We start from the raw sequence: 56,523 nt of genomic DNA on the forward strand, positions 1-56,523 counted from the left end.
ATGCGGGATGGTCGTTGATGAACAGTTGACCCTGCCGCATCAGGATGCGGTCACCGGGAAGACCGACGACGCGCTTGACCCAGACCGGAGATCGGTCGCCGGGCCAGCGGAACACCACGACGTCGCCGCGCTTCGGCATCGCGCCGAATATCCGTCCGGTTTCCGGCAAGGCGACATGAATCGGCAGCGACGCCGCGCCATAGCCATAGGGATATTTCGACGCCAGCAGCATGTCGCCGGTCAGCAGCGTCGGCTCCATCGAGGGCGACGGCACATAGAACTGCTCGGCCACCGCGCCCTTGGCGACCAGCACCAGCAGCACGATCGCCAGCAATTGCACCGCCTGGCCGCGCCAGGTGGTGGGCTTGGTATCGGCAGCTAATTTTTCGACGCTCACGAGCCGGTTCCTCCGACCGTGATGCGTTCCATCCGCAAGGTCGGCTGACCGACGCCGACCGGTACGCCCTGGCCGTTCTTGCCGCAGGTGCCGATGCCGGTATCGAGCGCCAGATCGTTGCCGATCATGGTGATGCGATGCAGGTCGGTCGGCCCGTTGCCGATCAGCATGGCGCCCTTCACCGGCGCGGTGACCTTGCCGTTCTCGATCTTGTAGGCCTCGGTGCACTGGAACACGTACTTGCCGGAAGTTATGTCGACCTGGCCGCCGCCGAAGTTCACGGCATAGATGCCGTTCTTCACCGAAGCGAGAATCTCGGCAGGATCGCGCTGTCCGGCCAGCATGTAGGTGTTGGTCATGCGCGGCATCGGCACGTGGGCATAGCCCTGCCGGCGTCCGTTGCCGGTCGGCTTCATGCCCATCAGGCGGGCGTTCTGGCGGTCCTGCATATAGCCGACCAGAATGCCGTCCTCGATCAACGTGGTGCGGTTGGTCGGCGTGCCCTCGTCGTCGATCGACAGCGAGCCCCTCCGCGAGGAGATGGTGCCATCATCGACCACGGTCACGCCCTTGGCGGCGACCTGCTGGCCCATCAGGCCGGCGAAAGCGGAGGTCTGCTTGCGGTTGAAATCGCCCTCGAGTCCGTGGCCGACGGCTTCGTGCAACATCACGCCGGGCCAGCCCGGTCCGAGCACAACGTCCATCTCGCCGGCGGGGGCGGGGATCGATTCCAGATTGACGAGCGCCTCGCGGATCGCGCCGTCGGCAGCGGTGCGCCACGCGCCCGATTCGATGAAGCGCGCATAGCCCTCGCGGCCGCCGTAGCCCTTGCTGCCGCTTTCCTGACGATCGCCCTGGCCTGCCACCACGGTGATGTTGACGCGGACCAGCGGACGGATGTCACGGTAGCTCTCGCCGTCCGGGCGCAGGATCTCGACCACCTGCCAGGTGGCGCCGAGCGACACCGAGACCTGGCGGACGCGCGGGTCCTTGTCGCGGACATAGGCGTCGATCTCGGCGAGCAACTTGACCTTGGCCTCGAAGCCCGGCGCATCCAGCGGATTTTCGTCGTTATACAGCCGCACATTGGTGTGCGAGGGGGCGGCGGCGAAGGTGCCGTGGTAACCGCCGCGCACGGCATGCACCGCGTCTGCGGCGCGGATCAGCGCCGGCAGCGAGACGTCCGAGGAATGTGCGTAACCGACCGCGTCGTCCTTCACGGCGCGCAGGCCAAAGCCCTGCGCGGTATCGTAGGTCGCCTGCTTGAGCCGGCCATTGTCGAAGCCGAGCGCTTCGGACTGGCTGTATTCGAGGAACAGCTCGCCGTCATCGGCGCCCTCCAGCCCGCGCATCAGTTCGCGGCGCACCTGGTCGCGGTCGAGATTGGCGCGGTCGAGCAGGGAGGTGGTGGCGGGGCTGGTCATGGAGACTCCAGAACATTGCAACGGTTGGTCGCCCGCGACAGCGAAAACAGGCCATCATGTCTAGGAAAGAAGCGCGAAGAAGTCTTCTTACAACACGGTAACCTGCCGTTCGGAACGACGTGACCCCGAAGATAGGCACTGGCTCTGCAAAAAGGGAGGGCCAATGCGGCGGGCAAACGGTATTGACCTGCCTGCAGCGGCGCTGAGTGTAGAGCAATTACAATCTGGACCGGGTCGGGTCCGGTGGCCGACTGCCGGTCGCTCGGATATTGTGCGGTGGCTGGGGCTCGACCGCAGCTCCCGCCGCGCCGATCCCGGCGCCGTTTTCCCCCACCGAAACCCAAGAGCCGATGAGCCGACGCCCGATCAAGGCCGCGCTGCTGCAGGTCCACTCCATCCTCGGCCTGACGATTTCGCTGGTGCTGGCGCTGATCGGCGTCACCGGGGCTGTGATGAGCTTCGAGGACGAGATCGGTGCTGTCTTGAATGCCGACCTGCTGCAGGTTGAGGCCCGCAGCATGCCGATGCTGTCGCCAGACGCGCTGGTCGCCCGGCTGCAGGCGTCGGGCGAGGCGGCCAGGGTCTCCGCCGTGACGATGACCAGCGATCCCCAAGGCTCGGTGCGGGTGCGCCTTATCCGGGAGGATAGCGGCGCGCGGCCGTCGGCGCTCTATGTCGATCCCTATGACGGCCGCGTGCTCGGTGCGCCCGTCGGCGAGGATTTCTTCGCCACCGTCCGCAAGCTGCATCGCTGGCTGCTGATCCCCGGCGACGGCAAGGGCTGGGGTCGCCAGATCACCGGCGTGGTCGCGATCGGTCTGGTCGCAATGCTGATTTCCGGGCTGGTGCTGCGCTGGCCACGGCATGTTCGCAGTATCAAGGCTTGGCTGAAGCCGAACTGGGCGATGCGCCGCCGCGGCTTCCAGTGGTCGCTGCATTCGGTTGCCGGCACCTGGGTGATGCTGATCTACCTGCTGATGGCGCTCACCGGCCTGTGGTGGTCGTTCGACTGGTACAAAGACGGCGCCACCTGGTTGTTTTCCAGTCGCCATGTGGCGGCCGCGCCGGTGGCCGCAAAGCCGCCGCGCATGCCGCGCGCCAGTGCCGCCGATGCCGGCCCGCTTATCATCGAGCGCGCCTGGCAGGCATTTCTGACCGAGCAGAGCAGCCGCTACGCCACCGCGCAGCTGACCATGCCGAACAATGGCGGCACCGTGATACGGATTCGCTCGGTGCCGCGCGATTCGGCCCGCGAAGGCCAGCGCGACGAATTCCGCATCGACGCCGTGACCGGCCGCATCGCCTCCGCGGAAATCTACGCCGACAAGGCGTTTGGCGACAAAGTGCTGGCCAGCGTGCTCGACATCCACAGTGGCGCCGTTCTCGGTTGGCCCGGCAGACTGCTGTTCATGCTTGCCGCAAGCCTGATGCCGCTGTTCGCGGTGACCGGCTTCCTGCTGTATTTGTCGAGGCGAAAACAGCGCCCGGCGAAGCGCACGTCCGCGGAATCAGCGGGGACGCTGGTCGCAGGAGAATAAAGCGGAGGCCTATGGCAGCTTGTCGTAGCCTTCGCCGATGCCGTTGAGGCTGAGCGGGAAGCCGATGCCTTCTTCGGGGGTCTCGAAGATGATGAAGGTCGCGGTCTTGGCGGTACGCAGCTGGCCGAGCAGCTTGTCGTCCATCACCACTTCGGCGACGCAGCCGTTCGGCAGGCAGCGCACGAAGCCGGCGCGGCCGACGTCCTGGTTATCGAGCTTGAGTCCGAGTCCGGACGGCAGCAGCACGCCGAGCGGGGCGACCACGCGCATCAGCTTGCTCTTCTGGTCGGCGGTCTTCAGCACGATCACGGTGAGGCCGGCATTGGAGCGGTCTTCCGCCACCACGCTCTGGATCAGGGCGCATTGCTCGGCCTGGGCTCCGGGCGGGGTGTCGCAGCGGATCTGCCAGTCGCCATGCACCGAGCGCACCGCGCCTTGGGCGTGCGCGGAGGTTGCTGGCGCGGCCAGTGCGACGAGGGCGGCGCCGGCAAGCGCCAGCCGGCGCGTTGCGGCGGCAAAGCGGGCGTTGCGGCTCTCAGCCTGTCCGCGCTGAAACATGATGTGGCCCATCAGGGTCGATCCCTTACCAGGTGATTTGGCAGTATTCTGACAGACGTTCGTCGCAAAAGGTCTGATACGGAAATGACGGCGTCTTGAAGGCGTCCGCCGCCGGACAACAAGCCCGAGGAGGCGGCGAATCAGCCTGCGGCCACGCGCTTCCCCTGTGCCTACATCGGACATGGCGGCTGTCAAGCGTGTCCGATGGCCCGATATCCACTTTCGGGACACGCGCAGGTTTACCGCGAGGCCATTTAAGCCCAATCTGATGCGGGATTATCCGTTCAAGGGCAATCCTTCTGATTGCATCGCGGCATAGACCATTCCTGCATTGCGATGGCTCAAGATTTATGGTTTGAGAAGCTGGATTTCGACGCATTCTAACGAGATGGCGGTGCCGTTTGTCAGATGCGGATGAACCCGCAGGTCACGGCGGTACGCCGGATGCGAGAATATTACATGGGAGCGCGCGCGGCATGAAGATGTCGAAGGGCCGTATTGGCCGCCAGTTGCTGGGTTTGGCGATGATGGGAGCCGGGCTTGTCTTTGCCGGCGCTGCGTCAGCAGAAGTCATGGGGCAACCCGCGCCGTGGGAGTACAAGCTCCAGGAAGCCGCCACGCCGGTGATGGAAAACATCACCTGGTTTCACAATTTTCTGCTCTGGCTGGTCATCGGCATCACGCTGTTCGTGCTGGTGCTGCTGGTTCTCGTGGTGGTCAAGTTCAACGCCAAGGCCAACCCGGTTCCCTCCAAGACCACCCACAACACCCTGATCGAGGTCGCATGGACCCTGATTCCGGTGCTGATCCTGGTCGCGGTCGCGGTGCCATCCTTCCGCCTGCTGTTTCTGGAGCTCGACATTCCGAAGGCCGACCTGACGGTCAAGGCGACCGGCAAGCAGTGGTACTGGAGCTACAGCTACCCCGACCACGGGCCGTTCGAGTTTGATTCGCTGATGGCTGCCGACAAGAAGCCGCGCCTGCTCGGTGTCGACAACGAGATGGTGGTCCCGGTCAACAAGGTGGTCCGCATTCAGACCACCGGCGCCGATGTGATCCACTCCTTCGCCGTGCCGTCGTTCGGCATCAAGATCGACTCGGTGCCGGGGCGTCTCAACGAGACCTGGTTCAAGGCGACCAAGGAAGGCATGTATTACGGCCAGTGCTCGGAACTGTGCGGCAAGGACCACGCCTTCATGCCGATCGCGATCCGGGTCGTGAGCGACCAGGAATTCGCATCGTGGATCGAGGGCGCCAAGAAGAAGTTCGCGAGCGACAAGGCGAATTCGTTCGCCTCGGCTGCCCACTAGGCTAGAGCGAAGGGGCCGCGAGGTCCGCGGGCCGAGAGGCCCAGACTGCCAAGAGAAGACATAGCAGGATTTGAAAATGGCAACGACCGCGGCAACACCGGCTCACGACGATCACGTGCATGACGATCACGCGCATGCCCATCCGACCGGATGGCGGCGCTACGTCTATTCGACGAACCATAAGGACATCGGCACGATGTACCTGATCTTCGCGATCGCGGCCGGCGTGATCGGCGGCATCATGTCGATCCTGATCCGCATCGAGCTGATGTATCCCGGCGTCCAGATCTTCCACGAAAGCCATACCTACAACGTGTTCGTCACCTCGCATGGCCTGATCATGATCTTCTTCATGGTGATGCCGGCGATGATCGGCGGCTTCGGCAACTGGATGGTGCCATTGATGATCGGCGCGCCGGACATGGCGTTCCCGCGCATGAACAACGTCTCGTTCTGGCTGCTGCCGGCGGCCTTCGCGCTGCTGGTGATCTCGACCTTCGTCGAAGGCGAGCCGGGTGCCAACGGCGTCGGCGCCGGCTGGACGATGTACGCGCCGCTCTCGACCTCCGGCCATCCGGGCCCGGCCGTCGACTTCGCGATCCTGGCGCTGCATCTGGCCGGTGCGTCGTCGATTCTCGGCGCCATCAACTTCATCACCACCATCTTCAACATGCGCGCGCCGGGCATGACCCTGCACAAGATGCCGCTGTTCGTATGGTCGATCCTGGTCACCGTGTTCCTGCTGCTGCTGTCGCTGCCGGTTCTGGCCGGCGCCATCACCATGCTGCTGACCGACCGCAACTTCGGCACCACTTTCTTCGCGGCCGAAGGCGGCGGCGATCCCGTGCTGTTCCAGCATCTGTTCTGGTTCTTCGGCCACCCCGAAGTCTACATTCTCATCCTGCCGGGCTTCGGCATGATCTCGCAGATCATCTCGACCTTCTCGAAGAAGCCGGTGTTCGGCTATCTCGGCATGGCCTATGCGATGGTCGCGATCGGCGGCATCGGCTTCGTCGTCTGGGCGCACCACATGTACACCGTGGGCATGTCGTCGGCGACGCAGGCCTATTTCGTCGCTGCGACGATGGTCATCGCGGTGCCTACCGGCGTGAAGATCTTCTCCTGGATCGCCACGATGTGGGGCGGCTCGATCGAGTTCAAGGCGCCGATGCTGTGGGCCGTGGGCTTCATCTTCCTGTTCACCGTCGGCGGCGTCACCGGCGTCGTGCTGGCAAATGCCGGCGTCGACCGCGTGCTGCAGGACACTTACTACGTCGTCGCGCACTTCCATTACGTGCTGTCGCTTGGCGCCGTGTTCGCGATCTTCGCGGGCTGGTACTACTGGTTCCCGAAGATGTTCGGCTACATGTACTCGGACTTCATCGGCAAGCTGCACTTCTGGGTCACCTTCGTCGGCGTCAACCTGACCTTCTTCCCGCAGCATTTCCTCGGCCTGTCCGGCATGCCGCGACGCTACGTCGATTACCCCGACGCCTTCGCCGGCTGGAATCTGGTGTCGTCGATCGGCGCCTACATCGCGGGCTTCGCCGTGCTGATCTTCATCTACGGCGTGGTTGATGCCTTCATCCGCAAGGAAAAAGCCGCCAACAGCCCGTGGGGCGTCGGCGCCACCACGCTGGAATGGACGCTGACCTCGCCGCCGCCTTTCCACCAGTTCGAAGTGCTGCCGCGCATCAAGTAATCTCGTTCGGCGCCTGCGGGCGCCGAACCGCATGAGTAACGTCTCCGCCGTCACGAATTTGCGGCGGGGACGAACCTGAGAAGTGAGAACGATCGTGTCTGTACTCGACCAAAACGCCATTGACCTGACGCAGCCGCGGATTTCCGAAGCGGGCGTCGCCGATTACATCGCGCTGTTGAAGCCGCGGGTCATGTCGCTGGTGGTGTTCACCGCTATGGTCGGCTATTTCCTGGCGCCCGGCGCTCACAATCCGATCCTGGCTTTCACGTCGATCCTGTGTATCGCGGTCGGCGGCGGCGCCTCGGGCGCGCTGAACATGTGGTACGAGAGCGATATCGACGCGCTGATGTCGCGCACCGCCAATCGCCCGATCCCGCGCGGCCGTATCACCCGCCCGGAAGCCCTGACCTTCGGTCTGGTGCTGGCGTTCTTCTCGGTGATGACGCTGGGCATTCTGGTCAACTGGCTGGCCGGCGCGTTGCTCGCTTTCACCATATTCTTCTACGTCGTGATCTACACCATCGCGCTGAAGCGCTGGACCGCACAGAACATCGTGATCGGCGGCGCCGCAGGCGCCCTGCCGCCGGTGGTGGCGTGGGCGGCGGCGTCAGGCTCGCTGTCGATGGAGCCGATCCTTTTGTTCCTGATCATCTTCTTCTGGACCCCGCCGCACTTCTGGGCGCTGGCGCTGTTCCGCAACGATGACTATTCCCGCGCCGGCGTGCCGATGCTGCCGGTGGTCGCCGGTCCCGATGCGACGCGGTTGCAGATCCTGCTTTACACCGTGGTGCTGGTTGCGGTCGCCGTGGCGCCGTGGCCGCTCGGCTATTTCTCCGCGATCTATGGTGCGGCCTCGCTGATCCTCGGCGCCGGCATGATGCTGTGCGCGGTCAACGTCTACAATCGCCGCACCGGCAGCGCCGCTTTGCGCGCCACGCGAAAGATGTTCGCGTTCTCGATCCTCTATCTGTTCGCACTGTTCGCCATCCTGCTGCTCGAGGTGGTCGTTCGCGCCATCTTGCCGCTGGTCTGGTAGCGGGGCGCATGAGCAATGGACAGCGACAAACCCAAGCCGGACGGCATCGTCCTGACGCCCACGCAGAAAAAGCGTCAGCGCGAGCGCTCGCTGGCGATCGCCCTGGCGCTCGGCATTCTGGTGGTGCTCTTCTTTGCCGTCACCATGGTCAAGGGGCCGGGCGTTCTCGTCCGACCGATGTGATGACATGACCGAGCAGCCGCAGCCCAACTCTCCGTCGAAGCGCCGTGGCCTTGGCCGCGACGCTCGCGTCGCGGCGTTGTGCGGGCTGCTGGTCGCTTTCATGGTCGGCGCGTCCTATGCCGCCGTACCGTTCTACAACTGGTTCTGCCGCACCACCGGCTTCAACGGCACCACGATGGTCGCCAGTTCCGCGCCATCAACCGGCCCTTTGGCGCGCACCATCGCGGTGCGGTTCGACTCCAATGTCTCCGGCGGGCTGCCGTGGAAATTCGTGCCGGAAAAGAGTGAAGTCACCGTCCGGATCGGCGAAGTCGTCACCGTATTCTACAGCGTGACCAACCAGTCGGCGCGGACCACCGTGGCGCAGGCCGCCTATAATGTCGCGCCGCTGACGGTCGGGGCGTACTTCCAGAAGATCAATTGCTTCTGCTTCACCGAGCAGACGCTCGCGCCCGGCGAGACCCGCGAGATGCCGGTAGTGTTCTACGTCGATCCCGCCTTGGTCGGGGATTCGGAGAACGACGGCCTGAATTCGATTACGCTATCTTACACTTTCTATCCCGTGCGCGATCCCTCGCCGAAGCCGGTCGCTTCCGGCGAGGCGGACAAGCGCAGGGGAAATCTATGAGCGCAGCCTTTGAGCGCTTAAGTTTTTAAGTTGAAAAGAACACGCACCGGCACAAACCGGCGCAGCTGACGGAGAGACCCAATGGCTACGGCGCAAGCAAAGCACCACGACTATCACCTCGTCGATCCCTCGCCCTGGCCGGCCGTCGGTTCGCTGTTCGCCTTCGTGTTGGCGGTCGGCGCGGTCAGCTGGATGCATCACATGTATGCCGCCGCACCGATCGTATTCGGCATCGGCGCCATCGGCGTGCTCTACACGTTCGCGAGCTGGTGGACCGACGTGGTCCGCGAAGCGCAGTACAAGGGCGACCACACCCGCGTCGTGCAGATCAGCCACCGCTACGGCATGATCCTGTTCATCGCTTCCGAGGTGATGTTCTTCGTTGCCTGGTTCTGGGCCTACTTCAATTCGTCGCTGTTTCCCGGCGATCCCGTCCATGCGACCCGCGAGGTCCTGTTCGGCGGCGTGTGGCCGCCGAAGGGTATCCAGACCTTCGATCCCTGGCACCTGCCGCTGCTCAACACGCTGATCCTGCTGACCTCGGGCACCACGGTGACCTGGGCGCATCACGCGCTGCTGGAAGGCGATCGCAAGGGCCTGAAGTACGGGTTGATCCTCACCATCATTCTCGGCGCGCTGTTCTCTTGCGTGCAGGCCTATGAATACAGCCATGCCGCCTTCGGCTTCGCCGGCAATATCTACGGCGCGACCTTCTTCATGGCGACCGGCTTCCACGGTTTCCACGTGCTGGTCGGCACCATCTTCCTGCTGGTCTGCCTGTTCCGCGTCTATGCTGGCCACTTCACGCCGAAGCAGCATCTTGGCTTCGAATTCGCCGCCTGGTACTGGCACTTCGTCGACGTGGTCTGGCTGTTCCTGTTCATCACCATCTATGTCTGGGGCTACGGCGGCCACGTCGCCGGCGCCGCCGCGCACTGACCGCATTCCGGTGCTACAAGAGGGCGGCCGCAGGGCCGCCCTTTTTTCATTTCCCTCTTGCTTCCTTTTCCCCTCTCCCACCCTGCGAAGCTGCGCTTTGCTAGGTGGGAGAGAGGAAGAATGGAAGAAAGACGCCATGGTTGAAAACGCCGCCCCCATCCCGCTCACGCAGACCGTCCTCCGCGGCCTCGCCTGCAAATGCCCGCGCTGTGGTAAGGGCAAGTTGTTTGCCGGCTTCATCGACCTCAAGCCGTCCTGCGACGATTGCGGGCTCGATTACGCCTTCATCGATGTCGGCGACGGCGCGTCCGTATTTCTGATCATGATCGCTGGCGCCATCGTGGTCGGCTGTGCGCTGGTGGTGGAGGTCAAGTACCAGCCGCCGTTCTGGCTGCATGCTGCGCTCTGGTTGCCGCTGATCCTTGCCACCACGATCGCGCCGCTGCGCCCGATGAAGTCGCTGCTGATCGCGCTGCAATTCCACCACAAGGCCTCCGAAGGCCAGTTGATCGATCGTACGCCGAAATGACCGCACTTGCCCGCCGCCGCAGCCTCATCGGCCTCAGCCTGTTCACGCTGGTGATCGTCGGCTTCCTGCTCGGCCTCGGTGTCTGGCAGTTGCAGCGCCGCACCGCCAAGCATGCCTTGCTCGCCGCGCTCACCGAGCGGCTGGCCGCGGCTCCCGGGGCGTTGCCTGCCGCAACGGCCTGGCCGACCCTGACGCCCGCGCAGGACGAATTCCGCCGCGTGACGTTCACCGCCGTTTTGAAGCCTTTGCCCGATGCGATGGTCTACGCCTCCGGCTCGTCAGTGCGGCTGGATGTGACCGGCCCCGTCACCTGGGCGTTTCTGCCGGCGCAACTGCCGACGGGCGAGAGCGTCGTGATCAATGCCGGCTTCGTGCAGAATACTATGCAGGACCGCGCCCAGCAGGACCGCGCCGTGACGCGCCTGATCACCGGCGCGCCGGTGGCGATGACCGGCTATCTCCGCTTCCCCGAGGCCGCCGGCGCGCTGACCGCGAACGGAGATGTCAAAAAGCGGCTGTGGTTCACCCGTGACCAGTTGATGATGGCGCAGACGCTCGGCTGGGGCGACGTCGCGCCGTTTTATATCGACCTGGAATCCCCGACGCCGCCAAGCGGCATCCCGAAACCCGGCCCGCTCGAAGTCCGTCTCAAGGACGACCACCTGCAATACGCCATCACCTGGTTCGGCCTGGCAGCGGCGGTATTGATTGCTTACGGGGCGTGGGTGAGGGGGCAGAGGCGGGCCTGAGCGGCCTCTCCGGTATTTCCCCTGCCGTGCAAAACCCTTTATGGTGCCGCGTGATTTCACCCGGCGTGAAATTTTAATCCATCATGATCAAAGGCTTGGCGGGTACCCGCGCCTTTGGAGGACGCCTTGACGACGTATATTTCAACGCGGGGGGAAGCCCCCACGCTAGGTTTTTGCGATGTGATGCTGACCGGGCTGGCCCGCGATGGCGGGCTTTACGTGCCGCTCGTCTGGCCGCAGCTCTCGCCGGAGGCGATCGCCTCGCTGTTCGGCCGGCCCTATTGGGAAGTCGCGGTCGAGGTGATCCGTCCGTTCGTTGCCGGCGAGATCTCCGACGAGGATCTCGGCCGCATGGCCTATGAGGCCTATGCCACGTTCCGCCACCCCGCCGTGGTGCCGCTCGACCAGACCGCGCCGAACCAGTTCGTGCTCGAGCTGTTTCATGGGCCGACGCTGGCGTTCAAGGACGTCGCGATGCAGTTGATCGCGCGGCTGATGGACCATGTACTGGCCAAGCGCGCACAGCGCACCACCATCGTGGTCGCCACCTCCGGCGACACCGGCGGCGCCGCGGTCGATGCCTTTGCCAGCCGTGACAGCGTCGATCTCATCGTGCTGTTTCCGCATGGCAAGATCTCCGACGTGCAGCGTCGAATGATGACAACGACCGGCGCATCGAATGTCCACGCGCTCGCCGTCGAAGGTCATTTCGATGACTGCCAGGCGATCGTGAAGGGCCTGTTCAACCATCACGCCTTCCGCGATTCCGTGTCGCTGTCCGGCGTCAACTCGATCAACTGGGCACGCATCGTCGCCCAGGTGGTGTACTACTTCACTTCTGCTGTCGCGGTAGGCGCGCCGCATCGCTCGGTGGATTTCACCGTGCCGACCGGCAATTTCGGCGACATCTTCGCCGGCTACGTCGCCAAGCGGATGGGCCTGCCGGTGCGCAAGCTGCGTATCGCCGCCAACGTCAACGATATCCTGGCGCGCACGCTGCACACCGGAATCTATGAAGTTCGCGAAGTGCACGCCACGGCCTCGCCGTCGATGGACATTCAGGTGTCGTCGAACTTCGAGCGGCTGCTGTTTGAAGCCTCCGGCCGCGACGCCGCTTTGGTGCGCGGGCTGATGGAGTCGCTGAAGCAGTCCGGTCGCTTCGTGTTGCCGGAAGCCCTGCTGACCGCGATCCGTGCCGATTTCGAGGCCGGCAGCGCCGACGCCGAAGAGACCGATGCGGCGATCCGCGCCGCGTGGCGCGAGACCGGCGACCTCGTCGATCCGCATACCGCGGTGGCCCTTGCGGTTGCCGATCGCGACACCACCGAGATGCATGTGCCGAACATCGTGCTTTCCACCGCACACGCCGCGAAATTCCCCGATGCGGTGGAAGCGGCCTGTGGCGTGCGCCCGGCGTTGCCCGTCTATCTCGACGGGCTGATGAGCAAGCCCGAGCATATTACGGTCATGAAGAACGACCAAAGCGACATTGAGCGTTTCGTGCTGTCGGTCAGCCGTGCCGCGAAACAAGGAGTTTCCTGATGAGCGTTGAAGTCACCAAGCTGCCCTCGGGCTTGACGGTCATCACCGATACCATGCCGCATCTGGAAACCGCCGCTTTGGGCGTATGGACCGGCGTCGGCGGCCGCGACGAGAAATCCAACGAGCACGGCATCTCGCATCTGCTCGAGCATATGGCGTTCAAGGGCACTAGGAAGCGTTCGTCGCGCGAGATCGTCGAGGAGATCGAGGCGGTTGGCGGCGATCTCAACGCCGGCACCTCGACCGAGACGACCGCTTATTATGCCCGCGTGATGAAGGCCGACGTGCCGCTGGCGCTCGACGTGCTCTCGGACATTCTCGCCAATCCGTCCTTCGTGCCCGACGAGCTGGAGCGCGAGAAGAGCGTAATCGTGCAGGAGATCGGGGCTGCGCAGGACACGCCGGACGACGTCGTGTTCGAGCATCTCAACGAGCTCTGTTACCCCGATCAGCCGATGGGTCGCTCGCTGCTCGGCACCGCCAAGACGCTGAAGACGTTCGACCGCGACATGCTGCAGAACTATCTTTCGACGCATTACCGTGGCCCGGAAATGGTGGTCGCCGCGGCGGGCGCCGTCAGCCATCGCCAGGTGGTGGACGAGGCGTCCGATCGCTTCTCCAGCTTCGCAGGCGTCGCTGCGCCAAAGCCGCAGCCGGCGAAGTTTGGCAAGGGCGGCTCGCGCGTCGTGCACCGCGAACTGGAGCAGGCGCATCTGACGCTGGCGCTGGAAGGCCTGCCGCAGTCCGATCTCAAGCTGTTCAGCCTGCAGGTGTTCACCAACATCCTCGGCGGCGGCATGTCCTCGCGGCTGTTCCAGGAAGTGCGCGAGAAGCGCGGTCTGTGCTACTCGATTTACACCTTCCATGCGCCGTATAGCGACACCGGCTTCTTCGGGCTTTACACCGGCACCGATCCTGCCGACGCGCCGGAGATGATGGAAGTCATCGTCGACGTCATCAATGAATCCGTCGAGACCCTGACCGACGCCGAGATCAACCGCGCCAAGGCGCAGATGAAGGCCGGCCTGCTGATGGCGCTGGAAAGCTGCAGCTCCCGCGCCGAGCAGCTCGCCCGCCACATGCTGGCCTATGGCCGTCCGCTCACGGTGGAAGAACTGGTCGCCCGGATCGACGACGTCAGCGTCGAATCGACCCGCGACGTCGCCCGTGGGCTGCTGACGCGCAGCCGCCCGGCGGTGTGTGCGCTGGGTAGCGGCCGCGGGTTGGACACGGCCGTCGCTTTTGCCGAAGGTTTGACCCGCGCCAAGGATAAAACGCTGCTACACTGAGCCCGGTTTCGGGGACGATACCGGGGAGCACCTATGGCCCTGTTTCGATTGCCATCGAGCGTCCCCGCGGCGCTGGCGCCGCGGGGATATGGTTTGCAGTTGCGGGCGCCGGTCATGGCGGACTATCCGCAATGGGCTGATCTACGCGAACACAGTCGCGGCTATCTGACGCCGTGGGAGCCGATCTGGCCGTCCGACGATCTGACGCGCGCAGGCTTCCGCCGCCGGCTGCGGCGCTACGCCGAGGATGCGGCGGCAGACCGCGCCTATCCCTTCCTGGTGTTCCGTGAATCCGACGATGTGCTGGTCGGCGGCGTGACGCTGGCCAATGTCCGGCGCGGCATCGTCCAGGCCGGCACCGTTGGCTACTGGGTCGGCCAGCCTTATGCGCATCAGGGCGTGATGACCGCGGCGCTGCGCGTGCTGCTGCCGACGCTGTTCGGCGAATTGAACCTGCACCGCATCGAGGCCGCCTGCATCCCGACCAACACGCCTTCCGTGCGGGTGCTGGAGAAATGCGGTTTCACCCGCGAAGGCCTGGCGCGACGCTACCTGTGTATCAACGGCATCTGGCAGGACCACCTGCTGTACGGCATGCTGCACGAGGATTTCCGGGGGTAGGCCCGCTCCGTACGATCCCGGCGCGGCGGAACGGCGGTTCACGCTGCACTGCGCCCGGCATATGGCTGTCACGCAATGCCTTGGGTTCGCCGCCATTGCGCTGCTATAAGGCGGCGGTACGGGCTTGGGGAAAGCCCGCGCAAACCACTGGGCTTCCGGGGATATCGACACTATGCGTAACATCGGTTTGAAGCAGGCGGGGGCGCGCGCCATTCCGCTGCTGGTGCTGGCGGTAGCAGGTTTCACGCTGGCCGGTTGTGGCGGCGGCAGCATGTTCGGCAGTGGCGGCTCGATCAGCAACGCCACGTCGGCAGTTGGTGACCGGTTCGGCCAGCTGTTCGGCTCCAATTCGCAGAAGCCGGGCGAGGCGCCGCCTGCGGCGCAGGACGGCGACCTGACCTGCCCCAGCGTCAGCATCCGGCCCGGCGCTTCGACCTATGCCGTGGCGGCGCCCGGCAAGCAGGCGGTCGGCAACGATCTGCGCTACCAGGCGACCATCACCCGCACCGCGCGCGACTGTAACCTCAACGCCGGCCAGATCACCGTGCGGATCGGCATCCAGGGCCGCGTCATCGTCGGCCCCTCCGGTGCGCCGGTATCGGTCGATGTGCCACTGCGCGTTGCCGTGGTGCAGGAGGGCGTTAACCCGAAGACCATTGCCACCAAGGTGTTTCAGACCACGGTGCAGATCGGCGGCGAGACCAGCGTGCCGTTCAGTCTGGTTGGCGAAGATCTCGTCTATCCCGCGCCAACGGCGGCCGTCGGTGATACCTACGTGTTCTATATCGGCTTCGATCCCCAAGCACTGAAACCGGAGCCGCGCGCGACCGGACGCAAGAAGCGGTAGCTCATCTCTTCTGCGACACCCACCGTTGTCATCGCCCGCGAAAGCGGGCGATCCAGTAAACGCAGGTTTTCGTGACAGATCCGAAAGAGCGCCGAATACTGTGGCGCCCGGTCAGGCCGAGCGATGACAGAGGAGAGCGTGGCGACGTGCAGCCGCTTTGACGGGGCCAGACACAAAAAAGCCGGCGCGATTTTCATCGTGCCGGCTTTTTGATTGAGGCTTGATACGCTCAGTTAAGCTTGGAGCTTACTTCGCCGATACCCTTGAAGATCAGGTCATCGGCGACCGAGCCCTTGACCGACTGCGACAGGATCGTGGTCGCGGCGGTCACCGCAGCATCGGCGGCTGCGGCGCGGACGTCGGCCACAGCCTGTGCTTCGGCGAGAGCGATCTTGCTTTCGGCCGTCTTGGTGCGCCGGGCGACAAAATCTTCCATCTTGGTCTTGGCTTCAGCGGCGATGCGCTCGGCCTCTTCCTTGGCGGAGGTGATGATGTCGGCGGCTTCGCGCTCTGCCGAAGCATGACGCGCCTTGTAATCCGCGAGCAAGGCGGCCGCTTCGTCGCGCAGGCGGCGGGCGTCGTCGAGCTCCTGCTTGATGCGATCGCTACGATGATCGAGCGCCTTCAGGATGGTGCGGTGAATACCGAACCAGCCGAACACGGCCATCAGAATAACGAAAGCAACAGCAACCCAGAATTCTGCTTGCAAACCGAACATGGGTTATCCTTTCAACGAAGCGTCGAGCGCAGCGTTGACCGCGGCCGGTGCCGGGCTGGTGCCCGTCAGCCGTTCGACGATCGCCGAAGCCGTATCGGCAGCGATGCCGCGAACATTGCCCATCGCGGTAGCGCGGGTGCTGGCGATGGTCTGCTCGGCGGCGGTGAGCCGCGTTGCCAGACTTTCTTCCAGCTGCGCCTTGGCCTGTTCCTGCTGGGCGTTGAGCTTTTCGCGAACCTCTGCCGCCATCGCCTGCGCCTTGGCGCGGGCATTGGCGAGTTCGGTTTCGTAAGCCTTCAGCGCAGCGTCGGAATCGGCCTTCAGCTTCGCGGCTTCATTCAGGTCGGTATCGATGACCTGTTGCCGGGACGCAAGGACGCCGCCGACGCGAGGCAGCGCCAGGCGGGACACGATCAGATAGAGCAGACCGAACGCGATCGCGAACGACACCAGCTGCGAAGCAAAGGTGTTGCTCTCGAACGGCGGGAACGACGCCTTGTGCCCACCGTCTGCCGCGGTGTGCGCGGCAGTACCGTGATCGGCGGCTTTGGATTTGCCCTGACCTTCAGCCACAGCAGTCTCCTTATCGATCGGAGCCGCCCCGAAAATGGAGCGGCATCCGGATCAGTTTCAAGCTTAGACGGCGAACAGCAGCAGCAGCGCGATCAGCAGCGAGAAGATGCCGAGCGCTTCAGTCACGGCGAAACCGAAGATCAGGTTCGCGAACTGGCCCTGGGAAGCCGAGGGGTTGCGCAGCGCGCCGGCGAGGAACTGGCTGAAGATCATGCCGACGCCGATGCCGGCGCCGCCCATGCCGAGACAAGCAATGCCAGCGCCGATGTACTTAGCTGCGATGGGATCCATGGTAAAACTCCTTCTGGGATAGGGATAAGTAAGAGAGGTGAGGGGTGATTTCGGCCGGTACGCTTAGTGTCCCGGATGAAGAGCGTCGTTGAGATAAATGCAGGTCAGGATCGTGAACACGTAGGCCTGCAGGAAGGCGACCAGCAGTTCCAGCGCGGTCAGCGCCGTGGTCATCGCCAGCGGCAGCACCGAGCCGAACACGCCGATGGCGCCGAGCGCGCTCAGCGACGTCACGAAACCCGCAAACACCTTCAGCGTGATGTGGCCGGCCAGCATGTTGGCGAACAGACGAACCGAATGCGACACCGGGCGGGACAGGAACGAGATCACCTCGATCACCGTGACCAGCGGCAGGATGTAGATCGGAATGCCGTGCGGCACGAACAGCTTGAAGAAGCCGAAGCCGTTCTTGTAGAGGCCGTAGAGCAGCACGGTCAGGAACACCATCATCGCCAGCGCCACGGCGACGATCAGATGGCTGGTGACGGTGAAGGTATAGGGAATGATGCCGATCAGGTTGGCCGTCAGGATGAACATGAACAGCGAGAACACGAAGGGGAAGAACTTCATGCCTTCTTCGCCGATGCTGCTGCGCACCGTATTGGACACGAACTCGAAGGAGAGCTCGGCGACCGACTGGAAGCGGTTCGGCACCAGGCGGCGACCGGCGCTGCCGGCGAGCATCAGCACCGACACGATGGCGACCGCGCCGAACATGTAAGCCGACGAATTGGTGAAGGCGATTTCCTGGCTGCCGATATGGCCCAGGCTGAAGATCTTGTGGATCTCAAATTGATGGATCGGATCGGCCATCCACGTCGGTCTTTCATCTCTGCCGGAACGCCCGGCATCTTTGCCGGACAACCCGGCGATCTCTCTAACGCTTGCGCGAACGCGCGAATCTTATGGCGTTCGTCCGACGCCGGCCGAGCGCATCACGTTGATCACGCCGGCGACAAAGCCGAGCAGCATGAACACGATCAGCCCCCACGGAGATGTCGACAGCAAACGATCGAAGGTCCAGCCCAGAATCGTTCCGACGACAACACCCGCGACCAGTTCCGAGGAAAGCCGGAGACCCACTGCCATTGCCGAAGCTCTGGCCTGCGCGTTTCCGCTTCCGGTTTCGGATTGGTCAGTCTGGAACTTGCGGTCATCCCGAATTTTGGACAACTTTTGATCCAGGCTTCCGAGCCTTGCGGACAATGCGGCCTCATCGGGAGCAGGTTGCCCATTTCCATCCTTGCCATCATTGTTTTGTGTGCCGTCGGCCATGCTCTCGACACCCAAAAAACGCTGCAAATGCTGGAAATAACGCCCCGTCACCCTTTAAAGCCGGGCGGACCATACTTAGCGCGTGTTGCCAAGTCAAGATTAGCTGATCGCCCGTTAGAGCATTGATTCATTTGATTTTATTGGGAAAATTCAGTTCCGGGCTGCGCGCGATCGCCGCAGCGCACTGTTGAGTTTCCAGGGTACCTCCCTTGCGTGGCGCGGGTGGCTCTGTTGGAGTGCGGCGGCTTTCCCGCCATGCCGACCGGAGCGTCTATGCCGCAATCTATCGACTATTATTTTTCGCTGCCCTCGCCTTGGGCCTATATCGGCCATAAGCTTTTCCAGGATCTGGTAACTGCCTATAATCTCAAGGTGAATTACAAGCCGGTGATGCTCGGCGAGCTGTTTTCGGAAACCGGCGGCCTGCCGCTAGGCAAGCGTCATCCGGTGCGGCAACGTTATCGCATGGTCGAATTGCAGCGCTGGCGCGCCAAACGCGGGCTGGACTTCCACTTGCAGCCGAAACACTGGCCGTTCGACCCCCGGCTGCCGGATGGCGTCGTCGTCGCCGCGATCGAGGCCGGCTTTGATCCGGACGCCCTGTTGCGCCGCGCCTTTGCGGCCGTGTGGGAGGGGCAGCTCGACCTCAGCGACACCAAGGTGCTGGCCAAGCTGGCAGACGATTCGGGACTGCCCGGCAGCGAGCTCGTGGAGCGCGCCGCGTCGGCCGAAATCGCCGCTATCTACGAGCAGAACCAGCGCGATGCGCAGGCCGCCGACGTGTTCGGCTCGCCGGCCTACGTGCTGAACGGTGAGGTGTTCTGGGGCCAGGACCGGATCGAATTGCTGGCGGATGCGTTGAAGTCGCAGCGCAAGCCCTACACATCTCAGGTCTAGCTAGTCGAGGCTCCGGCGAACCGGAGCCGAACCGGAGGCGAACCGCGGAGCGTGGCCATGAAAATCGTCGTCGCGTCTTTTGCCGGCTTCATCATGATCGGCAGCGCCTCACTATCTGGGGCGCTGGCGCAAACGCTGCCGGAGATCGAGCGCGGCCGCTATTCGCTGTCTCCGATCGCCGACGGTGTGGTCCGGCTCGATACCCGAACCGGCGCCGTCTCGACGTGCTCGGATAAAGGCGACGGCTGGGCGTGCACCATCATCCCGGATGAGCGCGCCGCCTATGACGCCGAGATCGGCCGGCTGCAAAGCCAGAAGGATGCGCTGAAAGCCGAACTGGCACAGCGCGAATCGTCTGCGGCCGGCAAAGCCGGCAAGACTGACGAGGCGCTGCCGAAACAGGATTCGCTCAAGCCCAAAGCGGAAGCCGAACGCAAAATCGAAATTCCGCTGCCCAGCGACCGCGACATCGATCGTGTGATGAGCTTTGTCGAAAACGCCTGGCGCAAACTGGTCGACATCGCCAACCGCATGCAGCGCGACGCCAGCGGCAAGATTTGACGACTATTGCTGTCGTCCCCGACAAGTGAGCGTCTGCGAACGCAGATCCAGTATCGCCGCAGGCTGCAGCACTCCAGAAACATCCCGCCAACAAAAAACCGGCCGCGGATTGCTCCGCGGCCGGCTTCTTGAATGCGCGAGGTCAGTACTTGCTGATATCGACGTCCTTGGTTTCCGGCAGGAAGAAGAAGCCGACGACCGCCGTGATGGATGCGAAGATGATCGGGTACCACAGGCCGGCGTAGATATCGCCGGTCGAGGCCACGATGGCGAAGGAGGTCGCCGGGAGCAGGCCGCCGAACCAGCCGTTGCCGATGTGGTAGGGCAGCGACATCGAGGTGTAGCGGATGCGGGTCGGGAACAATTCGACCAGCAGGGCTGCGATCGGGCCGTACACCATGGTGACGAACATCACCAGGATGAACAGCAGTCCGATCACCGCCGCGACCTGCGGACGGAAGATGTCGAACGGGTGAGCCATCTTCACGATCTGCGCGTCGTTGGCCTTCGGATAGCCCGCGGCCTGCACCGCCGTCAGCACTGCCGGGTTGGATGCGGCTGCGGTGTAGGGCACGGCGTTGCCGTTAACGACGACCTTCACGCCGGAACCTGCCGGGCCGTAGGCGGTCGAGTACTTCACCGACGACTGCGCGAGGTAGGCGCGGGCGGTGTCGCAAGGCGTGGTGAACACGCGGGTACCGACCGGGTTGAACAGATCGCCGCACAAAGCGGGATCTGAAACCACTTCGACCTTCACGGTTTCGATGGCCTTTTCCAGCGTCGGGTTGGCGTTGGTGGTGATCATCCGGAAGATAGGGAAGAAGGTCAGTGCCGCTATCAGGCAGCCGGCCAGGATGATCGGCTTGCGGCCGATCTTGTCGGACAGGGCGCCCCAGAAGATGAAGAAGCCGGTGCCGAGCAGTAGCGACCATGCGATCAGCAGGTTGGCGGTGTAGCCATCGACCTTGAGGATCGATTGCATGAAGAACAGCGCGTAGAACTGGCCGGTGTACCAGACCACGCCCTGGCCCATGGTGCCGCCGATCAGGGCGATCAGCACGATCTTGGCGTTGCTCCAGTTGCCGAACGATTCGGTGAGCGGCGAGGTCGAACTCTTGCCCTCGTCCTTCATCTTCTTGAAGACGGGGGATTCGTTCAACCGCAGCCGGATCCACACGGAGACGCCGAGCAGGACCACCGAGACCAGGAACGGAATGCGCCAGCCCCACGCCGCGAATTCGGGCTCGCCGAGAATCGTGCGCGTGAACAGGATGACGATCAGCGACAGGAACAGCCCGAGCGTCGCCGTGGTCTGAATGAACGATGTGTAGTAACCGCGCTTGCCCGGTGGCGAATGCTCCGCCACGTAGGTCGCCGCGCCACCGTATTCGCCGCCGAGCGCGAGGCCCTGCAGCAGGCGCAACGAAATCAGGATGACCGGCGCTGCAATGCCGATGGTCGCGGCATTGGGCAGCAGGCCGACGATGAAGGTCGACAGGCCCATGATCAGGATGGTGACGAGGAAGGTATACTTGCGGCCGACGATATCGCCGACGCGGCCGAACACGATGGCGCCGAACGGGCGGACGATGAAGCCCGCGGCAAAGGCCAGCAGCGCGAAGATGTCGCGCGTGGCCTGGTTGAACATCGGGAGCTTGGTGGTGGGATCGATCACGCCGAAGAACTGCGCACCGATGATCCCGGCGAGCGAGCCGAACAGGTAGAAGTCATACCATTCAAACACGGTACCGAGCGAGGAGGCGAAGATGACGAAACGTTCGTCCTTCGTCATTCCGGTCGCCTTTGGCGAGGCTGCTGCAAGTGTGGACATGGTTGAATCGCTCCCCGATTTTGTTGCGGACGTCTCGCTCGCTGCGCCGAACTGGTGCCGGCTAATTGCATGGAGCTCCATCCACAAGTTACATTGCGGGTAATCCCGGCCCAATACGACTTTAGGCCTTGTGCAAGGGGGGCGTGCGGACTCGCCGCAGAACGATTGCACACATCTGAATTATTGCGTCGCAACATGCGTGGTATTCGCGTATTTACCGCGGGGCAGCATTGCGTACTTGCCAGATGCGAGGCGGCAGACGACACTCGCCGCGAAAACACGCTTTCGGGTGGAATCGCAATTGCCGCCGGTTTGTCGTTAGCCTCTTTGCATGGATATTGATGTCGGTTATCGCCACAACACGCCTCATTATTGCTGACGACCATCCGCTGTTTCGCGGTGCGCTGCGACAAGCCGTCGCCGGCGTACTGCCTGAAGCCCGGATCGATGAAACCGGCACGTTCGAGGACCTCACCAAATTGCTGGAACAGGATTCCGAGGTCGATCTGATCCTGCTTGATCTGTCGATGCCCGGCATATCGGGCTTTTCCGGGCTGATCTATCTGCGGGCGCAGTATCCCGCCACGCCGGTGGTCATCGTCTCCGCCAGCGACGATGTCGGCACCATCCGGCAATCGCTGGATTTCGGCGCTTCCGGCTTCATCCCGAAACGCTTCGGCGTCGATACGCTGCGCGATGCGATTCTCAAGGTGATGGACGGTGACGTCTGGGTTCCACCGGATGTCGACATGGCGGCCGCCGCCGATCCCGAGATGACCAAGCTGCGCGATCGCCTGGTGACGCTGACGCCGCAGCAGGTTCGGGTGCTGATGATGCTGTCGGAGGGCCTGCTCAACAAGCAGATCGCCTATGAGCTCAGCGTGTCGGAGGCGACCATCAAGGCGCATGTCTCGGCGATCCTGCAAAAGCTCGGCGTCGAGAGCCGCACCCAGGCAGTGATCGCCGCGGCCAAGATCGCCGGCGGCCAGTGGCGGCAGAGCGAACCGACGCCGCATTAGTTTAGCGGTCATTCCGGGGCGCGAGGGCTTAGCCCGAGCGAACCTCAGCCACTCCAGTTAGAGTGGCGGGGAACCCTGATTTGTTGATCTCCATCTCTGGATTCCGGGTTCGCTCGCCGCTGGTGCGGCTCCCGCCCCGGAATGACCCTGAATTACTCCGCCGCGACCATCTGCCGGGTGCGCCATTGACCGAGCAGCGCACGCAGCGAAGCGGGTTTTACCGGCTTGTTGAGCACCGCGATCTCGTACTGCCGCGCGGCCTCGCGCACGTGCGGGCTGCGGTCGGCGGTGATCAGGATCGCAGGAATGGTCTGCCCGAAGCGGTTGCGGATTTCGCGGATCGCGGCGACGCCGTTGCCGCGGTCGAGGTGGTAGTCCACCAGCAGGCCGGTGAGATGCTTGCCCGATGCCTGGATCTCCGCGATGGCGGCGATGGCGGATTCCGGATCGCCGACCGCCACCACGGTGGCGTCCCACGCCTGCAGCAAGGTCTTCATCCCGTCGAGGATCGCAGCATCGTTCTCGATGCAGACGATCAGCGTGCCCGACATCGGCGATTTCGACAACGGCGTCGAACTGGTCACCGCGGTGGTATGGTCGACCGCCTTGGCCACTGGCACGGTCACCGAGAAGAACGAGCCGCCGCCGCGGTTGGAATCCAGCGCGATGCCGTGGTTGAGCACCGAGGCCAGCCGCTTCACGATCGACAGGCCGAGGCCGAGGCCGCGCGCAATCCGTGCGCCTTGTTCGAGTCTGTGGAATTCCTTGAAGATTTCGCCGCGCTTCAGGATGGGTATCCCGACGCCGGTGTCGTAGATGCCGATCTGCAGCGCCTTGCCGCGTCGCCGGCAGCCGACCAGCACGCGGCCATGCGGGGTATATTTGATCGCGTTCGAGATCAGGTTCTGCAGCAGCCGCCGCAGCAGAAGCCGGTCCGACTTCACCGGCAGCGAGCACGGCACGAATTGCAGCGCCACGCCGCGGGCGCGGGCGATCGGCGCGTATTCGATCTCCAGCGAGCGCATCAGGTCGCCGATCCGGAAACTGGAAATCGACGGGGTCATCGCGCCGGCATCGAGTCTGGAGATGTCGAGCAGGGCGCCGAGGATTTCCTCGATCGCCTCCAGCGATTCGTCGATGTTCTCGACCAGCCGCGCGTCCTCGCCGCCGCTTTGCCGCTCGACTAGGCTGGTAACGTAGAGCCGTGCCGCGTTGAGTGGCTGCAGAATGTCGTGGCTGGCTGCGGCGAGAAACCGGGTCTTCGAGATGTTGGCGTCCTCGGCCGTGCTCTTGGCCAGCGCCAGTTCGGAGTTCAGCCGCGTCAATTCCTCGGTGCGGTCGCGGACGCGCTTTTCCAGCGTGGCATTGGCGCGTTCCAGCGCTTCGGCGGCTTCGAAACTCGGCGTCACGTCGGAGAAGGTCAGCACCAGCCCGCCATCCGGCATCCGGTTGGCTCGGACTTCGATGACGATCTGGCGGTCCGGCAGCCGTTCCAGATAGGGCTCGCCCTCGGTGGTGTAGGCGATCAGCCGCGCCTCGGTCAGGGCTTCGCTGTGGCCGCTGGAAGAAGCGCCCTGCAGGCCGATGAATTCGAGAATTTCGCGAAGCGGAATCCCGATCTGCACGATCTGCGGCGGCAGGCCGAGGATGTCGCCGAAATGCCGGTTGGACACGATCAGCTGCAGGTCGGGATTGAACACCGCAATGCCCTGGCGCACGTGATTAAGCGCCGTCTGCAGGATCTCGCGGTTGAAATGCAATGCCGCGTGGGAATCGTCGAGCAGCTTCAACGCGGCCTTGGCCGAGACGGTCCGCTTGCGCAGCAGCAACGACATCACCATGCGCGAGGAGGCGGCGCCGATCGACGAGGCGATCAGGTGCTCGGCGTGCTGCAGCAGTTCGAAATCGGCCGGCGCGGTTGGATCGAGATCGACGCGGCGGCGGATGGCGAAGGCCTCGAAGGAATCGCGGGCGCGGTCGGGGCCGAGATACTGCGTCACCGTGCCGAGGATGTCCTGCACGGTCACGGTGCTGCGCCAGCGCCGGAATGTCGGGGTGATCGGCGCCAGCGCGTGCGGCACGAACACGTCCGCCTGCAACCGCTCGATCGACGACGGTGCGCGCATCAGCGACAGCACGATGTATGTGAAGATGTTGAGCGACAGGCTCCACAGCGTGCCGTGCATCAAGGGCGGCAGGTCGGCGCCGAACAGGTCCTGCGGCCGCAGCGCCTCGATGCCGAACGGGCCATGCTGCAAAAACAGTACGCCGTCGGTGCTGCCTTCGAGAAAGCTCGGGATGAACAGCGTATAGGCCCAGACGATGAAGCCGACCACCATGCCGCCCATCGCACCGCGCGCGGTGGCGCGGCGCCAGATCAGTCCGCCGAAGAAAGCGGGTGCGAATTGCGCGATGGCCGCAAAGGATAACAGACCGATGGCGGCGAGCTGGGTGTTGCCGAGCGCACGGTAGTAGAAATAGGCCATCACCATGATAGCGAAAATCGCGAAGCGGCGAACCCTCAGCAGCAGATGGCCGTAGTCGGTCGGCTCGCTCGGCGAGCTCGGGCCGCGCCGCAGCACCAGCGGCAACACGAGGTCGTTCGACACCATGACCGCCAGCGCCACGCATTCGACGATCACCATCGCCGTCGCCGCCGATAGTCCGCCGATGAACACCAGCATGCTGAGGAAGGTCGCGCCGTACTCGATGGGCAAAGCCAGCACATACATGTCGCTGTCGACGGCGCCGAACGGGAAGGTGACGAGGCCGGCCAGCGCGATCGGAATCACGAACAGGTTGATCGCGATCAGATAGGTCGGAAACAGCCAGCGTGCGCGGCCCACTTCGGCGTCGCTGGAATTCTCGACCACGCTGACGTGAAACTGCCGGGGCAGCAGCATGATCGCGCAGAACGACAACAACACCATGGTGAGGAAATTGCCGATCGAGGGCGTGTAGCTGATTGCGCGCATCGCCTCCGGCGTCTTCATCGCGCGCTCGATCAGTTCCGACGGGCCGAACATCCAGAACGTCACGAAAGCCCCGGCGGCGATGAAGGCCACCAGCTTGACGATCGATTCGGTTGCGACCGCGAGCATCAGGCCGTGCTGGTGCTCGGTGGCGTTGGTTTGTCGCGTCCCGAACAGTACGGCGAAGGCGGCCATCGCCGCGGTGACGAGCAGCGCCATGTCGCCGACCACCGGCAGGCCGGCAATCGTCTTGTCGTCGCCCAGAATGGTTTCCAGCGAGGAGGCCACCGCCTTCAATTGCAGCGCGATGTAGGGCACCGAGCCGATGATCGCGATTACCGCAACGGTGGCTGCCACCGCCTGGCTCTTTCCGTAACGGGCGGCGATGAAGTCGGCGATCGAGGTGATGTTCTGCGATTTGGCGAGGTGGATGACGCGGCGCAGGATCGGCGTGCAACAGCCGATCATCAGGATCGGCCCGGCATAGATCGCCAGGAATTCGACGCTGGTGCGGCTGGCGAAGCCGACTGATCCGAAGAATGTCCACGAGGTGCAGTAGATCGCCAACGACAGCGGGTAGATCATCGCGCCGATGCGGTCGCGCCGGAACAGCGCGATGCGGTCGCCATAGCTGGCGACGCAGAACAGAAATCCGATGTAGCCGAGGGCGGCAACGATCACGCCCCAGTCATGCAGCATCGCGCAAACTCCCTGCGGCGGGCAGAAGCCCGTCCGACCGGAAAAATCTAGCGTGTTGCGCCTGCGCAAGCGACAGGGATTTGCCGGGCCACGCAGGAATGCCGGATCGTCGTTAAATCCAGCGCGGTACGAAGAACGCGATCAGGATGACGAACAGCCAGGCGGTGACCCCGGCCAGCAGCGCCAGCCGGTAGTCGAACGAGCCGATCGCGAGATAGCAGATGCCGAGAAATCCGAGATAGGCAGGGATCGTCTTCACGCCGGCGAGGCAGGCTTCCCGGAAGCCCGCGCTGTCGCCCTTCGCGCCGACGATCAGCAGGGCGATGATCGCGAATGTGGGAAACAGCGGCAGAATGCCGGGCAGTGTATTGCCGCGCTTCGACAGCCAGGCAATCAGGGCGGTCAACAGGCCGCCAAGAATGCCTTTCCAGATGATGTCCAAATGGCCATTCCTTGCGATGCGGGGGCCTTGCGTTACTCTGCCGCGAGCGCCTTGGCGTTGAGCGGCAGACCGATCTGATCCCACACCTGCACCAGCGCTTCGGCTAGCACGTCGATCAGCGCGTCGTCGTGATAGGGCGACGGCGTGATGCGCAGCCGTTCGGCGCCCTTGGCGACGGTCGGATAGTTGATCGGCTGGATGTAGATGCCGTGCTGTTCGAGCAGAAGGTCGGAGGCCTTCTTGCAAAGCTCGGCATCGCCGATGAACAGCGGCACGATATGCGTGTCGCTCGACATCACCGGCAGGCCGGCGGCGATCAGGATCGCCTTGACGCGCGCGGCGCGGTCCTGGTGGCGCTCGCGCTCCCAGTTGGAAGTCTTGAGATGCCGGATCGCGGCGGTCGCGGCCGAACAGATGGCCGGAGGCAGCGCGGTGGTGAAGATGAAGCCCGGCGCGTAGGAGCGCACGGCGTCGATGATCTCGCGGTTGCCGGCGATGTAGCCGCCGAGGCAACCATAGGCCTTGGCCAGCGTGCCTTCGAGAACATCGATGCGGTGCATGACGCCTTCGCGCTCGGCGATGCCGCCGCCGCGCGGGCCGTACATGCCGACGGCGTGGACTTCATCGACATAGGTCATGGCGCCATAGCGCTCGGCGAGGTCGCAGATCTTTGCCAGCGGCGCGACATCGCCGTCCATCGAATACAGGCTCTCGCAGGCGATCAGCTTCGGCCGAGCCGGATCGGCGGCAGCAAGCAGTTCTTCGAGATGCGCGACGTCGTTGTGGCGGAACACGACGCGATCGCAGCCGGCCTGCCGGATGCCTTCGATCATCGAATTGTGGTTCAGCGCGTCCGACAGGATCAGGCAGTTCGGCATCAGCTTGGCGAGCGTCGAAATGCCGGTCTGGTTCGAGACGTAGCCGGACGTGAACAGCAAAGCGGCCTGCTTGCCGTGCAGGTCGGCGAGTTCCGCCTCAAGCTGCACGAGAGGATGATGGTTGCCGGCGATATTGCGGGTGCCGCCGGCGCCGGTACCGACGCGGGTCGCCGTTTCGACCATCGCGCCGATCACTTTGGGGTGCTGGCCCATGCCGAGATAGTCGTTGGAGCACCACATCACGACGTTTCGCGGGCCATTCGGCGTGTGCCACACCGCATGCGGAAAGCGGCCGGCGATTCGCTCGAGGTCGGCGAATACGCGGTAGCGCCGCTCGTCATGCAGGACGGCGAGGGCGTCGGTGAAGAACTTGCTGTAGTCCATTACAAAAACCCTGAAACGGAACCCGGGCCAACTTTGCCTGTACGCGTTTTAGAGCTTTTCCAGTATTGCTGTCGAGCCGAAACCGGGTCCCGGATGCCCGCTCAGGTGAGGGCCGGGTTGCTTGCGGCGCGGGACGAAAGTTGATTTCGATCAAGATGCTAGCGAAAGATCGCCGGCAGTAATCGTGTCGTATCAGGCCGTTCTGAAACGCAATATGCCATCTGGTCCCAGGCTCTGGGTCAGCCGCTTTTGCGCCAGCATGTGGTTGATGTGGGCGATCAACTCACCGGCCGCGAAGCCGGTCTGGTGCGCATCCAGCTTGTGCTTGGAAAATACCACCGGCACCAGTTCGGCCGAGGTCTTCGCGGTATCCCTGCACGCTTGCGCGATCATCTGGCAGCGCTCTTCGTGGTGATCGGAGAGTTGCTTGATGCGGATCCTGGCGCCGTAGAACGGCACGCCGTGACCCGGCAGCACCAGCACATCGGCCGGCAGAAGTTCGCCGAGGCGGCTGAGCGAGTGCAAATAGGAACCCAGCGCATTCTCGTCGGGCTCATGCGCCCAGACGCTGACATTGGGCGATATCTTGCTGAGCACCTGATCGGCGGAGAGAAACAGTCCGTCGTCGGCGCAGTACAGCATCACCTGGTCCGGCGAATGGCCGGCGCCGGTGAGAACGCGAAAGCGGCGCGTGCCGATGGTAATATCATCGCCGTCCGACAGCCGGACATAGGCGGCCGGCAGCGGCACGGTCTTCTTCAGGTAATCCTGGCCGCGGCCGAGCAGTTGCTCGGTGATCGCCTCGTCCATGCCGTGGCGGCGGAAGAAGTTTCGCGAGTTCACCAGCCGCTCTTCGGTGCGGCGATTCTGGTGATAGACGCCCTGCAGATATTCGACCTGCGACATGTAGAACGGGCACTGGAATCGCTGCACCATCCAGCCGGCCTGGCCGACGTGGTCGGGATGCGCATGGGTGACGATGACCCGGCTGATCTTCTTGCCCTTCAGCGCGCCATCGAACAACGCCGTCCACGCTGCGATCGTCGCCTCGTTGCCGATCCCGGTATCGACCATCGCCCAGCCATCGCCATCGGCGAGCAGGTAGATGTTCACATGGTTGAGGCGGAACGGCAGGTCGAGCCGGATCCACAATACGCCGGGCGCGACCTCGACGACCTGATCCACGCCGGGATGGTTCTCGAACGGGTAGCGCAACTCGTCGGCGGGACGGGCAATGGCGTCTGTCTTTGAAGGCATGTCGGATCGCAATCTGTTTCAGGCTGGATTGGCTGCCGCCGGTGTTTTTACGTTGTCGAGCGCCGAGGTGATGCCGAGGCTGTCCAGCAACACCGCATCTCGGTCGATCTGCGGATTCTTCGTCGTCAACAGGACGTCGCCGATGAAAATCGAATTGGCGCCGGCGATGAAGCACAACGCCTGCAATTCGTCGGTCATGTATTGCCGGCCAGCGGACAATCGCACCACGCTCTTCGGCATCATGATTCGCGCCACCGCGATCATGCGCACCAGCGCGATGGGGTCGGGGCGCTCGGCGGTGTCATTGACCGGCACGCCCTTTACCTCCTGCCACATATTGATCGGCACGCTTTCCGGATGATGCGGCAGGTTGGCCAGCAGCATCAGCATGCCCAGCCGGTCCTCGACCTGCTCGCCCATGCCGACGATACCGCCGCAGCAGACTTTCAGCCCGGCATGGCGCGCATGCGCCAGCGTTTCGATGCGGTCTTCCATCGTCCGGGTGGAGATGATCTTGCCGTAGAATTCGCGCGAGGTGTCGACGTTGTGATTGTAGAAATCGAGGCCGGCGTCCTGCAGGCGCTGCGCCTGCTCGCCGGTCAGCATCCCCAGCGTCGCGCAGGTCTCCAGCCCGAGATCCTTGACGGCGCTGACCATCTCGCAGACCCGGTCGAGATCCTTGTCCTTCGGATTGCGCCACGCTGCCGCCATGCAGAAGCGGCTCGCGCCGGCTTCCTTGGCGCGCTGTGCGGTGGCGACCACGGCCTCGCGGTCCATCAACTTGGTCGCCTTGACGTCGGTGTCGTATTTCGCGCTCTGCGAGCAGTAGCCGCAATCTTCAGCGCAGCCGCCGGTCTTGATGCTCAGCAGGCTCGCGGTCTCGACGTGGTTGGGGTCGAAGTTGCGGCGATGGACGCTTTGCGCCTGAAAGATCAGGTCGGCGAACGGCAGGTCGTACAGCGTCTGGGCCTGGTCGCGCTGCCAGTCGTGGCGCAGGTGATTCGCGGAATCGGCTTGGCCGACGGGTGCGGAAAACATCTGGTTCATGGGGCGACTCCTTTGGCGCTCATTGACGCCGGCAGCCTGGATTGTTGGCTCAGCAGTCCATGATTTCGATCGATCAGGCAAGGATGGCGTGCCGCGCACAGCCATGCGTCCGGCGCGGATGGGCCCGGCAGCGCGCCGTGCCTACGATTGAATTTCGCGGGATGGAAGATTCTCCCCCCGTGCCTCATTCGGCTGCGTTCGCGTGGACCGCAGACAAACAAAAAGGCCGGCGCAAGCGCCGGCCTTTCCGAGACTAGACTGAAGCTTCGTTAGAAGCTTCGATCAGATCAATACTTCGCCAGGAGCGGAGCGCCGCCCAGGTTGAAGCGGTAGTTCAGGCCAGCCTTGACCGAGTGCACGTCGTTGGTGAAGCCACCGACGACAGCGGTCGGGGTCACGAAGCTGGTGTTGCCGAAGTTGTAGTACTGGTATTCAACCTTGCCCGACCAGTTCTGGGTGAACAGGTATTCCAGACCACCACCGACGGTGTAACCATCGTTGCCGCCGTTGCCGGAGAAGCCGTTGGTGAAGCGCGAGTCAGCCCAAGCGTAACCACCCTTCACGTACAGGAGCGACGGGCCCCAGGTGTAGCCGAGACGGCCGGTAACCGAACCGAGGCCGCGGTTAGCGAAGTTGCTGCTGGTGTTCAGGAAGGAGTAGTTGGCTTCCAGACCCATGACCCAATTCTGGGCGAACTGGTAGTCGTAGCCGCCCTGGACGCCGCCCATGAACGTGCCATCGTTGCTGCCGCCGAGCAGGTTGTTGTCGTTGCCGCGGAAGGCGCCGCCGACGTGACCACCGATGTAGAAACCGGTCCAGTTGTAGATCGGGGCAGCGACGTAGGCCGGAGCCTTCGTGTAGGTGCGGGGAGCCATGTCAGCAGCGAGAGCCGGAACAGCAGCGCCGAGGGCGATGAGGGCAACGGTGCCCATCAGGAAATTCTTCATTGGGTGGTCTCCAGAAAACTGTTTTAGATGAGCCGCGCTTCGGCTTCGTCCATGACCGAGATGTAGACGGCTTCTGCATAAAATACTGTCACCCATCCGCCACAGGCCAAGACATCCGAACTATCTGCAAAATCGCGGTTTTCCGTGCTTAATGCAGCCTTAATGAAATCTTAATGCGGCCTTAATTTGCAGCCGTTTCGCGCACTCATGTACCTTTTTTACGCATGCGACGTGCTTTGGTCTTTTAATTAAATCCAAGGTGGCGATTCAGAATTTCTGAACGAGCGCTCGCCAGGTGCAATACCGATCATCGAATTCGATTTTCTTGCTGCTGATGGGACGCGTAATTCATCCCGAGGCGGAGCGACGTCAGACCAGTGAAACATTCGACGGTGCTATGGGACCGCTGGCGAGATCGCTCGATTGAAAATCACCGGATGAACTCGCTGTCACCACCGTGATTCTCGCCGATCCGCCCTGGGGGCGCGATACGCGTAACGATCTCGGCCTGCTGGATGCCGTCGGCCGATCGCCTTCTGGTTGCTTGTTATGACGACGCCCGCTCCGCGAACAATCTTGATGCGATCGAAGTGCCGCAAGGCGCAGGTTCGCCCGCTCACTCCTTTATACGGACTGCGGCTTCGCCTTGCTCGACGTGACCGATGATGCGCGCATAGGCGTAGCCGTCATCGACGATCCCCTGCACGATTGTCTCCGCATGGTCCGGATCGCAGGCGATCAGCAATCCGCCTGACGTTTGCGGGTCCGTATAGAGATGGCGCTGCCAATCGGGGAAATCGGCGGGAAGGCGGACGCTGTCGCCATAGCTCGCCCAGTTCCTTGTCGATGCGCCCGTCACGAATCCCTGCCGCACCAGTTCGATCGCCGCCGGCAGCAGCGGGACGTGCGCGGCGTTCAGAACAACGGTCGCAGCCGATCCGCGCGCCATCTCCATCGCATGGCCGAACAGGCCGAAACCGGTAACATCGGTCATGGCGTGGACGGCCGGATCTTTCGCAAGCCGCGTGCCGACCCGGTTGAGCAGCGTCATCGATGCGATCATGTCGGCATAGGCGCTGTCGGACAGCCCGTTCTTCTTGAAGGCTGCCGCATAGATGCCGACGCCCAGCGCCTTGGTGAGGATGATGGCATCGCCGGGCCGCGCGTCGGCATTGCGCCGGATGTCGCCGGGCTTGCAGGTGCCGATCACCGCAAGGCCATAGATCGGTTCCGGCGAGTCGATCGAATGGCCGCCGGCGATGGGAATGCCGGCCGTCGCGCAAACCGCCGAGCCGCCGGCCAGAATCGTCGCGGCCATCTCGGCCGGCATCTTGTCGATGGGGATGCCGAGGATCGCCAGCGCCATGATCGGCGTGCCGCCCATCGCATAGATGTCGGAGATGGCGTTGGTCGCGGCGATGCGTCCGAATTCGAAGGGGTCGTCGACCATCGGCATGAAGAAGTCCGTGGTGGCGATCACGCAGGTGTTGTCGTCGAGCTGCCACACCGCCGCGTCGTCGCCGGTCTCGGTGCCGACGAGAAGTTGCGCGAAGGGCTGGATCGTCGGCTTGCCGAGTAGCTGTTGCAGGACGGAGGGCGCTAGCTTGCAGCCACAGCCGCCGCCATGCGCCATGCTGGTGAGGCGCAAGGTCTCATGGTTTGGATTCTGAATGTTCATGGGTTCATTCTCTTCGGGGTGCGCGATCATCACGTGAGCGCGCATCGCGCCGTCGTTGGGCAACGACAGCGCGCGCCGAAGCGTGTCGTGCTATTCGGGGGTCTTGTTGGCCGGGAACTGCACGGGTGGTCCCTTGAGGTCTTCGCCGGTGGCCATCTCCGGTTGGTCCTTGGCAGCTTCGGTATCTTTCGCGCTGTTGCCTGGTCCGCTGCTGGTTGCCGAGTCGTGCGTCTGGCCGCGCGATCCGCCGGTCCAGCCGGTGGCGCCCATGTTTTCTGGCGCGGTGCCCGAGTGATTGTCGGGCTGCTGCTGGGTGTTGTTCTGGGCAAGCGAAGGGATCGCTGCGAGCGTCAGCACGGAAGCGGCGAAGGTTATCAGTGAAACGGGTTTCATGCTCGCCTCCGGTGAGGGACGGTTTGCAAAACAAAGCATACCGCCAAATGGTTCCCCGCCGGACCGCGCGCAATGTGCCCGGCCGCATCAAGCGCTCAATTCCTTGGAGGTAATTGTGTACTTGAACGTATCCGGGTCGAGGCAGTCCAGCCGCATGCTCGCCGTCTCCGCCTGCGGATACATCAGGAAGCCGAGCTTCGGCCCGCTGGATCCGGGCAGCGCCACATCGTGGGCGAAGTTGTAGGCTAGCCAGTTGGTTTCCCACGCACCGAACAGCGTGTGGCGCGCCGCGGCCACTTTGGGGTCGTCGATCTTGAGATTGGCCGGCGACTCCTCGAGTGCGACCTTGCGAACATCCGCGGGATCGACCGGGACCCAGCCGAAGCCGGCGAGATGCACCTCCGAGCGACAGTGCTGGGCCTTCGAGATCACGGCAGATCCGGCGCCGAGGCTCTTGTAGCCGAATTTCGACGGCGCAATGCGCAACCCGTAGACGTCGCGTGCCGGCAGGCCGGCTGCCCGCGCGAGCCCGACATAGAGCGCATTGATGTCCGCGCATTTGCCGCCGAGATTGCCGCTCTTCAGCATGGCGGCGATATCGCCGACGCCGCAGCCGCGCACCTTGGCGTCGCGGAAGGTGTTGTCGACCACCCATTCATAAATCGCGCGAGCCTTGTCGAGATCGGTCTTGCTGCCCCGGACGATCTTGTCGGCGGTCTCCTTGACGATGCCGCCGGTCGGAGTGAGCTCGGTCGAGCCGGTATAGAGCGCGCGGTCGGCGGCCGACAAAGTTTGCGCATTGCCGGGTTTCGACAGGTCGATCGCCCGGTCGCGCACCTTGACGATGCTGGTCACCTCGATGACCGGCGTCGCCTGTGCGTCGCTCCATTCCGCGTGCACCAGTCCCGCGCCGTAGTTCTGGTCTTTTTTCAGCGAGGCCTGCCCGTTGCTCGTCCACTGGCTGGGGGCGGACGCGAACCAGTCCTGTTCGTTGACGGAGGGCACCGGAATCCAGGCCTGCGTCGGGCCCTTGGCATTGGCGATTTCCAGCCGGGTGACGATCTGGAATTCGCGCCACGCGCCCGGTTGGGGGGCGAAGGCGCCTTGCGCCGCTGCCTGCCGCGGCAACCCGGCCGCCAATGACAGGGCGGCACCAGCCTTGAGAAGTTCACGCCGATTGAAGCTCATGATCGTTCCCCTTTGTTGGATGGTCATTCGGAGGTGGGTTTGATGTCGTTTTGTCGGCTGACGAGCTGCCCGTCGGCCCCGAAGCCGACGCTGTCCCAGGCGTAGTCCGCTTCGACCATGAGGCGCGGTCGCATCGCGGCGTCGAGAACGTAGGTGGTCGGCAGCGCGGTCACGCCCCACGACTTCGCCACCTTGCGCTCGACATCGAGCAGCACCGGGAAACCGACCGGCGTCTGTTGGAAGAAGCGGCCCACCCGCTGGCCGTTTTCTGCGACCGAGATCGCCAGCACGGCCACGCCGGGCGAGCGCTCAAGCAGCCGGGTCAGCGCCGGCAGTTCTTCACGGCAGGGTTCGCACCAGGTGGCGAAGAAATGTACCAGCACCGTTCGTCCGGCGAAGTCGCGCAGCGCGACGTCGCGGCCGGTCAGATCCTGCAAGGAGAAGTCCGGCCTGGTGGTCTCGTCGATGCGGATCAACTCGGAGGCGCAGGGCTGCGCGTAAGTGGCCAACAGAAACGCTGCCGTGAGGATCAGGACCCTGAGCGGCTGGCTCGCATGGTCAAATTGCACGCCCCGAACCTCGGGAGCACCTCGACAGGTCACGCCGCGATTTGGAGATCAACGCGCGACGATCGTCAAATCAATTCGCGGAGCCGGCAGCGGCAATATGGCGCAGGAGTAGTTGTGTTGCAATGCAGCGTCTTGAAGTAGTGCATCGCTGCGATGAGCCGAACTACACTTTGAAGCTGCCGGGCAAGCTGCGCGCGTTGATGCGCAGCAAATTCGCCGCCGGTATTTTCGATACTCACGATCTCTTGTGCAGCCCGGCGTCTCGCATATTGCATTGCCGCAGACATTCCCGGAGTTCGTCTCCGCGGGATAAGTTGACTTCGACGACTTCTGAACTCTACCTTGTTTTCGCTAGACAGATTCTACGCTTGTTCTACGCTTGGCGCGCTTGCGTCCTCCGGAGCCGCGTAATGGCCGGAGGGTTAGGTCTCGAAGGAGAACCGGCCATGAATATCGAAATCTCTCGACGCCAATTAATGAAGGGCACCGGCGCCGGACTGGCGGTGACCACGCTGGGCGCCCTCGGTTTCGGCGACATGGAAACAGCGTTCGCGGCATCGATACGCCCCTACAAGCTGGCCAGCCTGACCGAAACCCGCAACACCTGCACGTATTGTTCGGTCGCCTGCGGTATCATCATCTACGCCAAGGGTGATGTGAAGAAGGGCGAGCGGGCCGACATCATCCACATCGAAGGCGACACGGATCATCCGACCAACCGCGGCACGCTGTGCCCGAAAGGCGCCGCGCTGCTCGACATCGTGCATGCCAAGACCCGGACGCTCTACCCGCAGGTTCGCAAGCCGGGTTCCGACAAGTTCGAGCGGGTGTCCTGGGATTTCGCGTTCGACCGCATCGCGCGGCTGATGAAGGATGACCGCGACAAGAACATCGTCGCGAGAAATAATGACGGCGTGACGGTCAACCGATGGACGACCACCGGCTTCCTCGCCGCATCCGCCACCACCAATGAGACGGCGTGGACGACCTACAAGGTGGTGCGCAGCGCCGGGATGGTCGTCTTTGACAATCAAGCGCGTGTCTGACACGGCCCCACGGTAGCCAGTCTGGCTCCAACATTCGGCCGCGGCGCAATGACCAACTCGTGGACCGACATCCGGAACACGGACCTCGTCGTGATCATGGGCGGCAATGCCGCTGAGGCGCATCCGTGCGGCTTCAAATGGGTCACGGAGGCGAAGCAGAACCGTGGCGCCAAGCTGATCGTCGTTGACCCCCGCTTCACGCGCTCGGCGTCGGTGGCCGACTTCTACGCGCCGATCCGTCAGGGCAGCGACATCGCCTTCCTGCTCGGCGTGATCAACTACTGCATGCTGAACGACAAGGTGCAGTGGGAATATACCAAGGCGTTCACCAATGCGGCCTATCTGATCAAGGACGGCTTCGACTATCAGGACGGCCTGTTCACGGGCTACGACGAGACCAAGCGCGACTACGACCGCTCGAGCTGGGAATATCAGATCGGGCCCGACGGTTTCGTCATGACCGATCCCACGCTGCAGCACCCGCGCTGCGTCTGGAACCTGCTCAAGAAGCATGTCTCGATCTATACGCCGGAGATGGTGTCGCGGATCTGCGGCACACCGCAGGACAAGTTCGTCAAGATCTGCGAGATGATCGGCGAGTGTTCGTCGCCGACCAAGACCATGACGTCGATGTATGCGCTCGGCTGGACCCAGCATTCCAAGGGCTCGCAGAACATCCGCGGCATGGCGATGCTGCAGCTCATCCTCGGCAATATCGGCGTGCGCGGCGGCGGCATGAATGCGTTGCGCGGCCACTCCAACATCCAGGGCCTGACCGACATCGGGCTGATGTCCAACATGCTGCCGGGTTATCTGACCCTGCCGGTCGAACGCGAGCCTACCTTCGACAGTTACATGTCGACGCGCGGTTTCAAGCCGTTGCTGCCGAACCAGACCAGCTATTGGCAGAACTACAAGAAGTTCTTCGTCAGCTTCCTGAAATCGATGTGGGGCGACGCGGCGACGCCGGAGAACAACTTCGCCTATGACTGGCTGCCGAAGATGGACGTGCCGACCTATGACATCCTGCGTGCCTTCGAATTGATGAAGGAAGGCAAGATGAACGGCTATTTCTGTCAGGGCTTCAATCCGCTGATGGCGTTCCCCAACCGCAAGAAGGTGACGGATGCGCTTTCCAGGTTGAAATTCCTCGTCATCATGGATCCGCTGCAGACCGAAACGTCGCGGTTCTGGCAGAATCACGGCGAGCACAACGACGTCAATACCGCCAATATCCAGACCGAGGTGTTCGAGCTTCCGACCACCTGTTTTGCCGAAGACGAGGGTTCGCTCACCAATTCCGGCCGCTGGCTGCAGTGGCACTGGCCGGCCGGTAGCCCGCCGGGCGAAGCGCGCACGGACAACTGGATCATGGCGAACATTTTCGTGCGGCTGCGCGAATTGTATCGCAAGGAGGGCGGCCCGATCGCGGACCCGATCCTCAATCTCGACTGGCGCTACAAGGATCCGTATGAGCCGACCGCCGATGAACTGGCGAAGGAGCTGAACGGCTCGGCTCTCGATGACGTCATGGATCCCAACGATCCGACCAAGGTCGTGCTGGCCAAGGGCAAGCAGGTCGTCAGCTTCGCGGCGCTGCGCGATGACGGCAAGACGGCGTGCGGATGCTGGATCTATTCCGGCTGCTACAACGAGGCCGGCAACAACATGGCGCGCCGCGACACCAGCGACCCCGACAACACCGGCGCCTATCTCAAATGGACGTGGGCGTGGCCGCTCAATCGCCGCATTCTGTACAACCGCGCCTCCGCCGACCTCAACGGCAAGCCGTGGGATCCCAGCCGCAAGTTGATGGAGTGGAATGGCACGGCTTGGACCGGTTACGACGTGCCGGATATCGCACCCAATGCGAAGCCGCAGGATGTCGGGCCGTTCATCATGAACCCGGAGGGGTCGGCGCGGCTGTTCGTGCGGGGCATGATGCGCGATGGCCCGTTCCCGGCGCATTACGAGCCGTTCGAGTCGCCGATTGCGAATGTGATCGCGCCGAAGATTCGAGGCAATCCGGCTGCTCGCGTGTTCAAGAACGACATGGAGCAGTTTGGCGACGCCGCGGAATTCCCCTATGCGGCGACATCGTACCGGCTCACCGAGCATTTCCACTACTGGACCAAGCACGCCCGGATCAACGCCGCGCTGCAGCCCGAATTCTTCGTCGAGATCAGCGAGGAACTGGCGAAGGAGAAGGGCATTACACTCGGCGGATGGGTGCGCGTCTGGTCGAAGCGCGGCTCGATCAAGGCCAAGGCGGTGGTCACCAAACGGATCCGGCCGCTGATCTGCGACGGCAAGACGGTGCACGTCGTCGGCATCCCGATCCATTGGGGCTTCATGGGTGAAGCGAAGAAGGGCTGGGGGCCGAACTCGCTGACGCCGTTCGTAGGCGACGCCAACATCGAGACGCCGGAGTTCAAGGCATTTCTGGTCAATATCGAAGCCATCGCCGGGCCTGTGGCCTAGGGAGGATATCGCCGTGTTTCCCCCGATCCCCAATCCCCCCCTGCAGTCCGCGCCGAAATTCGGCGAGCAGGACATGGTGCGTCGCTCGGCGTCGAGCGTCGCCGCCCCCGCGCGTCAGCTTGAGCCGATGGCCAAGCTGATCGACGTGTCGAAATGCATTGGCTGCAAGGCCTGCCAGGCGGCCTGTCTGGAATGGAACGACCTGCGCGAGGAGGTCGGCGCCAACCACGGCGTCCTCGACAATCCGTCCGATCTGTCGCCGCAGAGCCTCACGGTGATGCGCTTCACCGAATGGATCAATCCGGAATCCGACAATCTGGAGTGGCTGATCCGCAAAGACGGCTGCATGCATTGCGCCGACCCCGGCTGTCTCAAGGCGTGCCCGGCGCCCGGCGCGATTGTGCAGTACTCCAACGGCATCGTCGATTTCGATCACGACAAGTGCATCGGCTGCGGCTACTGCGTGAAGGGCTGTCCGTTCGACATCCCGCGCATCTCCAAGGTCGATCACAAGGCCTACAAATGCACCTTGTGTTCGGACCGTGTCGCCGTCGGCCAGGGACCGGCCTGCGCCAAGGCCTGCCCGACCCAGGCGATCGTATTCGGCACCAAGGACGACATGAAGAAATGGGCCGATATCCGCATCACGGATCTGAAATCGCGCGGCTACAAGAATGCCGGCCTGTACGATCCGCCGGGCGTCGGCGGCACCCATGTGATGTACGTGCTGCACCACGCCGACAAGCCTGAGATCTACGCCAACCTTCCGAACAATCCGAGGATCAGCCCGATCGTCGAGGTGTGGAAAGGCATGACCAAATATGTCGGCATGGCGGCGATCGGCGCCTTCGCGGCGATCGGTTTCATGCATCACCTGGTGTCGGGCGCCAACCGCGTGTCGCCCGAGGACGAGGAGAATGCCAAGCGTCTGACCGGGAGCAATCCATGACGGCGTATGACGTCGAGACCGGCGATCAGGTTCATCCCGGCGATCCGGTTACGGTGGATCGCTACACGAAGGGCGCGCGGATCAACCACTGGATCACTGCGACCTGCCTCGTGCTGCTGGCGCTGTCGGGGCTGGCGCTGTTTCATCCCAGCCTGTTCTTTTTGACCTGGCTGTTCGGCGGCGGGCAATGGACCCGCACCGTTCATCCGTGGATCGGCGTGGTGTTGTTCTTCTCCTTCAGTGGCCTGTTCATCCGCTTCTGGCGCGCCAACCTGTGGCAGCGCGAGGACGGCGTCTGGGTCTCCCGGATTCGCGACGTGGTCGGCGGCCATGAGGAACGACTGCCGGAAGTCGGCAAGTACAATGCGGGCCAGAAGGGGGTGTTCTGGGGCATGTCGCTGCTGATCATCGTCCTCATCATCAGCGGCTTCGCGATTTGGGACCAGTATTTTGCGGCCTATACGACGATCGACCAGAAGCGCATTGCGATACTTGTTCATGCGTTGGCGGCGGTGGTTATCATCTGCGTCTGGATCGTTCACGTCTATGCGGCGATCTGGGTGCGCGGCACGATCAGCGCGATGACCAACGGCCGCGTGACCGGCGGCTGGGCGTGGCGGCATCATCGCAAATGGCTGCGCGAACTGGTCGGTGGCAAGGCCGGTCGTCCGGAAGGCTGATCGTTCTTGTGTGGGCGCATCGCTGCGCTAGTCTGTCGGGGTTCTGCTTTGCACGTGGCCCGTGTGGTTCGTGAGGTAACTGGATGAGCAAGATCGATTCATTGCAGCCCGATCCGACCGTAATTGGAGAGGTTGCCGAGCCGCCTCTCGCACGGCTTCCCGATCCAGCAACACTTTTCAATATCCGTGCCGAACGTCTTCGCGAGCTTTCCGCGCAGCATCAGCTGGCGTCGTTCCTGCTATTTTTGTCCGGCCTGTCGTCCTGCCAGCACGCGTTGCAGGACGGGTTGCCCGACGTCGATCTGCCCGGCGAACCGGAACGCCAGCGCGCCCGCGACCACGCGATGCCGCCGCTGGGCGGCGGTCGGTTTACGGCGGATGCCGCATACGATGCCACGCTGGAGCGGCTGCTGACGCTGGCGGCCGGCGTGGACATGCCTGAGGCCGCGCGAACAGCGCTGGCAAGTGTGTCCGCGGCGGATGCCGCAACGCGCACGGCACTCGCGGAAGCGGTTCTCGCCAACGAAATCCCGGTGCAGGACTTCGCCGCGCATGTCTTTGTCGCTGCCGCGCTGCAGGTGCATTATGCACGATTGGCCTCGGCGCTGGAGATGAAAAAGCTCGTCCCGGTCGGTGACGGTGTTTGTCCCGCGTGCGGCGGCGCGCCGGTGGCATCGATGGTGGTCGGCTGGCAGGGCGCGCATGGGGCGCGGTTCTGTGTCTGCTCGCTCTGCGCGACGCAATGGAACTATGTGCGGATCAAATGCACGTTGTGCAGCTCTACCGAGGGCATCATCTATCGCGAGGTGGAAGGCGGCAACGGCACGCTTTGGGGGGAGACCTGCGACAAGTGCCGCGGTTACGTCAAGATCCTGCACCAGCATAAGAACCCCGCGCTCGATCCGGTGGCCGATGACGTCGCCAGCCTCGCGCTCGATCTTCTGCTACGCGAGGACAGCTACCGGCGCGGCAGCGTCAACCCGTTCCTGCTCGGCTATTGAGGGCGCGATGGCGAAAACCGTGACCGCCAAGCTGCGAAGGCTGCCCTCGGTCGACGAGGTCCTGAGGTCGGACGCAGCATCGGCTGCGATCGAGCGCTTCGGGCGCCCGGCCGTGGTCGGAGCCGTGCGCCGTATTCTCGCAGAGTTCCGCGCGCGGGGCGCTGTGGCCGGACAGCTGGATGATGTGGTCGCAGAAGCGGTTTCCCAGCTCGAACAACTCGACAAGCCCAGCCTTCGCGCGGTGTTCAACCTGACCGGCACGGTGCTGCACACCAATCTCGGCCGCGCGCTGCTGGCCGAACCGGCGATCGCTGCCGCCACCGCCGTGATGCGCTCCGCGGTGGCGCTGGAGTTCGATCTGGAGGATGGCCGGCGCGGCGAACGCGACGATCATCTGCGCGGGTTGTTGTGCGAGTTGACCGGTGCGGAGGACGCCACCACCGTCAACAACAATGCGGCGGCGGTTCTGCTGGTGCTCAACACGCTGGCGCTGCGCCGTGAGGCAATTGTCTCGCGCGGCGAGTTGATCGAGATCGGCGGCGCGTTCCGGCTGCCGGAGATCATGTCGCGCGCCGGCACCAAACTGGTCGAGGTCGGCACCACCAACCGCACGCATCCGAAAGACTATATCGGCGCGATCGGCCCGAAGACCGGGATGCTATTCAAGGTGCACACCTCGAACTACCGGATCGAGGGATTCACCAGGGAGGTCGCTGCCCGCGAACTGGCAGTTATCGCGGCCGAGCGAAAGATTCCGCTGGTGCACGATCTGGGCTCCGGCACGCTGGTCGATCTCGTGCCGTTCGGGCTGGCGCACGAGCCGACGGTGGCGGAAGCGATTGCCGATGGCGCCGATCTCGTTACCTTCTCCGGCGACAAGCTTTTGGGCGGTCCGCAGGCTGGCTTCATCGTCGGGCGCAAGGACCTGATTGCGGCCATCAACCGCAACCCGATGAAGCGCGCGCTGCGCCTCGACAAGATGCGTATCGCAGCGCTTGAAGCGACGCTCAGGCTGTATCGCAATCCGGATCGTCTCGCGCGCGAACTGCCGACGTTCCGCCTGCTGTCGCAGCCGGTGGCTGATATCGAAGCGCGCGCGCGTCGCCTGCAGCGTGTCCTGCAGGCCGCGGTCGGCGCGGCTTTCGCTGTCGAGGTCGTCGCCTGTGAAAGCCAGGTCGGCTCGGGCGCGTTGCCGATGGCCACGCTGCCGAGCGCCGGGCTCGCGGTTCGTCCCGTCGCCCGCCGGAGCGCCGGGCGCTTGCTGAAGCGGCTGGCCGCAGGGCTGCGTAGCCTCGACATTCCCGTCATCGGCCGGATCGAGGATCAGGCGTTTATCCTCGACCTGCGATGCCTCGACGACGAGAGCGCCCTTGCGGCGAATCTGGCCTCGCTCGACCTTTCGGAGGCACGCGATGAACCGGACTGAAACGGTCACGCTGCTCGATGCGCGTTCGGTGCCCGACCAGATGGAGGCGGCGCGCGAGGCGTTCGTGCGCGGCGACTATCCGACGGCGCTGGAGATCTGGGGACCGCTGGCGAATGCCGGCATGGCCGGGGCGCAGGCCTATGTCGGCGCCTGCTTTGCAGAAGGCTGGGGCGTCGAGCCGGATTATCCGCTCGCGGTGCGCTGGCTGACACTGGCGGCGGACGCCGGCGACCGCGAGGGGCAGCGCAATCTTGCCGCTTTGTATTTTCGCGGTGACGGCGTGCCGGAGGACTTCAGGCGCGCCTCGAAGCTGTACCGCGCCGCCGCCGAGGCCGGCGACGGGCCGGCGCAGGACATGCTGAGCTGGATGCTGCTGGAAGGCGAGGTCATGATCCATGACTACGCCGAAGCGCGAAAATGGGCGCTGGCCGCAGCCGAGCAGGGTGTTGCCTCGTCGATGACCCGGCTCGGCATGCTGTATCACGACGCGGTGGGCGTCGAGCGCAACCCGGAGCTCTCGGTGCAATGGTGGCGGCGCGGCGCCGAGCGCGGTGATGCCGACGGTCAGGCGATGCTCGGCGCCGCCTGCTATCTCGGCGCCGGCACGGCGCGGGACCCGCAGCAGGCACTGGTGTGGCTGTTGCGCGCGGGCACTGGCAGGAGCGCGCTCGCCTCACGTTTCCTCGGCGCGACGCGCGGCGTCCTCACGCCTGCCGAGATTGCCGAGGCCGAGCGGCAAGCCCGGCAGCCATTGCCCGGGCCGTCGCCATGATCATCGGGACCGCAGGCCATATCGATCACGGCAAAACCTCGCTGGTGCGCGCGCTCACCGGTGTCGAGACCGATCGGCTGAAGGAAGAGAAGGTCCGCGGCATCTCGATCGATCTCGGTTTCGCCTATCTGCCGGACGCCGACGGATCGGTGCTCGGCTTTGTCGATGTTCCCGGCCATGAGCGCTTTATTCACAACATGCTGGCCGGCGCCACCGGCATCGACTTCGTCATGCTGGTGGTCGCCGCCGATGAAGGTATCAAGCCGCAGACGCGCGAACATCTCGCCATCGTCGATCTGCTTGGCATCAAGCGCGGCATTGTAGTGCTGACCAAGGCCGATCTCGCGTCGCCCTCGCGGCAGGCGGAGGTTGCGGCGGAAATCGCCGACGTGCTGCGTGCAACGCGGCTGGCGGATGCGCGCATCGTCCCCGTCTCCACTGTGACAGAAGCCGGCATTGCGGAGCTGCGCGCGGAACTGCTCGAGATCGCGCGCAGCTTCGGAGCACGCGCGGCGTCCGGCCGCTTCCGCCTGGCGGTGGACCGCTCGTTCACGCTGACCGGCGCAGGCACCGTGGTCACCGGCACGGTGTTGTCAGGCGCGGTGGCGAACAACGACCGCGTGACGATCTCGCCCTCGGGGCTTTCGGCGCGCGTGCGCTCTATCCACGCGCAGAACCGGCCGAGCCCGCGCGGCATTGCCGGCCAGCGCTGCGCGCTTAACCTCGTTGGCGAGGACATCAGCAAGGACGCGATTGCGCGCGGCGACGTCGTGCTCGATCCCATGCTGCACGCGCCGACCAGCCGCATCGACGCGGAACTGCGGCTGTTGGCCTCGGAGACGAAACCCGTCACCCAGTGGATGCCGGTCCGGCTGTTTCATGCCTCCGTGGAAGTCGGCGCTCGCGTGGTGCTGCTCGAAGAAGGCGCCATCGCGCCCGGCCAGTCCGGCTATGTGCAACTGGTGCTGGAACAGCCGATCGCCGCGGCATCGGGCGATCGCTTCGTGGTGCGCGACACCACCAGCCAGCGCACGATCGGTGGCGGGATCTTGCTCGATCTGCGCGCGCCGGCCCGCAAGCGCCGGACGCCGGCGCGCCTCGCCCAGTTGCGCGCGCACGCGCTGGGCGATCCCGCCGCGGCGTTGGCCGCATTGCTGGACATCGCGCCGTATTATATCGACCTGCCGGCCTTCGCGCGGGATCGCGCGCTGTCCGATGCGCAGTCGCAGGAGATTGTCGCCCGGCTGTCGGTCGTCACACTGGAAACGCCCGGTGGCGCCTTCGCCATGTCCGCACCGCTGCATCTCACGCTGAAGCAAACGCTGCTGGCCACGCTGCAAGCCTTCCATGCCGACATTCCCGATCTGCCGGGCATCGGTCTGGAGCGGCTGCGCCTGCAACTCGAGCCCCGGCTGCCGGCGCCGGCGCTGCTGGCGGTGCTGCATGGCCTCGTCGAAAGCCGGAGTATTGCGCTTGATGGCGCCTGGGTGCGTCTTGCCGGCCATGAGGTGCGCCTGACCGATGAGGACGAGCAGCTGTGGGCAAGCATCGCTCCGCTGCTGTCGGGGGCGGAGCGATTCCGTCCGCCGCGGGTGCGCGATATCGCGACGTTGCTGGCGTTGAAAGAGGCCGACGTCCGCCGCTTGCTGAAACTGCTTGGGCGCATGGGGCGGGTCGACGAGATGGCGCACGATCATTTCTTTCTCCGCGCCACGGTGGCCGAAATGGTCGGCATCGTCACCAGCCTCGGCGAGGGCCAGCCGCAGTCGCAGTTCTCCGCCTCGCAGTTTCGCGATCGCGTCGATAATGGCCGAAAGGTCGCGATCCAGATCCTCGAGTTTTTCGACCGGCATGGCGTGACGATCCGGCGCGGCGACCTGCGTCGCGTCAACCGGCATCGTCTCGATCTGTTTCGCACCCTGCCGGACGCGGATTCGCGTGCTGCCGATATTCCTGCAAGTACTTCTGCAAGTATTTCTGAAAGTACTCCTGAAAATATTTCAGGAGGAGAATCGTCCCTGGTGGGGCGTCCGGACTTCAAATCCGGGAGGGGCCGCGAGCCGGTCTCTGGTGGGTTCGACTCCCTCTCTCTTCCGCCAAGATGAAAAGGGCTCCTGATGGACGCCGAAGCTGCCTATCTCGATTCGCTGCGCCGCGCCGCGCACGCAAGCGCCGTCGCGGAAGAAGAGTTTCGCAGCCAGATCGCCGCGCGCATCCGGCATTTGGAACAGGAGCGTTCGTTTGCGTACCGGCGCTTCAATCTGATCAATGAAGTGTCCGGCGCCGTCGCCAGCGCCGAGAGCGAGGAAATCGCGGTCGCGGTCGGCTCCGCAGTGCTTCGCGCCAAGCTCGGCTGGGTTAGCGACAGCGAGGCCCGCATCGCCGTCGTCTCGGCTTTCGCGCCGGTGGCGCAAGCCATGTTTGGCAGCCTCGCACCGGCGGAAAGCGCGGACAAGCTCAAGTCCGAGCCCAAGTCCGGGCTCAAGCCAGACGTGATGGCGGCGCTGGCGCAATTCGAGGCCTGGTACCTGGAGACACATCCGGGCGCGTTCTGGGTGCTGTTCGAGAACTACATTCCGGAGACACCCGTTGTCGATTTCTAGCAAGGCCGACGCCGCTACCGATTTCGACCGATGGATCGCGACCGCGTTCGCGGAGCTGGGTCCGTTCACGGCGCTCGCCGTTCTCGTGGAGATCGCGGGCCCGCGCGTCGCGCCTCTAAACTCGACGTTTCTCAACGTGATCGGCGACGAGATCGATTGGGGCGGCATCACGCTTCTGTTCGCCGGCACCGGGCGACCATGGGACGGCGCGGCCTTCTTCCCGGAACTCGCCGAGGGCGGCCCGCTGGACAACCCGACCGCCCGCGCGCGGCTGCGCCTGCTCGAACAGCGCCTCGACGACGATCGGCTGGTGCTGAACGAGGGGCACTTCTTCGACAAATGGGGTCGGCGCATGAAGATCGAGGAAGTCTGACGGCCGCGACGGCAATGATGCGTCTGCTGTTTCTTCCAACAGCCCATTAAATAGAAGCGGGGCTGGTGCTGCCACACAGGGTCGAACTGTGAAAGATGGCGGCATTACCTTTGATTACATTGAGTTTTTCGGGATCGTTCGGGCTTGCTGTGTAGCAGCGCTGTGAGTAGTTGTCACGTTCAGCGACCGCTGCAAAAGGCCATCCTTGATGCGATCAATGGCTTCCGGGCATGGTCTATGCCTCCCGTGGCATGGCGGTCGAGGTCGCGCTATCTCCCTGCACAGACAATGGGGAAGGTAATCTGGTCGGCAGTGGCTATCGATCGGGCTTATAGTTGTGGCGGCTGCTTATGTAGCCTCAACTAACGCCGCAGACTGCTTGATGAATTTCAAGTCCTTCATCGTCAGGAAGGCGTGGACCCGATGTTCCTTGAAGTCCTCAATATGGACTACGGTATTTCCACTCTTCTCCTGCCAAGAGATCATATACAGCTCATCGCGTAGAGGTGCGATAGTGATATCGACTGTATGCGAAGAACCCTTCGGAAGGTCCGGGCTCTTCTCGACGATGAATTCCAGCGACTTTTCACTTACGAAGTGCAGATAAAACGACATCGTAGGAAATTCCACGTAATAACGTTTGCCGATCATGGGATATGTCATCGATGCTCTCCAAAATTTAGATCATCCGATCAGTTGGTAGCTTCCTATGAAACAAGCACCTCAACAATATCGGACATTTCCCAAAGCCTCATGGACCATCGTCCGACAGGCCCGCAAAAGCACTGATAGGGCCGCATGGATCATCATGCCGCTGCGGGATCGGCCTTGATGCGGTAGACCGTCTGTCGGCTCAGCTATCGTCGTTAGACTATCCCCGATTACAGGACACTATCTCAGTCCCCGGTGGCTGCAACTTCAAGGGCGCGGTACACGGAAGCTCGACCGATCCCCAACGCCTTCGCGATGGCAGACGGCCCTATGCCCTGCGCCTTCAACGCCTTGACCTTGGCGGTGTCGATGCTGGGCTTGCGTCCCTTGTAGACGCCCTCGGCCTTTGCCTTGGCGATGCTTTCCATCTGGCGCTCCTTACGCAGGTTCGTCTCGAACTCGGCGAACACGCCCAGCATGTCGAGGAACGCCTTGCCTGCTGCGGTGCCGGTGTCGATCTGCTGCTCGGTGGCCTTGAGGCTCGCGCCCTTAGCCCTGACGGCGCGGACAATGTCTTGAAGGTCACCGATGCTGCGAGCCAAGCGGTCGATCCGGGTCGCCGCCTCGACTTCCGCCGCGACCTGGGGGCACTTCGCCTTGGCCTGAGCCCGATCCGCCGTACCCAGCGAGATGCTGATGTGGTCCTTGAACCATCCCGGTGGGCGCTGAGCCTTGGGAACCTTGGCAAGGGCAGCTCGCACGTTGGCGGGGATGCGGCGACGATAATACCAATTGTCGGAGCCGGTACGCTTGGTGGGGCAGGCCATTCTCAACACCATTGTGCAGCACCTGTGTGTATCAGGAGCGGCCCGAAAGTCTCAATGATTTCAGTAAGGTGTTGATCTACCAGCAGGAATGATGGTGCTGCCACACAGGGTCGAACTGTGGACCTCTCCATTACCAATGGAGTGCTCTACCACTGAGCTACGGCAGCGTGCTGGGGACAGGAATCAACCCCGAAGGGCCCGTCAAGCGGGGGGACCTTTGCCACATGGTTTCAGCCTGCGCAAGCGCGTCGAGGGCTGTCTGTCCATCAATATGCATGAATTATTCCGGCAGGGCCGTTTGGCGCCGGATTCTGGCCGGATAAGGCGCCCTTGCGGCGGGGCGGCGGCGTTGCGTCGCTGCGGCGCGTCCCTATCTTGGGGCGCAGGCGGTATTGCTGCGGCGAGCAGCCTGTTCCCGACAGGGGGAACTGAGCAACATTCGGGACCACCATGACAGACGAGCCGGGCGAGCGCCGCAACGAACATGATCTGGCCCGGCGGAACCGGCTGGCCAAGGCGCTGCGCGACAATCTGAAACGCCGAAAATCACAGTCCCGCGGTCGGGCCGACGCGCCGGCTGAGGTTGCTGCGGGGCCGGATGCCGGCGTCGCACCGGCCGATTGTTCAAGACCGGCCGTAGTGGATGGCGATTTATAGCGGCGATTCATGCCGCAACATGGCGAGGTGAGATGTCTTCAGAATCTGTGATCCCCGTCCTGCCCAGGCATCCCCCGGCGCTGCCGCGCCACGACCAGACATTTCCCGAACTGACCGGTGCCGAAATCGAGCGTATCCGCCGATTCGGCGAGGTCCGGCATTTCCAGGACGGCGAGCTGCTGTTCGAGACCGGCAAGCCCGGTCCCGGCATGTTCGTGGTGCTGGCGGGCCATGTCGCCATCACCCAGCGCGACGGCCTCGGCCACATCACCCCGGTGGCCGATCAGGGCGCCGGGCAGTTCATCGCCGAGATCGGCCAGTTGTCCGGCCGCATGGCGCTGGTCGATGCCTATGCCGAGGGCGCCGTCGAGACGCTGCTGATCCAGCCGGAGCGGCTGCGCGCCCTGCTGGTGGCCGAGGCCGACCTCGGCGAGCGCATCATGCGCGCGATGATCCTGCGCCGGGTCAACCTGATCCAGGGCGGCGTCGGCGGGCCGGTGCTGATCGGCGCCGGGAATACTGCCGACGTCGTCCGGCTGCAGGGCTTCCTCACCCGCAACGGCTATCCGCATCATTTGCTCGATCCGGCTTCCGACAAGGACGCCGCCGATCTGGTCGCGCGCACTGCGCCGTCATTGCAGGACCTGCCGCTGGTGGTGGTCGCCGACGGCACCGTGCTGCGCAATCCCTCGGTGCCCGAGCTGGCCCGCGCGATGGGCATGATCGGCCATATCGAGAAGGGCAAGCTGTACGACGTCGCCATCATCGGCGCCGGCCCGGCCGGCCTCTCCACCGCGGTGTATGCGGCGTCCGAAGGGCTGACGGTGGCGGTGTGCGATTTGCGGGCGTTCGGCGGCCAGGCCGGCGCCAGCGCGCGGATCGAGAACTATCTGGGTTTTCCGACCGGCATCTCCGGCATCGCGCTGACCGCACGGGCCTTCAACCAGGCGCAGAAATTCGGCGCCGATATTATGATCCCGGTCGCCGTTCAGTCGCTCGACTGCAAACGGACCGACGGCGCGTTTGCGCTGGCGCTGGACGGGGGCGACACGCTGCATGCCCGCGCCGTCGTGGTGGCGTCAGGCGCGCGCTATCGTCGCCCGGAAATCGAACGGCTCGCCGATTACGAAGGCCGCGGCGTCTGGTACTGGGCCTCGCCGATCGAAGCGCGCCTGTGCAAGGCGCAGGAAGTGATCCTCGTCGGTGGCGGCAATTCGGCGGGGCAGGCCGCGGTGTATCTCGCCTCGCAGGCCAGCAAGGTCCACATGGTGATCCGCGGCGGCGGGCTTGGCTCCAGCATGTCGCGCTACCTGATCGAGCGCATCGAGGCGACGCCCAATATCGAACTGGTGTTCAACACCGAGGTGGTAAGTCTGGCGGGCACCGGCGATTCCGGGCTCGATCGCGTGGAGTTGCGCAGCCGGCTGTCGGGCGAACGCTCGACCATGGATATCCGCAACCTCTTTCTGTTCGTCGGCGCCGATCCGGCCACCGGCTGGCTGGAGGATTGCGGCATGGCGCTGGACCGCGGCGGCTTCGTGATCACCGGGACGCCGTCCGGCGAGCGCAGCGTACCGGCGCTGGAGACCTCGGTGCCCGGCGTGTTCGCGGTCGGCGACGTTCGCTCCGGCTCGGTCAAGCGGGTGGGCGGCGCGATCGGCGAAGGCGCGCAGGTGGTGGCTGCATTGCACGGATTTCTCGGAGACATCGCCAAGCCCGGGCTTTAGCCGTTTGTTTTGACACTTTATCTTGACGCGAGCGGTATCCCCTTCGTTCGAAAACGCATTAGGATGGGCGTGCTACCAAAAAACACAGGGAGGATTTTATGGCTGAACTCGTCGTCGTTTATAAGACCCCGACTGATCCTGCGGCCTTCGACAGATACTACACCGCGACTCATATCCCGCTCGCGAAGAAAATGCCCGGCCTGCGCAACTATCAAGTGAGCAAAGGCGACGTCGCCGGTCCCGGCGGTCCGACCGGCGCGCATCTGGTGGCGATGCTGACCTTTGACAGCGTGGCCGCGATCCAGGCCGCCTTCGCCAGTCCGGAAGGGCAGGCCGCGGTGGGCGATCTGCCGAATTTCGCCAGCGGCGGCGCCGATGTCATGTTCTTCGAAACAAGCATTGTGTGATCCGGCCTCATAAAGGTTGAACAGTATGACTGCCATACGCTGCACGCATATTTCGGGAATTCGCGATGTCACGCCGAGCGCGCTCGGCTGCGAGGAATGTCTGAAGAGCGGCAGCGTGTGGCTTCATCTGCGGATCTGCCGCACCTGCGGCCATGTCGGCTGCTGCGACGACTCGCCAAACCGCCACGCCACCAAGCATTTTCACGCGACACGGCATCCGGTCATCGAAGGCTACGATCCGCCGGAAGGCTGGGGCTGGTGCTATCTCGACGAGGTGATGTTCGATCTCTCCGACCGCAAGACGCCGCATAACGGCCCAATCCCGCGCTACTACTGAACCGCTGGTATCCGAACACAGAATCGTATTTTGACAAAGTTCCGTTTGTCATGCGCAATGTGGTGATTATCGGCTTCGGTGAAGTTGCGTTCGGCAAGCGGCATGTCTTGAAGTGATGCGTCTTCAGGTCGGGCGTCTTGGCGGACAGAAAATCTTCTCGCGGGGCCCGGCATCGGGAGAGCGTCATGATCTTCGGAATGAGCCTTGCGACGTTTACGCTACTTCATGTCGTGATCAGCCTGGTCGGCATCGTCGCCGGCCTGATCGCGATGGCGGGAATGCTGGTATCGAAGCCGCTGCCGGGCTGGACCGCGCTGTTTCTGGCGACGACGATCCTGACCAGCGTCACCGGGTTCTTCTTTCCGGTTGAAAAATTGCTGCCGTCACACGTCATCGGCATTCTCTCGCTGGTGTTGCTGGCGATCGCCTGCGTGGCGCTGTATGGCCGGAAACTCGCGGGCTCGTGGCGTTGGATCTACGTCGTGACTGCGATGGCCTCTCTGTATTTCAATGTGTTCGTTCTGGTGATCCAGAGCTTCCTGAAGGTGCCGGCCTTGCACGCGCTGGCGCCGAGCGTGCCACCCAGCGAGCCGCCCTTCGCCATCGTTCAGGGCATCGTGCTGGTGTTCTTCATCGTCGTGGGCGTTCTCGCATTGAGAAAGTTTCATCCGGCACCGATGGCCTCGACGGGCTACGCGACCCGTTGATATCGCGCCGATCTGTCTTCCACGACCGAACTGAGCGAGAGACCCTTCATGCCAACGATCACAGTCAAGGACGGCACCGAAATCTATTACAAGGACTGGGGCACCGGGCAGCCCATCGTGTTCAGCCACGGCTGGCCGCTGTCGGCGGATGACTGGGATCCGCAGATGATGTTCTTCCTCTCCAAGGGCTATCGCGTCATCGCCCATGACCGCCGCGGTCACGGCCGCTCCAGCCAGACCGGCGACGGCCATGACATGGACCACTACGCTGACGATCTCGCCGCCTTGACCGCGCATCTCGACCTGAAGAACGCGATCCATGTCGGCCACTCCACCGGCGGCGGCGAAGTCGCGCATTATCTCGGGCGTCACGGCGAAAGCCGCGTCGCCAAGGCCGCTTTGCTCTGCGCTGTGCCGCCGCTGATGGTGAAGACTGCCAGCAATCCCGGCGGCCTGCCGAAGGAGGTGTTCGACGGGCTGCAGGCGCAACTCGCCGCCAACCGCTCGAAATTCTATCGCGACCTGCCGGAGGGGCCGTTCTACGGTTTCAACCGGCCGGGCGTGAAAGCGCAGGAGGCCACCATCCAGAACTGGTGGCGGCAGGGCATGATGGGTGGCGCCAAGGCGCATTACGACGGCATCGTTGCGTTCTCGCAGACCGACTTCACCGAGGATCTCAAGAAGATCACCGTGCCGGTGCTGGTGATGCACAGCGAGGACGACCAGATCGTGCCCTACGCCGATTCCGGTCCGCTCTCTGCGAAACTGGTGAAGAACGGCACGTTGAAGACCTACAAGGACTATCCGCACGGCATGATCACCACGCACGCCGACGTGATCAATGCCGACCTGCTCGCTTTCATCAAATCCTGATGAAAGTCATTCTGTTCGGCGCCACCGGCATGGTCGGGCAGGGCGTGTTGCGCGAATGCCTGATGGACGCGGACGTCGAAGCCATCCTCGCGGTCGGGCGCAGCCCGACCGGCCGTCGCGATCCCAGGCTGCATGAGATCGTGCATGCCGACTTCTTCGATTGGTCGGCGGTCGAGCCTGAACTGACCGGCTATGACGCTTGCTTCTTCTGCCTCGGCGTCAGCTCCATCGGCATGACCGAAGATAAATACCGTCACCTGACCTACGATCTCACGATGGCTGCGGCGACGACGCTGGCGCGACTCAATCCCGGCATGACGTTCACTTACGTCACCGGCAAGGGCTGCGATTCCTCGGAGCGGGGCCGCGTGATGTGGGCGCGGATCAAGGGCAAGACCGAGAACGATCTGCTGAAATTACCGTTCAAGGCCGCCTACATGTTCCGCCCCGGCGCCATCCAGCCGCTGCACGGCGTCCGCTCCAAGACCGGCTGGGTGCAGGCGGTCTACTTCGTCACCGGCCCGCTATGGTCGCTGCTGCATCGCCTGGCGCCGGATTATGTCACCACCACCGAGCAAATCGGCCGCGCCATGCTCACGGTGGCCCGCGACGGTTATCCCAAACCGGTGCTGGAAATCGCCGATATCAACCGGATCCGAGCGAAATAGCGCCGGATCGGGCAAATCCGCCGGTTCCCATCGAAAAGCCGCAAACTTCTAAGCTTTTGCGTTAAAGAGCCCATCCGCCCTATATTGGAGGGCACACAATCAGCAGGAATCGGTATGGATCGCATTCGCATCGTCGGCGGCGCAAAACTCAATGGCACCATCCCGATTTCGGGCGCGAAGAACGCTGCCTTGCCGCTGATGATCGCCGCTTTGCTGACCGACGAAACGCTGATCCTCGACAACGTGCCGCGGCTGGCCGACGTCGCGCAGGTGCAGCGCATCCTCGGCAACCACGGCATCGACATCATGTCGGCGGGCAAGCGCCCCGGCGACCACGAATATCAGGGCCAGACCCTGCATATTTCGGCGGCCAACATCATCGACACCACCGCGCCCTACGAGCTGGTCTCGACCATGCGCGCGTCGTTCTGGGTGATCGCGCCGCTGTTGGCGCGGATGCACGAGGCGAAGGTCTCGCTGCCCGGCGGCTGCGCCATCGGAACCCGCCCGGTGGATCTGCTGATCATGGCGCTGGAGAAGCTCGGCGCCGAACTGACCATCGACGGCGGCTATGTGATCGCGAAAGCCCCCGGCGGCCTGAAAGGCGCCGAGATCGATTTCCCCAAGGTCACCGTGTCCGGCACCCATGTCGCGCTGATGGCAGCGACGCTCGCCAAGGGTACCACGATCATTACCAATGCGGCCTGCGAACCCGAGATCGTCGACGTCGCGGACTGCCTGAACAAGATGGGTGCCCGGATCACGGGGGCCGGCACGTCGCGTATCGTGATCGAGGGCGTGGCCAAGCTGCACGGCGCCCGCCACACCGTGCTGCCCGACCGTATCGAGACCGGTACCTATGCGATGGCGGTGGCGATGACCGGCGGCGATGTGCAGCTGTCCGGCGCGCGGCCGGAACTGCTGCAATCGGCGCTGGACGTGCTGACCGCGGCCGGCGCCACCATCACTCCCAACAATGACGGCATCCGCGTCACCCGCAACGGCGCCGGCATCCGGCCGGTCAACGTCTCGACGGCGCCGTTCCCGGGCTTCCCGACCGACCTGCAGGCGCAGCTGATGGCCCTGATGGCCTGCGCCAAGGGAACCTCGACGATCACCGAGACGATCTTCGAGAACCGCTTCATGCACGTCCAGGAACTGGCGCGGTTCGGCGCCCAGATTCATCTCGACGGCGAAACCGCGACCATCGACGGCATCGCCAAATTGCGCGGCGCGCCCGTGATGGCGACCGACCTGCGCGCTTCGGTGTCGCTGGTGATTGCCGGCCTCGTCGCCGAAGGCGAGACCATGGTCAATCGCATCTATCACCTCGACCGCGGCTTCGAGCGGCTTGAGGAAAAACTGTCCGCCTGCGGCGCCACCATCGAGCGCATCAGCGGCTAGGTTTCCCGCCATTCTCGAAGTTCCGGGGCTGTCATGACAGGTCAACGCAAGCTGATTGCTCTGGATGCCGACGATCTCGCGGTGCTGTCCGCCCATGTCCAGGACGCGGCCGTTCAGGTCGCGGATATCATCTGGCGGCAGAGCGAGAAGCGGTTGGTGATCGGCATGAACCGGCTCGATTGTGACCAGGCGATCTCCGGCGAGGCCGCGCCGCGCCGCCTGCTGGCCGCGCTGCGGTTTGACCGGGTGCTGGCCTGCAAATCCCGCGACATCGATCTGGAGGCTACCGACGCCGGCCTGGAACTACTCGGTATCGAGTTTTACCCGGCCCAGCCGCCCGGCGGCAGCATTGTGCTGATGTTCGCCAACGGCGGTGCGCTGCGGCTGGATGTCGAGTGCCTCGAAGTCGAACTGGCGGATCTCGGGCCGGATGACCTCGGCGCCAGCGAGGACGCAGCGACGGATTTGAACGCTTAGCCTGTTGTATTCACGCGGCGGCGCAGTTTGTTTTCCCTCCCCCGCGTCTTCCGCGTGGGGAGGGTGGCCGGCCGTCAGGCCGGTCGGGTGGGGGATAGCGTGGCAAACAAGAACGCGCGTGCACTCCGAAAAAACCTGACGCCGCAGGAGGCGATGCTGTGGGTAAAGCTGCGCGAGCTGAAGCCGCTCGGCTACCACTTCCGCCGGCAAGCGCCGATCCGCCACCTCATCGTCGACTTCGCGTCGTTTCGTGATGGCCTCGTGATCGAGGTCGACGGCGGGCAGCATGGTATGGCGCCGGGCGCCTGTCAGGATGCGGCGCGCGACGCCTTCTTGCGCGGCGAGGGCTTTCGCGTGCTGCGATTCTGGAATTCCGAAGTGAATGAGAACCTGGATGGAGTGATGCAGGAAATCTGGCGTGTGCTGCACGACCCCCACCCGACCGGCCTGTCGGCCGGCCACCCTCCCCACGCAAGTGCGGGGGAGGGATTCCCCGCCGCGATCGCGTCCCCATCGTTCGACGACTGCGACCGGGGTTGACGGCCCCCAGCCGCCGCGCCATTGAGCAGGGGGCTCTGGCCGGCAGGGCCCCCTCGGGACAATGCCATGCCAATTCGCCTTTCTTCGCGCAGCGACGATTTCACGTCCGCGTTCGACGCCTTCCTGAACACCAAGCGCGAAGTCGCCGCCAATATCGAGGTCGCCACCCGGGCGATCGTCGATGATGTTGCCGCGCGTGGCGATGCCGCTTTGCTCGAGGCCACCGCCAAGTTCGACCGGCTGACGCTGGAGGCCGCCGGCCTGCGCATCACCCCGGCCGAAGTCGAGGCCGCCCTTGCCGCCTGCGATCATGACACCGTCGACGCCCTGAAATTCGCCCGCGACCGCATCGAGGTGTTTCATCAGAGGCAATTGCCCAAGGACGACCGCTTTACCGACGCGCTCGGCGTCGAGCTGGGCTGGCGCTGGAGCGCCATCGATGCCGTCGGCCTCTATGTCCCCGGCGGCACCGCGGCCTATCCGTCCTCGGTGCTGATGAATGCCGTGCCGGCCCGCGTTGCCGGCGTCGGCCGTGTGGTGATGGTCGTGCCGTCGCCTGACGGCAAGCTCAATCCGCTGGTGCTGGCCGCCGCCCATCTCGGCGGCGTCACCGAGATCTACCGCGTCGGTGGCGCGCAGGCGGTGGCCGCTCTGGCCTACGGCACCGTGACCATTGCGCCGGTCGCCAAGATCGTCGGCCCCGGCAATGCCTATGTCGCCGCCGCCAAACGCCAGGTGTTCGGCAAGGTAGGCATCGACATGATCGCCGGCCCGTCCGAAGTGCTTGTCATCGCCGACCACACCGGCAACCCCGACTGGATCGCGGCCGACCTCCTGGCGCAGGCCGAGCATGATGCCAATGCGCAGTCGATCCTGATCACCGACAATGCGGCGCTGGCTGACGACGTCGCCCGTGCCGTCGAGGCCCAGCTCACCACGCTGCCTCGCGCCGACATCGCCCGGGCGTCGTGGGAGGCCTATGGCGCGATCATCCTGGTCGAGCGGC

The 56,523-nt window shown here is 63.9% G+C and carries 57 protein-coding genes, 2 tRNA genes and 1 pseudogene (1 of these 60 only partly in view); 37 read left to right on the top strand and 23 right to left on the bottom strand.

Annotation, left to right across the window (positions count from 1 at the left end; translation table 11 throughout):
* Together lepB and tldD are read right to left on the bottom strand one after the other, a co-directional pair.
* On the bottom strand, nt 1-397 hold a 397-nt coding region (gene lepB / locus JWQ24_RS06870), incomplete at its 3' end, for a signal peptidase I (RefSeq protein WP_299805995.1).
* On the bottom strand, nt 394-1,821 hold the full coding sequence (gene tldD, locus JWQ24_RS06875; RefSeq protein ID WP_299805997.1) for a metalloprotease TldD: 1,428 nt from the start codon (nt 1,819-1,821) through the stop codon (nt 394-396). The genes tldD and lepB, both read right to left, overlap by 4 nt.
* A gap of 350 nt (nt 1,822-2,171) precedes the next feature.
* On the opposite strand from tldD, the gene JWQ24_RS06880 reads away from it, so the two are divergent.
* Nucleotides 2,172-3,359 carry a PepSY-associated TM helix domain-containing protein gene (locus tag JWQ24_RS06880; protein WP_299805999.1) on the top strand — a complete coding sequence of 396 codons (1,188 nt, stop codon included), beginning with the start codon at nt 2,172-2,174 and terminating at the stop codon, nt 3,357-3,359.
* A gap of 9 nt (nt 3,360-3,368) precedes the next feature.
* On the opposite strand, the gene JWQ24_RS06885 is transcribed toward JWQ24_RS06880, so the two are convergent.
* Complete coding sequence (locus JWQ24_RS06885) at nt 3,369-3,929, bottom strand: invasion associated locus B family protein (RefSeq protein ID WP_299806001.1); 561 nt, start codon at nt 3,927-3,929, stop codon at nt 3,369-3,371.
* A 464-nt stretch (nt 3,930-4,393) separates the two neighbouring features.
* On the opposite strand from JWQ24_RS06885, the gene coxB reads away from it, so the two are divergent.
* From coxB to JWQ24_RS06945, 12 genes are all read left to right on the top strand, one after another.
* Entirely contained in the window at nt 4,394-5,227 is an 834-nt protein-coding gene (coxB, locus tag JWQ24_RS06890) for a cytochrome c oxidase subunit II (protein WP_299806003.1), read from the top strand.
* 76 nt (nt 5,228-5,303) lie between these two features.
* Nucleotides 5,304-6,929 (top strand): cytochrome c oxidase subunit I, encoded by a 1,626-nt coding sequence (gene ctaD / locus JWQ24_RS06895; protein ID WP_299806005.1) that lies wholly within the window; start codon nt 5,304-5,306, stop codon nt 6,927-6,929.
* A 94-nt stretch (nt 6,930-7,023) separates the two neighbouring features.
* Nucleotides 7,024-7,965, top strand: coding sequence for a heme o synthase (locus JWQ24_RS06900; protein ID WP_299806007.1), 942 nt, complete (start codon nt 7,024-7,026; stop codon nt 7,963-7,965).
* A 15-nt stretch (nt 7,966-7,980) separates the two neighbouring features.
* A complete protein-coding gene (locus tag JWQ24_RS06905) occupies nt 7,981-8,148 on the top strand; it encodes a CoxF protein (protein ID WP_299806009.1) in 168 nt (55 codons plus the stop codon).
* 4 nt (nt 8,149-8,152) lie between these two features.
* A complete protein-coding gene (locus JWQ24_RS06910; protein WP_299806010.1) occupies nt 8,153-8,776 on the top strand; it encodes a cytochrome c oxidase assembly protein in 624 nt (207 codons plus the stop codon).
* A gap of 81 nt (nt 8,777-8,857) precedes the next feature.
* The gene (locus JWQ24_RS06915; RefSeq protein WP_299806011.1) at nt 8,858-9,715 is read left to right on the top strand and encodes a cytochrome c oxidase subunit 3; all 858 of its coding nucleotides are present in this window, start codon (nt 8,858-8,860) and stop codon (nt 9,713-9,715) included.
* Nucleotides 9,716-9,851: 136 nt separating this feature from the next.
* Nucleotides 9,852-10,244, top strand: a complete 393-nt coding sequence (locus tag JWQ24_RS06920) for a DUF983 domain-containing protein (RefSeq protein WP_299806013.1) — start codon at nt 9,852-9,854, stop codon at nt 10,242-10,244.
* Nucleotides 10,241-10,993 (top strand): SURF1 family cytochrome oxidase biogenesis protein, encoded by a 753-nt coding sequence (locus JWQ24_RS06925; RefSeq protein ID WP_299806014.1) that lies wholly within the window; start codon nt 10,241-10,243, stop codon nt 10,991-10,993. Before JWQ24_RS06920 ends, JWQ24_RS06925 begins: the two co-directional genes overlap by 4 nt.
* A 126-nt stretch (nt 10,994-11,119) precedes the next feature.
* The gene (gene thrC / locus JWQ24_RS06930; protein ID WP_299806016.1) at nt 11,120-12,535 is read left to right on the top strand and encodes a threonine synthase; all 1,416 of its coding nucleotides are present in this window, start codon (nt 11,120-11,122) and stop codon (nt 12,533-12,535) included.
* Nucleotides 12,535-13,824 carry a pitrilysin family protein gene (locus tag JWQ24_RS06935; protein ID WP_299806018.1) on the top strand — a complete coding sequence of 430 codons (1,290 nt, stop codon included), beginning with the start codon at nt 12,535-12,537 and terminating at the stop codon, nt 13,822-13,824. The genes thrC and JWQ24_RS06935 overlap by 1 nt, the downstream gene beginning before the upstream one ends.
* Before the next feature lie 33 nt (nt 13,825-13,857).
* Complete coding sequence (locus JWQ24_RS06940) at nt 13,858-14,445, top strand: GNAT family protein (protein WP_299806019.1); 588 nt, start codon at nt 13,858-13,860, stop codon at nt 14,443-14,445.
* Between the two features lie 172 nt (nt 14,446-14,617).
* On the top strand, nt 14,618-15,292 hold the full coding sequence (locus JWQ24_RS06945; RefSeq protein ID WP_299806021.1) for a hypothetical protein: 675 nt from the start codon (nt 14,618-14,620) through the stop codon (nt 15,290-15,292).
* Between the two features lie 229 nt (nt 15,293-15,521).
* Here the strand turns inward: JWQ24_RS06945 and JWQ24_RS06950 are convergent, their stop codons facing one another.
* The 5 genes from JWQ24_RS06950 to JWQ24_RS06970 form a co-directional block, all read right to left on the bottom strand.
* The gene (locus tag JWQ24_RS06950) at nt 15,522-16,010 is read right to left on the bottom strand and encodes an ATP F0F1 synthase subunit B (protein WP_299806022.1); all 489 of its coding nucleotides are present in this window, start codon (nt 16,008-16,010) and stop codon (nt 15,522-15,524) included.
* Nucleotides 16,011-16,013: 3 nt separating this feature from the next.
* The gene (locus tag JWQ24_RS06955) at nt 16,014-16,583 is read right to left on the bottom strand and encodes a F0F1 ATP synthase subunit B' (RefSeq protein WP_299806024.1); all 570 of its coding nucleotides are present in this window, start codon (nt 16,581-16,583) and stop codon (nt 16,014-16,016) included.
* A gap of 63 nt (nt 16,584-16,646) precedes the next feature.
* A complete protein-coding gene (locus JWQ24_RS06960; RefSeq protein WP_143571636.1) occupies nt 16,647-16,874 on the bottom strand; it encodes a F0F1 ATP synthase subunit C in 228 nt (75 codons plus the stop codon).
* Nucleotides 16,875-16,937: 63 nt separating this feature from the next.
* Nucleotides 16,938-17,687 (bottom strand): F0F1 ATP synthase subunit A, encoded by a 750-nt coding sequence (locus JWQ24_RS06965; protein WP_299806026.1) that lies wholly within the window; start codon nt 17,685-17,687, stop codon nt 16,938-16,940.
* A 90-nt stretch (nt 17,688-17,777) separates the two neighbouring features.
* Nucleotides 17,778-18,149 (bottom strand): AtpZ/AtpI family protein, encoded by a 372-nt coding sequence (locus tag JWQ24_RS06970; RefSeq protein ID WP_299806028.1) that lies wholly within the window; start codon nt 18,147-18,149, stop codon nt 17,778-17,780.
* Between the two features lie 273 nt (nt 18,150-18,422).
* Here JWQ24_RS06970 and JWQ24_RS06975 point away from each other — a divergent pair, with 273 nt between their 5' ends.
* Both JWQ24_RS06975 and JWQ24_RS06980 read left to right on the top strand, forming a co-directional pair.
* Nucleotides 18,423-19,046, top strand: coding sequence for a 2-hydroxychromene-2-carboxylate isomerase (locus tag JWQ24_RS06975; RefSeq protein ID WP_299806029.1), 624 nt, complete (start codon nt 18,423-18,425; stop codon nt 19,044-19,046).
* A gap of 93 nt (nt 19,047-19,139) precedes the next feature.
* Nucleotides 19,140-19,607 (top strand): hypothetical protein, encoded by a 468-nt coding sequence (locus JWQ24_RS06980; protein ID WP_299806301.1) that lies wholly within the window; start codon nt 19,140-19,142, stop codon nt 19,605-19,607.
* A 142-nt stretch (nt 19,608-19,749) separates the two neighbouring features.
* Here JWQ24_RS06980 and JWQ24_RS06985 read toward each other — a convergent pair whose 3' ends face one another.
* Complete coding sequence (locus JWQ24_RS06985) at nt 19,750-21,438, bottom strand: MFS transporter (RefSeq protein WP_299806030.1); 1,689 nt, start codon at nt 21,436-21,438, stop codon at nt 19,750-19,752.
* Between the two features lie 341 nt (nt 21,439-21,779).
* Between JWQ24_RS06985 and JWQ24_RS06990 the strand changes: the two genes are divergently transcribed.
* Nucleotides 21,780-22,457, top strand: a complete 678-nt coding sequence (locus JWQ24_RS06990) for a response regulator transcription factor (protein ID WP_299806031.1) — start codon at nt 21,780-21,782, stop codon at nt 22,455-22,457.
* Between the two features lie 152 nt (nt 22,458-22,609).
* On the opposite strand, the gene JWQ24_RS06995 is transcribed toward JWQ24_RS06990, so the two are convergent.
* From JWQ24_RS06995 to JWQ24_RS07045, 11 genes are all read right to left on the bottom strand, one after another.
* On the bottom strand, nt 22,610-26,128 hold the full coding sequence (locus JWQ24_RS06995) for a hybrid sensor histidine kinase/response regulator (RefSeq protein WP_299806032.1): 3,519 nt from the start codon (nt 26,126-26,128) through the stop codon (nt 22,610-22,612).
* Between the two features lie 112 nt (nt 26,129-26,240).
* Nucleotides 26,241-26,570 (bottom strand): GlpM family protein, encoded by a 330-nt coding sequence (locus JWQ24_RS07000; protein WP_299806034.1) that lies wholly within the window; start codon nt 26,568-26,570, stop codon nt 26,241-26,243.
* 32 nt (nt 26,571-26,602) lie between these two features.
* Nucleotides 26,603-27,832, bottom strand: a complete 1,230-nt coding sequence (gene hemA / locus JWQ24_RS07005; protein WP_299806036.1) for a 5-aminolevulinate synthase — start codon at nt 27,830-27,832, stop codon at nt 26,603-26,605.
* Between the two features lie 192 nt (nt 27,833-28,024).
* Nucleotides 28,025-29,089 carry an MBL fold metallo-hydrolase gene (locus tag JWQ24_RS07010; protein ID WP_299806038.1) on the bottom strand — a complete coding sequence of 355 codons (1,065 nt, stop codon included), beginning with the start codon at nt 29,087-29,089 and terminating at the stop codon, nt 28,025-28,027.
* Between the two features lie 18 nt (nt 29,090-29,107).
* Nucleotides 29,108-30,127: a biotin synthase BioB gene (gene bioB / locus JWQ24_RS07015; protein ID WP_299806303.1), complete on the bottom strand. Its 1,020-nt coding sequence runs from the start codon at nt 30,125-30,127 to the stop codon at nt 29,108-29,110.
* A gap of 296 nt (nt 30,128-30,423) precedes the next feature.
* Complete coding sequence (locus tag JWQ24_RS07020; RefSeq protein WP_299806040.1) at nt 30,424-31,083, bottom strand: outer membrane beta-barrel protein; 660 nt, start codon at nt 31,081-31,083, stop codon at nt 30,424-30,426.
* 616 nt (nt 31,084-31,699) lie between these two features.
* Entirely contained in the window at nt 31,700-32,761 is a 1,062-nt protein-coding gene (gene selD / locus JWQ24_RS07025; RefSeq protein WP_299806042.1) for a selenide, water dikinase SelD, read from the bottom strand.
* A gap of 90 nt (nt 32,762-32,851) precedes the next feature.
* The gene (locus JWQ24_RS07030; RefSeq protein WP_299806044.1) at nt 32,852-33,154 is read right to left on the bottom strand and encodes a hypothetical protein; all 303 of its coding nucleotides are present in this window, start codon (nt 33,152-33,154) and stop codon (nt 32,852-32,854) included.
* Between the two features lie 87 nt (nt 33,155-33,241).
* On the bottom strand, nt 33,242-34,342 hold the full coding sequence (locus JWQ24_RS07035; protein WP_299806046.1) for a transglutaminase domain-containing protein: 1,101 nt from the start codon (nt 34,340-34,342) through the stop codon (nt 33,242-33,244).
* 23 nt (nt 34,343-34,365) lie between these two features.
* Nucleotides 34,366-34,911 (bottom strand): TlpA disulfide reductase family protein, encoded by a 546-nt coding sequence (locus tag JWQ24_RS07040; protein WP_299806048.1) that lies wholly within the window; start codon nt 34,909-34,911, stop codon nt 34,366-34,368.
* A gap of 65 nt (nt 34,912-34,976) precedes the next feature.
* Nucleotides 34,977-35,150: a hypothetical protein gene (locus tag JWQ24_RS07045; RefSeq protein WP_299806050.1), complete on the bottom strand. Its 174-nt coding sequence runs from the start codon at nt 35,148-35,150 to the stop codon at nt 34,977-34,979.
* 207 nt (nt 35,151-35,357) lie between these two features.
* Between JWQ24_RS07045 and fdnG the strand changes: the two genes are divergently transcribed.
* The 10 genes and pseudogenes from fdnG (at nt 35,358) to JWQ24_RS07095 (ending at nt 46,242) form a co-directional block, all read left to right on the top strand.
* Nucleotides 35,358-38,438, top strand: a complete 3,081-nt coding sequence (fdnG, locus tag JWQ24_RS07050; RefSeq protein ID WP_299806052.1) for a formate dehydrogenase-N subunit alpha — start codon at nt 35,358-35,360, stop codon at nt 38,436-38,438.
* 13 nt (nt 38,439-38,451) lie between these two features.
* Nucleotides 38,452-39,387 (top strand): formate dehydrogenase subunit beta, encoded by a 936-nt coding sequence (gene fdxH, locus JWQ24_RS07055; protein ID WP_299806054.1) that lies wholly within the window; start codon nt 38,452-38,454, stop codon nt 39,385-39,387.
* Nucleotides 39,384-40,067 (top strand): formate dehydrogenase subunit gamma, encoded by a 684-nt coding sequence (locus tag JWQ24_RS07060; protein WP_299806056.1) that lies wholly within the window; start codon nt 39,384-39,386, stop codon nt 40,065-40,067. The genes fdxH and JWQ24_RS07060 overlap by 4 nt, the downstream gene beginning before the upstream one ends.
* 83 nt (nt 40,068-40,150) lie before the next feature.
* Entirely contained in the window at nt 40,151-41,068 is a 918-nt protein-coding gene (fdhE, locus tag JWQ24_RS07065) for a formate dehydrogenase accessory protein FdhE (RefSeq protein ID WP_299806058.1), read from the top strand.
* Nucleotides 41,069-41,075: 7 nt separating this feature from the next.
* Nucleotides 41,076-42,494, top strand: coding sequence for an L-seryl-tRNA(Sec) selenium transferase (gene selA / locus JWQ24_RS07070; RefSeq protein WP_299806060.1), 1,419 nt, complete (start codon nt 41,076-41,078; stop codon nt 42,492-42,494).
* Between the two features lie 40 nt (nt 42,495-42,534).
* Entirely contained in the window at nt 42,535-43,266 is a 732-nt protein-coding gene (locus JWQ24_RS07075) for a tetratricopeptide repeat protein (protein WP_299806305.1), read from the top strand.
* Nucleotides 43,263-45,095: pseudogene (selB, locus tag JWQ24_RS07080) on the top strand (selenocysteine-specific translation elongation factor); the annotation flags it as partial. The gene JWQ24_RS07075 and the pseudogene selB, both read left to right, overlap by 4 nt.
* A gap of 174 nt (nt 45,096-45,269) precedes the next feature.
* Nucleotides 45,270-45,365: transfer RNA gene (locus tag JWQ24_RS07085), tRNA-Sec, on the top strand.
* 18 nt (nt 45,366-45,383) lie between these two features.
* A complete protein-coding gene (locus JWQ24_RS07090) occupies nt 45,384-45,869 on the top strand; it encodes a hypothetical protein (protein ID WP_299806062.1) in 486 nt (161 codons plus the stop codon).
* Nucleotides 45,856-46,242, top strand: a complete 387-nt coding sequence (locus tag JWQ24_RS07095; RefSeq protein ID WP_299806064.1) for a hypothetical protein — start codon at nt 45,856-45,858, stop codon at nt 46,240-46,242. Before JWQ24_RS07090 ends, JWQ24_RS07095 begins: the two co-directional genes overlap by 14 nt.
* 348 nt (nt 46,243-46,590) lie before the next feature.
* Here JWQ24_RS07095 and JWQ24_RS07100 read toward each other — a convergent pair whose 3' ends face one another.
* From JWQ24_RS07100 to JWQ24_RS07110, 3 genes are all read right to left on the bottom strand, one after another.
* Nucleotides 46,591-46,905: a hypothetical protein gene (locus tag JWQ24_RS07100; RefSeq protein ID WP_299806066.1), complete on the bottom strand. Its 315-nt coding sequence runs from the start codon at nt 46,903-46,905 to the stop codon at nt 46,591-46,593.
* Between the two features lie 233 nt (nt 46,906-47,138).
* Nucleotides 47,139-47,720, bottom strand: coding sequence for a recombinase family protein (locus tag JWQ24_RS07105; RefSeq protein ID WP_299806068.1), 582 nt, complete (start codon nt 47,718-47,720; stop codon nt 47,139-47,141).
* Nucleotides 47,721-47,812: 92 nt separating this feature from the next.
* Nucleotides 47,813-47,887, bottom strand: a tRNA-Thr gene (locus tag JWQ24_RS07110).
* 283 nt (nt 47,888-48,170) lie between these two features.
* Here JWQ24_RS07110 and JWQ24_RS07115 point away from each other — a divergent pair.
* The 11 genes from JWQ24_RS07115 to hisD all read left to right on the top strand — a co-directional run.
* The gene (locus JWQ24_RS07115) at nt 48,171-48,377 is read left to right on the top strand and encodes a hypothetical protein (protein WP_299806070.1); all 207 of its coding nucleotides are present in this window, start codon (nt 48,171-48,173) and stop codon (nt 48,375-48,377) included.
* Between the two features lie 32 nt (nt 48,378-48,409).
* Entirely contained in the window at nt 48,410-50,104 is a 1,695-nt protein-coding gene (locus tag JWQ24_RS07120; protein WP_299806072.1) for an FAD-dependent oxidoreductase, read from the top strand.
* A 98-nt stretch (nt 50,105-50,202) separates the two neighbouring features.
* Nucleotides 50,203-50,511, top strand: coding sequence for an EthD family reductase (locus JWQ24_RS07125; RefSeq protein ID WP_299806074.1), 309 nt, complete (start codon nt 50,203-50,205; stop codon nt 50,509-50,511).
* A gap of 25 nt (nt 50,512-50,536) precedes the next feature.
* Nucleotides 50,537-50,848, top strand: a complete 312-nt coding sequence (locus JWQ24_RS07130; RefSeq protein WP_299806076.1) for a UBP-type zinc finger domain-containing protein — start codon at nt 50,537-50,539, stop codon at nt 50,846-50,848.
* A gap of 185 nt (nt 50,849-51,033) precedes the next feature.
* Nucleotides 51,034-51,555, top strand: coding sequence for a hypothetical protein (locus JWQ24_RS07135; RefSeq protein ID WP_299806078.1), 522 nt, complete (start codon nt 51,034-51,036; stop codon nt 51,553-51,555).
* 48 nt (nt 51,556-51,603) lie between these two features.
* The gene (locus JWQ24_RS07140) at nt 51,604-52,428 is read left to right on the top strand and encodes an alpha/beta hydrolase (RefSeq protein WP_299806080.1); all 825 of its coding nucleotides are present in this window, start codon (nt 51,604-51,606) and stop codon (nt 52,426-52,428) included.
* The gene (locus JWQ24_RS07145) at nt 52,428-53,096 is read left to right on the top strand and encodes an epimerase (protein ID WP_299806082.1); all 669 of its coding nucleotides are present in this window, start codon (nt 52,428-52,430) and stop codon (nt 53,094-53,096) included. The genes JWQ24_RS07140 and JWQ24_RS07145 overlap by 1 nt, the downstream gene beginning before the upstream one ends.
* Before the next feature lie 114 nt (nt 53,097-53,210).
* Complete coding sequence (murA, locus tag JWQ24_RS07150) at nt 53,211-54,500, top strand: UDP-N-acetylglucosamine 1-carboxyvinyltransferase (protein ID WP_299806084.1); 1,290 nt, start codon at nt 53,211-53,213, stop codon at nt 54,498-54,500.
* A gap of 33 nt (nt 54,501-54,533) precedes the next feature.
* The gene (locus JWQ24_RS07155; protein WP_299806086.1) at nt 54,534-54,977 is read left to right on the top strand and encodes a DUF2948 family protein; all 444 of its coding nucleotides are present in this window, start codon (nt 54,534-54,536) and stop codon (nt 54,975-54,977) included.
* Between the two features lie 99 nt (nt 54,978-55,076).
* A complete protein-coding gene (locus JWQ24_RS07160; protein WP_299806088.1) occupies nt 55,077-55,517 on the top strand; it encodes a DUF559 domain-containing protein in 441 nt (146 codons plus the stop codon).
* Nucleotides 55,518-55,583: 66 nt separating this feature from the next.
* Nucleotides 55,584-56,523 carry the 5' portion of a histidinol dehydrogenase gene (gene hisD / locus JWQ24_RS07165; RefSeq protein ID WP_299806090.1) on the top strand. Its footprint extends 356 nt past the window's final position, so only the first 940 of its 1,296 coding nucleotides appear in the window; its start codon is at nt 55,584-55,586; its stop codon lies beyond the right edge, outside the window.

Source organism: Tardiphaga sp., assembly GCF_028290495.1.
In the GTDB taxonomy this organism is placed as follows: domain Bacteria; phylum Pseudomonadota; class Alphaproteobacteria; order Rhizobiales; family Xanthobacteraceae; genus Tardiphaga.

Coding starts and splice junctions, on each gene's coding strand:
- tldD (WP_299805997.1), bottom strand. CDS start 1,821: ATGACCAGCCCCGCCACCACCTCCCTGCTCGACCGCGCCAATCTCGAC.
- JWQ24_RS06880 (WP_299805999.1), top strand. CDS start 2,172: ATGAGCCGACGCCCGATCAAGGCCGCGCTGCTGCAGGTCCACTCCATC.
- JWQ24_RS06885 (WP_299806001.1), bottom strand. CDS start 3,929: ATGGGCCACATCATGTTTCAGCGCGGACAGGCTGAGAGCCGCAACGCC.
- coxB (WP_299806003.1), top strand. CDS start 4,394: ATGAAGATGTCGAAGGGCCGTATTGGCCGCCAGTTGCTGGGTTTGGCG.
- ctaD (WP_299806005.1), top strand. CDS start 5,304: ATGGCAACGACCGCGGCAACACCGGCTCACGACGATCACGTGCATGAC.
- JWQ24_RS06905 (WP_299806009.1), top strand. CDS start 7,981: ATGGACAGCGACAAACCCAAGCCGGACGGCATCGTCCTGACGCCCACG.
- JWQ24_RS06910 (WP_299806010.1), top strand. CDS start 8,153: ATGACCGAGCAGCCGCAGCCCAACTCTCCGTCGAAGCGCCGTGGCCTT.
- JWQ24_RS06915 (WP_299806011.1), top strand. CDS start 8,858: ATGGCTACGGCGCAAGCAAAGCACCACGACTATCACCTCGTCGATCCC.
- JWQ24_RS06920 (WP_299806013.1), top strand. CDS start 9,852: ATGGTTGAAAACGCCGCCCCCATCCCGCTCACGCAGACCGTCCTCCGC.
- JWQ24_RS06925 (WP_299806014.1), top strand. CDS start 10,241: ATGACCGCACTTGCCCGCCGCCGCAGCCTCATCGGCCTCAGCCTGTTC.
- JWQ24_RS06935 (WP_299806018.1), top strand. CDS start 12,535: ATGAGCGTTGAAGTCACCAAGCTGCCCTCGGGCTTGACGGTCATCACC.
- JWQ24_RS06940 (WP_299806019.1), top strand. CDS start 13,858: ATGGCCCTGTTTCGATTGCCATCGAGCGTCCCCGCGGCGCTGGCGCCG.
- JWQ24_RS06945 (WP_299806021.1), top strand. CDS start 14,618: ATGCGTAACATCGGTTTGAAGCAGGCGGGGGCGCGCGCCATTCCGCTG.
- JWQ24_RS06950 (WP_299806022.1), bottom strand. CDS start 16,010: ATGTTCGGTTTGCAAGCAGAATTCTGGGTTGCTGTTGCTTTCGTTATT.
- JWQ24_RS06960 (WP_143571636.1), bottom strand. CDS start 16,874: ATGGATCCCATCGCAGCTAAGTACATCGGCGCTGGCATTGCTTGTCTC.
- JWQ24_RS06965 (WP_299806026.1), bottom strand. CDS start 17,687: ATGGCCGATCCGATCCATCAATTTGAGATCCACAAGATCTTCAGCCTG.
- JWQ24_RS06970 (WP_299806028.1), bottom strand. CDS start 18,149: ATGGCCGACGGCACACAAAACAATGATGGCAAGGATGGAAATGGGCAA.
- JWQ24_RS06975 (WP_299806029.1), top strand. CDS start 18,423: ATGCCGCAATCTATCGACTATTATTTTTCGCTGCCCTCGCCTTGGGCC.
- JWQ24_RS06980 (WP_299806301.1), top strand. CDS start 19,140: ATGATCGGCAGCGCCTCACTATCTGGGGCGCTGGCGCAAACGCTGCCG.
- JWQ24_RS06985 (WP_299806030.1), bottom strand. CDS start 21,438: ATGTCCACACTTGCAGCAGCCTCGCCAAAGGCGACCGGAATGACGAAG.
- JWQ24_RS06990 (WP_299806031.1), top strand. CDS start 21,780: ATGTCGGTTATCGCCACAACACGCCTCATTATTGCTGACGACCATCCG.
- JWQ24_RS06995 (WP_299806032.1), bottom strand. CDS start 26,128: ATGCTGCATGACTGGGGCGTGATCGTTGCCGCCCTCGGCTACATCGGA.
- hemA (WP_299806036.1), bottom strand. CDS start 27,832: ATGGACTACAGCAAGTTCTTCACCGACGCCCTCGCCGTCCTGCATGAC.
- JWQ24_RS07010 (WP_299806038.1), bottom strand. CDS start 29,089: ATGCCTTCAAAGACAGACGCCATTGCCCGTCCCGCCGACGAGTTGCGC.
- bioB (WP_299806303.1), bottom strand. CDS start 30,127: ATGTTTTCCGCACCCGTCGGCCAAGCCGATTCCGCGAATCACCTGCGC.
- JWQ24_RS07020 (WP_299806040.1), bottom strand. CDS start 31,083: ATGAAGAATTTCCTGATGGGCACCGTTGCCCTCATCGCCCTCGGCGCT.
- selD (WP_299806042.1), bottom strand. CDS start 32,761: ATGAACATTCAGAATCCAAACCATGAGACCTTGCGCCTCACCAGCATG.
- JWQ24_RS07030 (WP_299806044.1), bottom strand. CDS start 33,154: ATGAAACCCGTTTCACTGATAACCTTCGCCGCTTCCGTGCTGACGCTC.
- JWQ24_RS07035 (WP_299806046.1), bottom strand. CDS start 34,342: ATGAGCTTCAATCGGCGTGAACTTCTCAAGGCTGGTGCCGCCCTGTCA.
- JWQ24_RS07060 (WP_299806056.1), top strand. CDS start 39,384: ATGACGGCGTATGACGTCGAGACCGGCGATCAGGTTCATCCCGGCGAT.
- fdhE (WP_299806058.1), top strand. CDS start 40,151: ATGAGCAAGATCGATTCATTGCAGCCCGATCCGACCGTAATTGGAGAG.
- selA (WP_299806060.1), top strand. CDS start 41,076: ATGGCGAAAACCGTGACCGCCAAGCTGCGAAGGCTGCCCTCGGTCGAC.
- JWQ24_RS07075 (WP_299806305.1), top strand. CDS start 42,535: ATGGAGGCGGCGCGCGAGGCGTTCGTGCGCGGCGACTATCCGACGGCG.
- JWQ24_RS07090 (WP_299806062.1), top strand. CDS start 45,384: ATGGACGCCGAAGCTGCCTATCTCGATTCGCTGCGCCGCGCCGCGCAC.
- JWQ24_RS07100 (WP_299806066.1), bottom strand. CDS start 46,905: ATGACATATCCCATGATCGGCAAACGTTATTACGTGGAATTTCCTACG.
- JWQ24_RS07105 (WP_299806068.1), bottom strand. CDS start 47,720: ATGGCCTGCCCCACCAAGCGTACCGGCTCCGACAATTGGTATTATCGT.
- JWQ24_RS07115 (WP_299806070.1), top strand. CDS start 48,171: ATGACAGACGAGCCGGGCGAGCGCCGCAACGAACATGATCTGGCCCGG.
- JWQ24_RS07120 (WP_299806072.1), top strand. CDS start 48,410: ATGTCTTCAGAATCTGTGATCCCCGTCCTGCCCAGGCATCCCCCGGCG.
- JWQ24_RS07125 (WP_299806074.1), top strand. CDS start 50,203: ATGGCTGAACTCGTCGTCGTTTATAAGACCCCGACTGATCCTGCGGCC.
- JWQ24_RS07130 (WP_299806076.1), top strand. CDS start 50,537: ATGACTGCCATACGCTGCACGCATATTTCGGGAATTCGCGATGTCACG.
- JWQ24_RS07135 (WP_299806078.1), top strand. CDS start 51,034: ATGATCTTCGGAATGAGCCTTGCGACGTTTACGCTACTTCATGTCGTG.
- JWQ24_RS07140 (WP_299806080.1), top strand. CDS start 51,604: ATGCCAACGATCACAGTCAAGGACGGCACCGAAATCTATTACAAGGAC.
- JWQ24_RS07145 (WP_299806082.1), top strand. CDS start 52,428: ATGAAAGTCATTCTGTTCGGCGCCACCGGCATGGTCGGGCAGGGCGTG.
- murA (WP_299806084.1), top strand. CDS start 53,211: ATGGATCGCATTCGCATCGTCGGCGGCGCAAAACTCAATGGCACCATC.
- JWQ24_RS07155 (WP_299806086.1), top strand. CDS start 54,534: ATGACAGGTCAACGCAAGCTGATTGCTCTGGATGCCGACGATCTCGCG.